The 56088-nt window shown below is 58.1% G+C and carries 56 protein-coding genes and 1 tRNA gene (1 of these 57 running past the window's edge); 38 read left to right on the top strand and 19 right to left on the bottom strand.

What is annotated here, in order from left to right; all coding sequences use genetic code 11:
* Nucleotides 1–123: 123 nt before the first annotated feature.
* Both LRK71_RS08875 and LRK71_RS08870 read right to left on the bottom strand, forming a co-directional pair.
* Nucleotides 124–414, bottom strand: coding sequence for a hypothetical protein (locus LRK71_RS08875; protein ID WP_232402720.1), 291 nt, complete (start codon nt 412–414; stop codon nt 124–126).
* A 401-nt stretch (nt 415–815) separates the two neighbouring features.
* Nucleotides 816–1121, bottom strand: coding sequence for a hypothetical protein (locus tag LRK71_RS08870; RefSeq protein WP_232402718.1), 306 nt, complete (start codon nt 1119–1121; stop codon nt 816–818).
* Nucleotides 1122–1174: 53 nt separating this feature from the next.
* On the opposite strand from LRK71_RS08870, the gene LRK71_RS08865 reads away from it, so the two are divergent.
* From LRK71_RS08865 to LRK71_RS08830, 8 genes are all read left to right on the top strand, one after another.
* Nucleotides 1175–2386, top strand: a complete 1212-nt coding sequence (locus LRK71_RS08865; RefSeq protein ID WP_232402716.1) for a Y-family DNA polymerase — start codon at nt 1175–1177, stop codon at nt 2384–2386.
* A gap of 556 nt (nt 2387–2942) precedes the next feature.
* The gene (locus LRK71_RS08860; RefSeq protein WP_232402714.1) at nt 2943–3740 is read left to right on the top strand and encodes a class I SAM-dependent methyltransferase; all 798 of its coding nucleotides are present in this window, start codon (nt 2943–2945) and stop codon (nt 3738–3740) included.
* A 215-nt stretch (nt 3741–3955) separates the two neighbouring features.
* Nucleotides 3956–4903, top strand: a complete 948-nt coding sequence (locus tag LRK71_RS08855) for a LacI family DNA-binding transcriptional regulator (RefSeq protein ID WP_232402713.1) — start codon at nt 3956–3958, stop codon at nt 4901–4903.
* 145 nt (nt 4904–5048) lie between these two features.
* Nucleotides 5049–6044: an ABC transporter substrate-binding protein gene (locus LRK71_RS08850; protein ID WP_232402712.1), complete on the top strand. Its 996-nt coding sequence runs from the start codon at nt 5049–5051 to the stop codon at nt 6042–6044.
* A gap of 95 nt (nt 6045–6139) precedes the next feature.
* A complete protein-coding gene (locus LRK71_RS08845; protein WP_232402711.1) occupies nt 6140–6943 on the top strand; it encodes an ABC transporter permease in 804 nt (267 codons plus the stop codon).
* Nucleotides 6944–6947: 4 nt separating this feature from the next.
* Nucleotides 6948–7736 (top strand): ABC transporter permease, encoded by a 789-nt coding sequence (locus tag LRK71_RS08840; protein WP_232402709.1) that lies wholly within the window; start codon nt 6948–6950, stop codon nt 7734–7736.
* On the top strand, nt 7733–8764 hold the full coding sequence (locus LRK71_RS08835; RefSeq protein WP_232402708.1) for an ABC transporter ATP-binding protein: 1032 nt from the start codon (nt 7733–7735) through the stop codon (nt 8762–8764). Before LRK71_RS08840 ends, LRK71_RS08835 begins: the two co-directional genes overlap by 4 nt.
* Nucleotides 8764–9579 carry a phosphodiesterase gene (locus tag LRK71_RS08830; protein WP_232402707.1) on the top strand — a complete coding sequence of 272 codons (816 nt, stop codon included), beginning with the start codon at nt 8764–8766 and terminating at the stop codon, nt 9577–9579. The genes LRK71_RS08835 and LRK71_RS08830 overlap by 1 nt, the downstream gene beginning before the upstream one ends.
* A gap of 158 nt (nt 9580–9737) precedes the next feature.
* Here the strand turns inward: LRK71_RS08830 and LRK71_RS08825 are convergent, their stop codons facing one another.
* The gene (locus LRK71_RS08825; RefSeq protein ID WP_232402706.1) at nt 9738–10400 is read right to left on the bottom strand and encodes a class II aldolase/adducin family protein; all 663 of its coding nucleotides are present in this window, start codon (nt 10398–10400) and stop codon (nt 9738–9740) included.
* A 5-nt stretch (nt 10401–10405) separates the two neighbouring features.
* On the bottom strand, nt 10406–11533 hold the full coding sequence (gene mtnA / locus LRK71_RS08820) for an S-methyl-5-thioribose-1-phosphate isomerase (RefSeq protein WP_232402704.1): 1128 nt from the start codon (nt 11531–11533) through the stop codon (nt 10406–10408).
* A gap of 789 nt (nt 11534–12322) precedes the next feature.
* Here mtnA and LRK71_RS08815 point away from each other — a divergent pair.
* The 3 genes from LRK71_RS08815 (at nt 12323) to LRK71_RS08805 (ending at nt 16974) form a co-directional block, all read left to right on the top strand.
* Complete coding sequence (locus tag LRK71_RS08815; protein WP_232402703.1) at nt 12323–13288, top strand: TAXI family TRAP transporter solute-binding subunit; 966 nt, start codon at nt 12323–12325, stop codon at nt 13286–13288.
* A gap of 147 nt (nt 13289–13435) precedes the next feature.
* Entirely contained in the window at nt 13436–16546 is a 3111-nt protein-coding gene (locus LRK71_RS08810) for a TRAP transporter permease (protein WP_232402702.1), read from the top strand.
* A complete protein-coding gene (locus LRK71_RS08805; protein ID WP_232402701.1) occupies nt 16543–16974 on the top strand; it encodes a universal stress protein in 432 nt (143 codons plus the stop codon). The genes LRK71_RS08810 and LRK71_RS08805 overlap by 4 nt, the downstream gene beginning before the upstream one ends.
* Before the next feature lie 117 nt (nt 16975–17091).
* Here LRK71_RS08805 and LRK71_RS08800 read toward each other — a convergent pair whose 3' ends face one another.
* From LRK71_RS08800 to LRK71_RS08790, 3 genes are read right to left on the bottom strand one after another with little or no spacing between them, the layout of a single operon-like run.
* Nucleotides 17092–18153: a lipocalin-like domain-containing protein gene (locus LRK71_RS08800; protein ID WP_232402700.1), complete on the bottom strand. Its 1062-nt coding sequence runs from the start codon at nt 18151–18153 to the stop codon at nt 17092–17094.
* Nucleotides 18143–20623, bottom strand: coding sequence for an FtsX-like permease family protein (locus LRK71_RS08795; RefSeq protein ID WP_232402699.1), 2481 nt, complete (start codon nt 20621–20623; stop codon nt 18143–18145). The genes LRK71_RS08800 and LRK71_RS08795 overlap by 11 nt, the downstream gene beginning before the upstream one ends.
* Complete coding sequence (locus LRK71_RS08790; RefSeq protein ID WP_232402698.1) at nt 20620–21276, bottom strand: ABC transporter ATP-binding protein; 657 nt, start codon at nt 21274–21276, stop codon at nt 20620–20622. Before LRK71_RS08790 ends, LRK71_RS08795 begins: the two co-directional genes overlap by 4 nt.
* Nucleotides 21277–21413: 137 nt before the next feature.
* Here LRK71_RS08790 and LRK71_RS08785 point away from each other — a divergent pair, with 137 nt between their 5' ends.
* Nucleotides 21414–22304 (top strand): YihY/virulence factor BrkB family protein, encoded by an 891-nt coding sequence (locus LRK71_RS08785; RefSeq protein WP_232402696.1) that lies wholly within the window; start codon nt 21414–21416, stop codon nt 22302–22304.
* Nucleotides 22305–22742: 438 nt separating this feature from the next.
* Here LRK71_RS08785 and LRK71_RS08780 read toward each other — a convergent pair whose 3' ends face one another.
* The gene (locus tag LRK71_RS08780; RefSeq protein WP_232402694.1) at nt 22743–23459 is read right to left on the bottom strand and encodes an RlmE family RNA methyltransferase; all 717 of its coding nucleotides are present in this window, start codon (nt 23457–23459) and stop codon (nt 22743–22745) included.
* A gap of 82 nt (nt 23460–23541) precedes the next feature.
* Complete coding sequence (locus tag LRK71_RS08775; protein WP_232402692.1) at nt 23542–24654, bottom strand: Ppx/GppA phosphatase family protein; 1113 nt, start codon at nt 24652–24654, stop codon at nt 23542–23544.
* Nucleotides 24655–24987: 333 nt separating this feature from the next.
* On the opposite strand from LRK71_RS08775, the gene LRK71_RS08770 reads away from it, so the two are divergent.
* The 9 genes from LRK71_RS08770 to LRK71_RS08730 all read left to right on the top strand — a co-directional run bounded on the left by LRK71_RS08770 (nt 24988) and on the right by LRK71_RS08730 (nt 32298).
* Complete coding sequence (locus tag LRK71_RS08770; protein ID WP_232402690.1) at nt 24988–25284, top strand: virulence factor; 297 nt, start codon at nt 24988–24990, stop codon at nt 25282–25284.
* Between the two features lie 26 nt (nt 25285–25310).
* The gene (locus LRK71_RS08765) at nt 25311–26243 is read left to right on the top strand and encodes a methylenetetrahydrofolate reductase (protein WP_232402689.1); all 933 of its coding nucleotides are present in this window, start codon (nt 25311–25313) and stop codon (nt 26241–26243) included.
* Between the two features lie 3 nt (nt 26244–26246).
* Complete coding sequence (locus LRK71_RS08760; protein WP_232402687.1) at nt 26247–27311, top strand: methyltetrahydrofolate cobalamin methyltransferase; 1065 nt, start codon at nt 26247–26249, stop codon at nt 27309–27311.
* Between the two features lie 360 nt (nt 27312–27671).
* Nucleotides 27672–27863, top strand: a complete 192-nt coding sequence (gene napE, locus LRK71_RS20460; RefSeq protein WP_269751670.1) for a periplasmic nitrate reductase, NapE protein — start codon at nt 27672–27674, stop codon at nt 27861–27863.
* Nucleotides 27864–27867: 4 nt separating this feature from the next.
* Complete coding sequence (locus tag LRK71_RS08750; RefSeq protein WP_232402686.1) at nt 27868–28371, top strand: 4Fe-4S dicluster domain-containing protein; 504 nt, start codon at nt 27868–27870, stop codon at nt 28369–28371.
* Nucleotides 28364–28654: a chaperone NapD gene (locus tag LRK71_RS08745; RefSeq protein ID WP_232402684.1), complete on the top strand. Its 291-nt coding sequence runs from the start codon at nt 28364–28366 to the stop codon at nt 28652–28654. The genes LRK71_RS08750 and LRK71_RS08745 overlap by 8 nt, the downstream gene beginning before the upstream one ends.
* Nucleotides 28639–31146 carry a periplasmic nitrate reductase subunit alpha gene (gene napA / locus LRK71_RS08740; RefSeq protein ID WP_232402682.1) on the top strand — a complete coding sequence of 836 codons (2508 nt, stop codon included), beginning with the start codon at nt 28639–28641 and terminating at the stop codon, nt 31144–31146. Before LRK71_RS08745 ends, napA begins: the two co-directional genes overlap by 16 nt.
* The gene (locus LRK71_RS08735; RefSeq protein ID WP_232402680.1) at nt 31146–31604 is read left to right on the top strand and encodes a nitrate reductase cytochrome c-type subunit; all 459 of its coding nucleotides are present in this window, start codon (nt 31146–31148) and stop codon (nt 31602–31604) included. Before napA ends, LRK71_RS08735 begins: the two co-directional genes overlap by 1 nt.
* Nucleotide 31605: 1 nt before the next feature.
* Nucleotides 31606–32298 carry a NapC/NirT family cytochrome c gene (locus tag LRK71_RS08730; protein ID WP_232402678.1) on the top strand — a complete coding sequence of 231 codons (693 nt, stop codon included), beginning with the start codon at nt 31606–31608 and terminating at the stop codon, nt 32296–32298.
* A gap of 144 nt (nt 32299–32442) precedes the next feature.
* On the opposite strand, the gene LRK71_RS08725 is transcribed toward LRK71_RS08730, so the two are convergent.
* The 5 genes from LRK71_RS08725 to LRK71_RS08705 are packed head-to-tail and all read right to left on the bottom strand — an operon-like array spanning nt 32443 to nt 37237.
* Entirely contained in the window at nt 32443–33921 is a 1479-nt protein-coding gene (locus tag LRK71_RS08725) for an aldehyde dehydrogenase (protein ID WP_232402676.1), read from the bottom strand.
* A gap of 8 nt (nt 33922–33929) precedes the next feature.
* Nucleotides 33930–34964 (bottom strand): LLM class flavin-dependent oxidoreductase, encoded by a 1035-nt coding sequence (locus tag LRK71_RS08720; RefSeq protein WP_232402674.1) that lies wholly within the window; start codon nt 34962–34964, stop codon nt 33930–33932.
* Between the two features lie 2 nt (nt 34965–34966).
* Nucleotides 34967–35881 (bottom strand): flavin reductase family protein, encoded by a 915-nt coding sequence (locus LRK71_RS08715; protein ID WP_232402672.1) that lies wholly within the window; start codon nt 35879–35881, stop codon nt 34967–34969.
* Nucleotides 35878–36666 carry an alpha/beta fold hydrolase gene (locus LRK71_RS08710; protein ID WP_232402671.1) on the bottom strand — a complete coding sequence of 263 codons (789 nt, stop codon included), beginning with the start codon at nt 36664–36666 and terminating at the stop codon, nt 35878–35880. The genes LRK71_RS08715 and LRK71_RS08710 overlap by 4 nt, the downstream gene beginning before the upstream one ends.
* Nucleotides 36638–37237 (bottom strand): amino acid synthesis family protein, encoded by a 600-nt coding sequence (locus LRK71_RS08705; protein ID WP_232402670.1) that lies wholly within the window; start codon nt 37235–37237, stop codon nt 36638–36640. Before LRK71_RS08705 ends, LRK71_RS08710 begins: the two co-directional genes overlap by 29 nt.
* A 106-nt stretch (nt 37238–37343) precedes the next feature.
* Here LRK71_RS08705 and LRK71_RS08700 point away from each other — a divergent pair, with 106 nt between their 5' ends.
* The gene (locus LRK71_RS08700; protein ID WP_232402669.1) at nt 37344–38219 is read left to right on the top strand and encodes a LysR family transcriptional regulator; all 876 of its coding nucleotides are present in this window, start codon (nt 37344–37346) and stop codon (nt 38217–38219) included.
* A 191-nt stretch (nt 38220–38410) separates the two neighbouring features.
* On the opposite strand, the gene LRK71_RS08695 is transcribed toward LRK71_RS08700, so the two are convergent.
* Nucleotides 38411–38500: transfer RNA gene (locus LRK71_RS08695), tRNA-Ser, on the bottom strand.
* 123 nt (nt 38501–38623) lie between these two features.
* Between LRK71_RS08695 and LRK71_RS08690 the strand changes: the two genes are divergently transcribed.
* The 7 genes from LRK71_RS08690 to LRK71_RS08660 all read left to right on the top strand — a co-directional run bounded on the left by LRK71_RS08690 (nt 38624) and on the right by LRK71_RS08660 (nt 44982).
* Nucleotides 38624–39487, top strand: coding sequence for a DUF2059 domain-containing protein (locus LRK71_RS08690; RefSeq protein ID WP_232402667.1), 864 nt, complete (start codon nt 38624–38626; stop codon nt 39485–39487).
* A gap of 227 nt (nt 39488–39714) precedes the next feature.
* A complete protein-coding gene (locus tag LRK71_RS08685) occupies nt 39715–40278 on the top strand; it encodes a 50S ribosomal protein L21 (RefSeq protein ID WP_232402665.1) in 564 nt (187 codons plus the stop codon).
* Between the two features lie 11 nt (nt 40279–40289).
* A complete protein-coding gene (gene rpmA / locus LRK71_RS08680) occupies nt 40290–40559 on the top strand; it encodes a 50S ribosomal protein L27 (RefSeq protein ID WP_027240304.1) in 270 nt (89 codons plus the stop codon).
* A 249-nt stretch (nt 40560–40808) separates the two neighbouring features.
* Nucleotides 40809–41345, top strand: coding sequence for a GNAT family N-acetyltransferase (locus LRK71_RS08675; protein ID WP_232402663.1), 537 nt, complete (start codon nt 40809–40811; stop codon nt 41343–41345).
* Between the two features lie 133 nt (nt 41346–41478).
* Nucleotides 41479–42513 (top strand): GTPase ObgE, encoded by a 1035-nt coding sequence (gene obgE, locus LRK71_RS08670; RefSeq protein ID WP_232402661.1) that lies wholly within the window; start codon nt 41479–41481, stop codon nt 42511–42513.
* A complete protein-coding gene (gene proB, locus LRK71_RS08665; RefSeq protein ID WP_232402659.1) occupies nt 42501–43607 on the top strand; it encodes a glutamate 5-kinase in 1107 nt (368 codons plus the stop codon). The genes obgE and proB overlap by 13 nt, the downstream gene beginning before the upstream one ends.
* 109 nt (nt 43608–43716) lie before the next feature.
* Nucleotides 43717–44982, top strand: a complete 1266-nt coding sequence (locus LRK71_RS08660; RefSeq protein ID WP_232402657.1) for a glutamate-5-semialdehyde dehydrogenase — start codon at nt 43717–43719, stop codon at nt 44980–44982.
* Nucleotides 44983–45078: 96 nt separating this feature from the next.
* Here the strand turns inward: LRK71_RS08660 and LRK71_RS08655 are convergent, their stop codons facing one another.
* Nucleotides 45079–45675, bottom strand: a complete 597-nt coding sequence (locus LRK71_RS08655) for a histidine phosphotransferase family protein (RefSeq protein WP_232402656.1) — start codon at nt 45673–45675, stop codon at nt 45079–45081.
* Between the two features lie 27 nt (nt 45676–45702).
* Between LRK71_RS08655 and LRK71_RS08650 the strand changes: the two genes are divergently transcribed.
* From LRK71_RS08650 to tsf, 5 genes are all read left to right on the top strand, one after another.
* Nucleotides 45703–45885 (top strand): DUF3553 domain-containing protein, encoded by a 183-nt coding sequence (locus tag LRK71_RS08650; protein ID WP_232402655.1) that lies wholly within the window; start codon nt 45703–45705, stop codon nt 45883–45885.
* Nucleotides 45886–45992: 107 nt separating this feature from the next.
* Nucleotides 45993–46754: an L-ornithine N(alpha)-acyltransferase gene (gene olsB, locus LRK71_RS08645; protein ID WP_232402654.1), complete on the top strand. Its 762-nt coding sequence runs from the start codon at nt 45993–45995 to the stop codon at nt 46752–46754.
* 2 nt (nt 46755–46756) lie between these two features.
* A complete protein-coding gene (gene olsA, locus LRK71_RS08640) occupies nt 46757–47584 on the top strand; it encodes a lyso-ornithine lipid O-acyltransferase (RefSeq protein ID WP_232402653.1) in 828 nt (275 codons plus the stop codon).
* A 157-nt stretch (nt 47585–47741) separates the two neighbouring features.
* On the top strand, nt 47742–48509 hold the full coding sequence (gene rpsB / locus LRK71_RS08635) for a 30S ribosomal protein S2 (RefSeq protein ID WP_232402652.1): 768 nt from the start codon (nt 47742–47744) through the stop codon (nt 48507–48509).
* Nucleotides 48510–48587: 78 nt separating this feature from the next.
* Entirely contained in the window at nt 48588–49463 is an 876-nt protein-coding gene (gene tsf, locus LRK71_RS08630; RefSeq protein WP_232402651.1) for a translation elongation factor Ts, read from the top strand.
* Between the two features lie 528 nt (nt 49464–49991).
* On the opposite strand, the gene LRK71_RS08625 is transcribed toward tsf, so the two are convergent.
* From LRK71_RS08625 to LRK71_RS08615, 3 genes are all read right to left on the bottom strand, one after another.
* Entirely contained in the window at nt 49992–50747 is a 756-nt protein-coding gene (locus LRK71_RS08625) for a LuxR family transcriptional regulator (RefSeq protein ID WP_232402649.1), read from the bottom strand.
* Nucleotides 50747–51199 (bottom strand): type II 3-dehydroquinate dehydratase, encoded by a 453-nt coding sequence (aroQ, locus tag LRK71_RS08620; protein WP_232402647.1) that lies wholly within the window; start codon nt 51197–51199, stop codon nt 50747–50749. Before aroQ ends, LRK71_RS08625 begins: the two co-directional genes overlap by 1 nt.
* Nucleotides 51200–51348: 149 nt before the next feature.
* Nucleotides 51349–52344 carry an NADPH:quinone oxidoreductase family protein gene (locus LRK71_RS08615; RefSeq protein ID WP_232402645.1) on the bottom strand — a complete coding sequence of 332 codons (996 nt, stop codon included), beginning with the start codon at nt 52342–52344 and terminating at the stop codon, nt 51349–51351.
* Between the two features lie 160 nt (nt 52345–52504).
* On the opposite strand from LRK71_RS08615, the gene LRK71_RS08610 reads away from it, so the two are divergent.
* The 4 genes in view from LRK71_RS08610 to LRK71_RS08595 are tightly spaced (at most 42 nt apart) and all read left to right on the top strand, a layout consistent with a single transcriptional unit that may run on beyond the window.
* Nucleotides 52505–53680, top strand: coding sequence for an acyl-CoA dehydrogenase family protein (locus LRK71_RS08610; RefSeq protein WP_232402644.1), 1176 nt, complete (start codon nt 52505–52507; stop codon nt 53678–53680).
* A 5-nt stretch (nt 53681–53685) separates the two neighbouring features.
* Nucleotides 53686–54804 (top strand): acyl-CoA dehydrogenase family protein, encoded by a 1119-nt coding sequence (locus tag LRK71_RS08605; protein WP_232402642.1) that lies wholly within the window; start codon nt 53686–53688, stop codon nt 54802–54804.
* A gap of 11 nt (nt 54805–54815) precedes the next feature.
* Nucleotides 54816–55634 (top strand): SDR family NAD(P)-dependent oxidoreductase, encoded by an 819-nt coding sequence (locus tag LRK71_RS08600; protein ID WP_232402639.1) that lies wholly within the window; start codon nt 54816–54818, stop codon nt 55632–55634.
* A 42-nt stretch (nt 55635–55676) separates the two neighbouring features.
* On the top strand, nt 55677–56088 hold the 5' portion of the coding sequence (locus tag LRK71_RS08595; protein WP_232402637.1) for an NAD(P)H-dependent flavin oxidoreductase. 584 nt of this gene lie beyond the right edge of the window; only the first 412 of its 996 coding nucleotides appear in the window; its start codon is at nt 55677–55679; its stop codon lies off the right edge, out of view.

Here is a 56088-nt window from a genome sequence, read left to right as displayed (position 1 = left end):
TACCATTTGGGTTTTGAACGGGGTTCGTGGCAGCTTCAAAATATATGGTTTTCGTCTGTCCCGAACGCGAGCAGTTTTGAGGTGCTTCGATAGAAATCGAATTTCTAAATTAGTTGCCCAAGATCATATTTCCAAAACCGTTGAACGGTTGCATCGTTCTTGTGTCAACTCCACGAGTTCGATCTCGGTCAAAACCCAAGCCACCGCCTGGGCTGATGGAAAGACCTCCACCTGGACCAATTGATTGTCCACCGCCTGGGCCGATGGAAAGACCTCCACCTGGACCAATTGATCGTCCACCATCTGGGCCGATGGAAAGACCGCCACCCGGACCAATTGATCCACACCCACCTGATGCGATACTTCCGGGGATGCAGGTGCGCCATGACTGTGCGCTTGCAGATGAAGCGACAATCGAGGCGGCTAAAATTAGGACGAGGTGTTTAGGCACAACAGCCTCCGATATAAAAGAATGAGCGTAAACCGCAGACCTAAATTATTCAAGATTCATGAATTTAACGTTCAAAAATCGCCGTTATTGTAAGACTGCCGAAAGCGGTCTTTGGCGCAGTCGAAGCGAATGACTGCTACGTCCGCTCAGCAGACCTTTCACCCTCCGAAAATGCTGCACGATGCACGAATGGCCGGTCTGGTGAAGCTGCGCTGCAGCGTCGGTCACCTTGGTGAGAGTCCGGTTTGGGCTGGGCAGCCGCCATTAGACGTACTTTGCACCAACGGCGGCTACGCACAGCATCAGGGAGAATGGTGAATGGACCGGTCGCTTCCCGTCAAAGAGTCACTTCTGATACGTAGGCTTATCTACCAGCCCATCGAGTAATACTCTTAGCCACCCTCAATGCTCCCTGTTTGCGCATAACCTGATCTGGATCACGGATGGCCTTTGAGAACTGGCCCGCCAGCTCAGACCCTTTGCCAATTTTGGCGCGGATATATCCCAGGGCCTCTTCAAGCTCCTCAGTGGCAACATCCCTTTCGGCGCATTCCTCTGCCGCCTGATTGATGACATGAAGCGCAGCTTTCAGGCTTGCTGTGCTCAGAATTTCTTCCGACCAGCTCCCTCCGAAGGCCACATTTGAGAGTTGTTTTTTTATATCAGTCATGAGAACAAATATAGAACACTTCACCCTGATTGAACAGATGCCGAGTTTTGATCATGACCCCTATGCGCTGTCTATATCTTGATATGAACGCATTTTTTGCCAGCGTTGAGCAACAGGTAAACCCGCGACTCAGGGGGCGCCCGGTGGCCATCACCGCATTGCATACAGGACCGCACAACAACTGGGCCGGCGCAGTTGTCGCCGCGAGTTATGAGGCCAAGGCGCAGGGCGTAAAAACCATTATGCGCGTTGCTGAGGCACGTCAAATCTGCCCCGACATTGTGTTTCTGCAGGCCCGGCACAAGCTATATGCCCGCGCCAACCAAGCCATCTCAAAGGCCATCAACAAGATCGCAGAAGTGGAGCGGGTCCGCTCAATTGATGAACTGCAAATCGGCCTTGGTGGGCGCACCAGCAGATTGCCTGCGGCGATGGATCTTGCTCGGGATATCAAACGGGTGATCCGGGATGATGTTGGTTCTGTCATGCGGTGCTCAATCGGGATCGGCCCCAATCAGCTTCTGGCAAAGATTGCTGGTAAGCTTGAAAAGCCTGACGGGCTGCAATGGCTCGCGCCCGAAAACATGCCGCGTGCAATTTCCCACCTTAAACCCGATGATTTACCTGGGATCTCCAGGCGGATGCAGGAGAGGCTATCAAAGGCGCACGTCTGGGGAATAGAGGAGCTTTATGCCCTGGATCCACGGCACGCCCGCAAAATCTGGCGATCTGTTGAGGGGGAACGCTTTGTGCGCGCCTTGCAGGGGGAAAACATCCCACTCATCGAAACATCGCGCGGCGGATATGGGCAGTCAAAGGTTCTGGCCCCTGAATACAGACCTGCACCGAAGGCGCATCTCGTGGGGCGCTGGCTTACTGAAAGAGCCGTAGCTCGGATGCGCCGCGATGGCTATTGTGCTGGCCGCATATCCATCCACGCCAGTCTGTGGAAACGCCAAGGGCACCATTGGCAGCAGACCTTGACCCCGACACAGGACACCCGCGCGTTTCTCGCCATTTACGACAAGCTGACCGCACGCTTTGCCATGGGGAGGGAGTACACAACTTCAATCAGCATAAATCTTACGAATTTGGTTCTTCTCAAAGACAGAAGCGGTGAGCTGTTTCTGCCCCTGGAGCCAGGAAAAGCTAGCCGCTCCGAACGGCTGTCTACGACCATTGACCACATCAACCGCCGCTATGGAAAGATAGTTATCAAACACGGGGTTCAACAAGAACACCTTGGTTTTTTTGACAGGGGATAGCATGGCCTCAATTAGCACTTCGTCCAGCTGCAAAAGCGTCGGTTGGGAACCGTCAGCCGTAACCTGGATAGACTGGTGCAAAAGGTGTTCCCCCGTTCATTCTTTGTTCTCGATTTGTCAGGGGGAAATAATCCCGTTAACCTAATGAAAGCTAGTCATTTCGACTGAATTCAAAATCCCCCGCTGGTGACAGCGTGCCGGTTCGAGTCCGGCCTTGGGTACCGTATTTTTCAAGGGCTTGCGTTGCTAAGTTAATGCAAGCCCTTGAGAGCCTCCTAAAAAATCCCCATCACTTCCGCCATTCCCTGTTCGTTCACCTTCTGTCGGCGAGATTTCAAAATTTTCTGCTGCGCCGGTAAGAAATGACCAGGCGTTGCCACGAATGCGCTGCGGGTTTATTTCCCGCAAGAGATTTTCCCGATCAAATGGCCCAGTAGGCGGGGTCAAACTCAGTGCTATCTTCATCAGACGGGAGCGGAATGTAGCTCTCCCTTCACTTAAGGTCCTGACCCTAATGGCCGTCCCATGGTAGCATTGATGGATGGAGGAGGTGGACATGTCGGATGCGATCACTTTTGCACACCGGTATCAATCTGTTTTGGTTCCGGTTATTTTCGAGCCTTGGGCAAGAGAGTTAATGCGGCGCGCTGATCCAAGACCTGGCGAGCATATTCTGGACCTCGCTTGCGGTACCGGCGCCGTAACGAGGGAGGTGGCAAGGCGGGCACACAGTCTCGGTCGTCTGACCGCAGTCGATCACAGCGCCGAGATGCTTGGCGTCGCTCAATCACTCGCTGATGAAGCCGGACTGGACGTTGAATGGGTGGAGGCCGACGCTGCCGCGCTGCCCTTTGCTGACAACCGGTTCGATCTTGCCCTCTGCCAGCAGGCCCTGCAATTCTTCCCGGACAAGCCGGGCGCGTTACGGGAACTGTGGCGTGTGCTAAGACCTGAGGGGCGCGCGGTTTTTTGTGTTCAGCGAGAGCTGGCTGTCAATCCGATGCTCAAGGCGCAGGCCGATGCACTTGAAACGCATGTCGGTGCGGAAGCCGCCGCCGCTGTGGCCGCCATATGTAGCCTTCCGGACGGGGCCGCGCTGAAAGACCTATTCGAGGGGGCTGGTTTTCGGGATATCAAGGTAGAGTCTGTCACCCTTGACCTTCAGCATCCGGATGCAGCGGCCTTCGCTGCAGGCGCGATGGGCGGAATGCACACCGGCGACAAGCTTGCGGGCCTGGCAGACAGAGCCATTGATCGTGCGGTGAAGGCATTCCTCGCAGGCCTGGGCGACTGTCTGGACGGTCGCTCTCTGCGGTTTCCACATGTGGCCAACGTCATCGTCGCGATGCGCTGAAACATAGGAAGCATCGGTTTCCAGGGGTTCCGTGATTCGCTTATGCCGCCCCTTTTTTCAAAATCCATGTCGGCACAATGTAAGCAGCGCAACCGCGTGTTGGTACGGTCCTGGCGAATGTGGTCGTGCCAAAAGCATTGTTTGTCACATTCCTGTTTTGAATCATCTGTATCCCTTCTGGAAACGTTTCCACTCAAACTGGACAAGCTGAGCAGATGGGCCACCGGCAAAAGGTTACGATCAAAGATGTCGCGCGTGAGGCCGGGTGCGGTATCGCTACGGCCAGCCGGGTTCTGAACAAATCCGGTTCCGCCAGTGCAGAGGTGCGCGAACGTGTCGAGACGGCGGCGCGCGAGCTTGGGTTTTCGTTCAGCGCCATCGGACGTGCGCTGCAGGGCGGGCGCAGTATGACGATTGGCTGCCTGGTTCCCTCGCTCGCCAACCCGGTTTTCGCCGAAGCTGTGCAAGGCGTGCAAGACGTGCTGTCGGGGGCTGGATACCAGCTTTTGATCGCAAGTTCGAACTATGACGGCGACGCAGACAATGAGGCGATTGCGACACTTGCGGCGAAGGATGTCGATGGTCTCATCGTGACAATGGTGGCCCCCGAACGCAGCGCGGCCTTGATGCTGGCGCGTCGGCGCGGGCTGCCGGTGTCGCTGATGTTTCATGATCCGATCGATGGCTTCCTCTCTGCCCATGTCGACAATTTCGCTGCAGCGCGCGACGTCGCGCAGCGGTTCGCCGCCCTGGGCCACACGAACACCGCCTTTCTAGCCTTGCGGTTTTCCAGTTCGGACCGCTCGCGCAACCGGTATGCTGGATTTCGCGCGGAATGCCGGGCAAGGGGACTGCCGGATCCGGTCCTTATTGAACTGACCGAGGCCGAGGCCAACACGCCCGAGACGCTGGCGGGAATTCTAGCCTCACTTGGCGGGCTGACAGCCATCTTTGCGTCGAATGATTTCCTGGCCATCGCGGTGCAAAAGGCCACCCGCCTGATGGGAAAGAGTGTGCCAAAGGATCTGTCCGTGGTGGGTTTTGACGGGATTGAAATAGGTCGCCTGCTTGATGTGCCCCTTGCCACGATCGAGACCGCACCAGATGCCATGGGCCGACAGGCCACGCATACCCTATTGGATTTGCTGCAAGGAAAGGCCTGAGTGCAGCCGCCCGCCTTGCCCTTTGATTTCCGTCTGGGGGCCACGCTTGGCCGCCCCCACATGGAAAGCCGTGACGGTGACCAGGTTGCCCCCTGATCACCGTCTGTTCACTCGCTCAAGACCGATCTCAAACAAGGATGAACCCATGAAATATACTGCTCTTATGGTGCTTTTCGCAACCGCCATCGCTTCCCCCGCCGCGGCAGAAGATGCGATCTGCTACAACTGCCCACCGCAGTGGGCCGATTGGGCCTCGATGCTCGACGCCATCGACAAAAAGCTCGACATCCAGATGCCGCATGACAACAAGAACTCTGGCCAGACCCTGAGCCAGCTTTTGGCCGAACGGGCAAGCCCTGTGGCCGATGTTGCCTACTATGGCGTGACCACAGGCATCAAGGCGGGCAATGAAGCAGTGGCGCAGGCCTACAAGCCTGAAGGGTTCGACGAGATCCCCGAAGGTCTGAAGGATCCCGAAGGCAAGTGGTTTGCCATCCATTATGGCTCGCTCGGCTTTTTCGTGAATGTCGACGCGCTGGGTGGTGCCGAGGTTCCGCAGTGTTTCGCCGATCTGAACAAGCCGGAATATCGTGGCATGGTTGGCTATCTGGACCCGTCGTCCGCCTTTGTCGGCTATGCGGGCGCAGTTGCGGTCAACCAGGCCTTTGGCGGGGATCTGACCAATTTCGACCCGGCTATCAAATACTTCAATGAGCTTGGCAAAAATGATCCGATCGTGCCCAAGCAGACATCTTACGCACGCGTTGTCTCTGGCGAAATCCCCATCCTCTTTGATTACGACTTCAACGCCTATCGCGGTAAATACGAAGAAGACGGCAATTTCGAGTTCGTGATGCCCTGCGAAGGATCGGTTCGCGTGCCCTATGTCATGAGCCTCGTTGCTGATGCGCCAAACCCGGACGCGGGCAAGCGCGTGTTGGATTATATCCTGTCGGATGAGGGCCAGGCAATCTGGACCAACGCCTATCTGCAGCCTGCACGCCCGGTTGAACTGCCCGCAGAGGTTGCGGATAAATTCCTGCCGGCCAGCGCATATGAACGTGCTGTGGCGGTTGACTATGCCCAGATGGAAAAAGCGCAGGCCGGGTTCGGCGAACGCTATCTGGCTGAAGTTGATTAAGCGACATGCCTGACTTTGGGTGGGGCGCTGTGCCGTCCCGCCCATCCTTATCCGACCGGCCCTTGCCGGATACCTTGGTTTCGGGAGATGTCGCTGTGAAGCAACGCCAATTCCTATCGCTATGCCTTTTGCCGCTGGTGATCTTTACGCTGGCCTTTCTGGCCATTCCTATTGCCCGCCTGTTCCTTGCCTCGGGTGAAAGCGCGGATGGCTGGGCCATTTACCTGCGCATCCTGCAAACCCCGCGCTACCTGTCGGCGTTGATGCAAACGGTGGTCGTTTCGCTTGCGGTAACGGCTGCAGCCTTGGTGATTTCGACAACGGCTGGGCTCTATCTGGTGCGCAATCAGTTTCCGGGCCGCAATGTGCTGCTGTCGACGCTGACCCTGCCACTGGCCTTTCCCGGTGTTGTCGTGGGCTTCCTGATCATCCTGCTGGGCGGGAGACAGGGCTTGGTCAATCAAATTCTGCCAGGGTATTGGGTGTTTGCCTATTCGGTCACGGGGCTGTTCCTGGGCTATCTCTATTTCTCGATCCCGCGTGTGTTGCTTACGGTGATGGCCGCTGCGGAAAAGATCGACCCGACCCTGGAAGAGGCGGCAAAGACGCTTGGCGCGCCCTCTTGGCGGATCGTCACGGATATTTTGCTGCCAGCGCTGTCGCCGGCTCTGATCGCGGCGGGGGCCATCGCCTTTGCAACCGCCATGGGCGCGTTTGGCACCGCCTTTACCTTGGCCACCGATATCGATGTGTTGCCGATGGTCATCTATACGGAATTCACCCTGTCCGCGAATATCGCCATGGCCTCGGCCCTGTCGGTGGTTCTGGGCCTGGTCACATGGGTACTGCTGCTGATTGCACGCAGCCTGTCCGGTGAAACCATTGCGGCGGGGGGCTAGGGCAATGAAATCCCTGACAAGATCCATCCCGATGGTCGTCACACTTCTGGCCTGTGCCTTTTTGTTCATCCCGATCATGCAATCGGTATTGGCGGGTCTGACCGTTAATTATTTCAGGGGCCTGTCCTCGGGGCTGACCCTGAAATGGGTTGGCCAGGTTTGGCAGCTTTATTCCAGCAGCATTTTTCTGTCGATCTGGCTGGCGCTGGCCTGTCTGGTTGTCACCCTGATCCTTGGCGTGCCGGCGGCCTACGCGCTGGCGCGCAACCCTGGCCGGGCCTCGCGTATCTTGGAGGAACTCATCTCTCTGCCGCTGGCCATTCCGGGGCTCGCCATCGCACTGGCGCTTTTGCAGCTTTATGGCAGCTACCACGGGTTTCGCACCCATTGGAGCTTCATCCTAATTGGCCATGTCCTTTACACACTGCCTTTCATGGTGCGGTCTACCCTGTCGGTACTGGCCACGATCGACCTCACGACACTGGAAGAAGGTGCGGCCTCTCTTGGTGCAGGCCCCCTGCGCCGGTTTTTCGACATCGTCGTGCCCAACGCCTTGCCCGGCATTCTGGCTGGCGCACTGACCGTCGTTACCCTGTCGATTGGCGAATTCAATCTGACCTGGATGTTGCACACGCCCTATCTGAAAACCCTGCCCGTGGGACTTGCCGACAGCTATGCCTCTATGCGGCTCGAAGTGGCCTCGGCCTATACGCTGGTCTTCTTCGTGATCATCGTACCGCTTTTGATGGCCATGCAATGGGCCAGCGCCCGCGCTCAAAGGAATATGCAATGACGCTGACACTTACCAATATTGCCAAGACCTTTCCCGGTGGCACCAAGGGGCTGCTGCCCACCGACCTGGAAATCGCAAAGGGCGAGATCCTGTCGCTTCTGGGGCCATCGGGGTGCGGCAAGTCCACGCTGCTGCGGATCATCGCCGGACTGGAAACCCCCGACGCGGGCGCCAGGATTGTGTTTGACGGAGAAGATGTGACCCAACAATCGGTCGAAACCCGCAAGATCGGCATGGTATTTCAATCCTATGCGCTGTTTCCCAACATGTCGGTGCGGGGCAATATCGGCTACGGGCTAAAGATTCAGGGCTTGCCCAAGGCTGACATCGACAGGCGGGTGAACGAGGTCATCGCGCTGTGTCGCCTGACCGATTACGCCGACAGGGCGATCACCGTACTGTCGGGCGGCCAGCGCCAACGGGTTGCATTGGCGCGCGCCATGGCGCCGCGCCCACGCGTGCTGTTGCTGGACGAACCGCTTTCCGCGCTTGATGCCGCGTTGCGCGGCCAGCTGCGCGACGAACTGCGGCTGCTGTTGCGCCAGTTCGGGATCACCGCGATCTTTGTCACCCACGACCAGGACGAGGCCATGGCCATTGCCGACCGTGTGGCGGTAATGAGCCTCGGAGAGGTGGCCCAGATTGGCACGCCCGAGGCGCTCTATCGTAACCCAGCCACCGGCTTTGTCGCCCGCTTCGTGGGGGATGCCATGCCGCTGCCGGGGCGGATCGAGGGTGATCAGCTGCATCTGCAAGGCGGTGTCCTGAACCTGCCGGAACCGGCTGACGGGAAAGAGGTTCTGGTTCGGGCGGAAGATATCCGGATCGATCCCACAGGCCCCATTACCGCCCGGGTCGAAGCGGTGACCTTTCTGGGCACGCACTACCGTATTGCTCTGGCCGGGGCGACCGAGGGACCGTTGTTCGCGCTGCATTCTGGCCTTAGCGCCGCCAAGCCAGGAGAGAACCTGCGCCTGTCCATCGCCGCTGAATCTCTTTTGATCCTGCCCAAAGGGGGAACCACGTGATGCCAGGATTCATCCAGATCACCGATACGCATATTGTTGCCCCTGGCGCGCTCGCCTGTGGGCGCTCTGACACCGGCCTTGCCCTGCGCCGCACCATCGAGACGATCAACGCAAAACGATCGCTGCTGGACGGGATCGACTGCGTCATCGTCACCGGCGATTTGACCGATCATGGCAGGCCCGAGGAATATGCGCATTTCGCCGCACTCATGCAGGAGCTGACCTTGCCCTGGCTGGCCGTGCCCGGCAATCATGATCGCCGCGCCGAGATGCGCGCCGCCTTTGCTGCCAAGCCCTGGATGCCGCAGAGCGGCCCCATCCATTGGTTGCGCGATTTCGGACCGTTTTCCGTGATTGCCCTGGATACGCTGCTGGAAGGTGCGCATCACGGGCATCTTGACGGCGACGGGTTTGCCTTTCTTGATGCAGCACTTGCCGCAATGGGCGATCAGCCGGTTGTCATCGCCACCCATCATCCCTGGATGCAGACCGGTATTCCCGCGATGGATGCCGACAACCTGCGAAATGGCGCGGCGCTGATTGAACGACTGGAGGCGCATCCCGCCACGGTGCGGATGCTCTCGGGCCATGTTCACCGCGCGATGACCGGCCAGATTGGCCGCATCAATTGCCAGATTGCCCCCGCGACCTGCCATGCGGTGCTGACCGATCACCGGTCCGGACCTGAGCCGCAATTGATCCTTGAACCCGGTGCCTTTAGCGTTTGTCGCTGGATTGCTGCGCCAGGCCCCGGTTTGGTGTCTGACCAGATCCCGACAGGCGTTTTCTCCGGACCCTGGCCATTTCAGGATTGATCAACCCCAGAGCGGCGAAGCGAGGCGCAGCAGACACGTTTCCATCAGGCCCCCCCCAAGTCTCCTTGTCGTCGCGACGGGCAAGACCCTTGGGGCGGCAGCTGCATTTTGCGACGCAATCTAGGCGATGGCGGCGGTATCGTGGCTGCCGGGTGGTGTCATTTTGTCTTTAGGCCATAGTCGGCAAAGGCCTGCTTTACCTCGGCCATTTCTTGCGCCCCCAGTACCTTGGGGGCGCCGATGCTCAGCGCGGTGATATAGCCCTTGGCCAGGGCTTCCAGCTCGGTCATCCGCCAGAGCGCCCGTTCCAGTGTGTCGCCGGTGACGACGGCGCCATGATTGGCCATCAAACAGCCCGCGCGATCCTGCAGCGCCGCAACCACCAGGGCAGAGAGGGCAGCGCTCCCAAACAGGGCATAGCCTGCCAGGGGCACATCATCGCCGCCAAAGGCCGCAACCATATAGTGGCAGGCCGGGATGCTCTGATGGTTCATCGCCAGGGCGGTGCAATGCACCGGGTGGGCATGAACCACCGCCATCGCCGCAGGCTTGGCGCGCAGGATATCGCGATGAAACTGCCATTCGGACGATGGTTTCATCTGGCCCGGCATCGCGGTCCCATCATCGAGCGGCAGACGCACCAGCATGTCTGGGCGCATCTTGGCATAGTCGACCCCCGAGGGCGTGATCAGAAAGCCGTCCTCAAGCCGCACAGAGATATTGCCGGAAACCCCCTGGTTCACCCCGGTTGCATTCATTTGAAGGCAGGCATCAATGATGGCCTGACGGGTTTGGCGGCTGTCGGAATAGGCCGTGGTCATCTGGCTCAAGCCTCGCTCGGGCGTGGTGATTGCGGGGGCGCGCCTGCCAGATCAGGAAACAGGCCTGCCAGTCCCGCCGCACTGGCCGGGCAGATCCCGCGTTCGGTGATCAACCCGGTGACGAGGCGATTTGGGGTGACATCAAAGGCCGGGTTGGCAACCGGCGCGCCGGGCGGTGTGACCTGTACCTCGGCAATTTTGCCCTCTGCGCCAACGCCCCAGACATGCGAAATCTCGCGCGCATCTCGTTCCTCGATCGGGATCTCTGACTGCCCTTCTGTGACACTCCAGTCGATGGTCGGCGAGGGCAGGGCGACATAGAAGGGGATGTTGTTATCCTTGGCAGCCAAGGCCTTGAGGTAGGTGCCAATCTTGTTGCAGACATCGCCTTGCCGCGTGGTGCGATCTGTGCCCACGATGACCATATCCACCTCGGCGTTCTGCATCAGATGGCCGCCGGCATTATCGGTAACATAGCTGTGGCTGATCCCATGGCTGCCCAGCTCCCAGGCGGTCAATGCGCCTTGATTACGGGGGCGGGTTTCATCCACCCAGACATGCAGCGCAATTCCGGCATCATGGGCTTGATACATCGGGCTGGTTGCGGTGCCCCAGTCGACGGTGGCCAGCCAGCCGGCATTGCAATGGGTCAAGATCCGCACCGGGCTGCCATCACTTTTCCTGGCGGCAATGTCCCGGATCAGTGTCAGCCCATGCTGGCCGATACGGCGATTGATCTCGACGTCTTCGTCGGCGATCTCATGCGCCAAGGCAAGGGCCGCCGCGCCGCGCTGATCCTGGGGCAGGGGCAGCAGCAGGTCGCGGCAACGCGTCAAGGCCCATCTCAGGTTAATCGCGGTGGGACGGGTTGCATTCAGGGTGGTCCAGGCACTGTCCAGCGCCGCGTCGCTGGGATCTTGCCGCATAGCCAATGCCATACCATAGGCAGCAGTTGCGCCAATCAAGGGCGCGCCACGTACCTGCATCTCTTTGATAGACTTCACATAATCTGACATGCTGTCGAGCTGCGCAATCTGGAAATCATGCGGCAACCACCGTTGATCAATAATTTGCAGCGACTGGGTTTCTGTGCTCCACCAGAGGGATCGGTAGGGCGTTCCGTCAACTTTCATGGGGGCCTCCTGGCTGGCTCGCCACCGCGAGCGATTTGCAAAACCTATTGTAAGGTCGCGGCGCAAACCACCACAGCCCTGCACAATTGCCTATAGGTGTCGCGGAAAATAGCCGCTGACGCAAGACCAGCCAAAGTGGCAGGCCGCCCTGGTGGCAGGGCCTCTGGCCACAAATTCGCAGGTGTGCTGGGCAACAGCGCGCGCTAAATCGCCTGCGTGCCGGGGGCGACCAATCTTAGCTACGCAAGGCTAGCAACCGCGCCCCCTGTGCAACACCTGCGGGATGGCTGGGAGCGGCGCAGCCACTTTGGGTATTTTGCCGGGTGTGTTAAGTTGGCGTTGTTGACATGGATCAAGACGTTATTGGCACAGGTAATCTAGCCCTCATCGATAGGCCGCTTGCGGCTGGGCCTGTGGCTAGTGTGATGTTCAGGTTTACAAAAAAACAGTAGTTGGGGCCGGGAAATCGATGAATCATTGCATAACGGGCTTGCACCTATATGCGACATTCTGACACAGTACGGCGACTCTCAGAGGGGGGGCTTGGGGGAAATTTGGCAGTCTTGTGTCACATGCGAGGAAACAGTCACCTCACCCCTGTTGCTTGATTTTGAACAACTTGACAGGCGTGGACTCTTGCAGGCTAGCTTGGACAGCGCGATCAGATCACCCCTTTGTCGTGGCTCTGGCCAACAGGCCGACCTGCGAAATGAGTGTGCGTAACCATCGTCGTTCCAACGCATGAACGGCGAAACTTCATGACCAATATATCGTGGGAGAAATCACATCATGAAATATTCTAAGTTGAGCATTGGCGCCGCTGTCGCCGCGACCTTCATGGCACCTGCCGTTCAGGCCCAAGAATACATCACCATCGGCACTGGTGGTGTTACCGGCGTGTATTACCCAACCGGTGGTGCAATCTGCCGCCTAGTCAACAAGAACCGCAAAGAACACGGCTTTAAGTGCGCGGTCGAATCCACTGGCGGTTCGGTGTACAACATCAACACAATCCGCGAAGGCGAGCTACAGTTTGGCGTTGCCCAGTCTGATTGGCAACACCACGCTTATCACGGCACCTCCAAATTCTCTGAGCAGGGCCCCTTTGAAGGTCTGCGCGCCGTGTTCTCTGTCCACCCAGAGCCCTTTACCGTTGTGGCGCGGGCCGATGCCGGCATCACCACCTTTGACGACCTGAAAGGTAAGCGCGTTAACATCGGCAACCCCGGTTCCGGTCAGCGCGGCACCATGGAAGTTCTGATGAACGCCAAGGGCTGGGGCATGGAAGATTTTGCCCTCGCAACCGAGCTGAAAGCCGCAGAACAGTCCGCCGCCCTGTGTGACAATCAGATCGATGCCATGGTCTACACCGTTGGCCACCCCTCCGGTTCGATCCAGGAAGCCACAACCGCCTGTGATTCCGTGCTGGTGACCGTGGATGGCGATGCCGTGACTAAGCTGGTTGGCGACAATGCCTTTTACCGCACCGCCACCATCCCCGGCGGCATGTATCGTGGCTCTGACGAAGACACCCAGACCTTTGGTGTCGGCGCGACCTTCGTGACCTCGACCGATGTTGCAGATGAAGCCGTCTATGCAGTTGTGAAATCGGTGTTTGAAAACTTCGATGCCTTCCGCAAGCTGCACCCTGCCTTTGCCCATCTGAAGCCTGAAGAGATGATCGCCGATGGTCTTTCGGCTCCGCTGCATGATGGCGCGGCGCAGTACTACCGTGAACAAGGTTGGATTGAATAATTAATCCAACACCATAGGGAGGGGCGCGGTTTCGCGCCCCTTTCCAGTTAAATGGGGGCTGCCCCCAAAACAAAAGAGAGACAGACACGGTCCACAATCCAGGGGATCGCCTGAAATGACGGCGCCGGTCTGTATGGGAGATTATTCATGACATCCGATGTTCAGGGAAATCGACCGCTCAGCGAAGAAGAACTGCAGGAACTGGTCGCCTCCTCCGATGCGGGTGCGCGTAACCCTGTCGGAGCCGTTGGTCTGTCCCTGGCTGTCATCGCTGTTGCCTGGTCCGTTTTTCAAGTCGTTCTGGCCTCACCTCTGGCGAACTACCTGCTGCCAGGAGCTGTTAACAACAATTCACGCCTGATCCACCTGGCCTTTGCCTTGATGCTGGGGTTCATGGCCTATCCGGCCATGAACCGATCGAGCAGAAACCTGCTCTCCTTTGCGCTGGGGCATCTTGGCACCGTGCTGGGACTGGGGGCTTTTACAGTCGCCTTGATGGTAACTGTAGCGCCGGGCATTTCGATGAGCACGGCTGTTGGGGTTGGTGCTGTGGTGGCGCTGGTCCTGGTCGCGCCCACCTATCTGAACCATAGCGGGATCGCGACGCGGCTTGAACAGATTGTCAGCGCTCTGGGCGTTTTTTCTGCCATTTCTGTATTATCTTACAGTGGCTTTGCAATCCTTGGCCAATATTTTCTGGACGGCTGGAGCAGCGGTCTGCAGATCGCCACGATTGTTTTTGGACTGGCAGCCGGCGCCTTGGTTGTCCTGTCATATCTGCGGCAATGGTCCACCCCTGAGGGCCATTTTGTTCCGGTGCAGGATTGGGCACTGGCGGCGGCGGGTGTCTTTGTCTCTGTCTATGGGTTCCTGAACTATCAAAAGATCGTAGACAGCGGCGGCTTGGCCGATGACATCGATAAATTCTACGCACTGGCGGGGCTCTTGATCCTGTTTGAAGCTGCCCGCCGTGCCTTGGGGCCGGCCATGGCCATCATTGCGACGATCTTTCTGGCCTATGTGTTCTTTGGATCATCCGACTGGGTGCCGGAAGTCATCCGCTGGAAGGGCGCAAGCCTGAAAAAAGCGATGAGCCATATGTGGATCACCTCTGAAGGTGTCTTTGGTATCGCGCTTGGCGTTTCAACTAAATTTGTGTTTCTTTTCGTGCTCTTCGGCGCTCTTCTTGATAAGGCCGGGGCTGGGAATTATTTTATCAAGATGGCCTTTGGCGCCCTTGGGCACCTGCGCGGTGGCCCGGCCAAGGCGGCTGTTGTGGGGTCTGCGGCGACCGGCCTGATTTCTGGGTCTTCGATTGCCAATGTGGTGACCACCGGCACCTTCACCATCCCACTGATGAAACGGGTCGGGTTTTCGTCCGAGCAGGCCGGCTCGGTTGAGGTTGCCTCTTCGGTGAATGGGCAGATCATGCCACCGGTCATGGGGGCTGCGGCCTTCTTGATGGTGGAATATGTCGGCATTTCCTATGTCGAGGTGATCACCCATGCCTTTTTGCCCGCTGCCATTTCCTATATCGCGCTGGTCTATATCGTGCATCTGGAAGCGGTGAAGCGGAACATGCCAACCATTGGCAACCGCGAAGTCCACATGGCGCGCACCATTCTGGGCATGGCCAGCTTCTTTGCCGTCTTTGCCGGGCTTTGCTACGGTACGCAATTCCCGGTTGAAGCCGCCTACAGATGGGTGCCCAGTGTGGCGGGGCTGCTGATGTTCGGGGCTGTTCTGGCCATCTACCTTGCCCTGGTGGCGCTGGCCTCCCGCATTCCCGATCTTGAGCCGGACGACCCGAATGCAAAAGAGGTGGAACTGCCCGATATCTCCAAGATCTACAAGGCCGGGCTGCACTATATGCTGCCGATCATCGTGCTTGTCTACTTTCTGATGATCGAACAGAAATCACCTGGACTTTCCGCCTTTTGGGCCACGGCGCTATTGTTTGTGATTTTGCTGACCCAAAAACCGATCAAGGCGTTTTTCCGCAACCAAAGCAATATCATGGTGACCTTTGTTGATGGCTGCCATGATCTGTGGAACGGCTTGATCGACGGGTCACGCAATATGATCGGTATCGCGCTTGCGACTGCAACGGCGGGTGTGATCGTCGGGACGGTCACCCTGACCGGGGTGGGCCAGGTGATGGCGGATCTGGTGGAAACCATGGCCTATGGGCTCACCTATCTGAGCGCGCTTGGCGTGCATGCCATCAGCCCGCTGACCGATCTGATCGGGATCACCAGTTTTGAAGGCACAGTGGCGGAACGCGCCGCAGATATGACCGGCACCATCCTGGTCTTTGTGCTGATTTGCGTTGGTCTGTTGTCGCTTGTTCTGGGTATGGGGCTGCCAACCACCGCTAACTATATCGTTGTCAGCTCGCTGATGGCGGGGGTTGTGGTGGAACTGGGCGCCCAGTCTGGCCTGATCGTGCCGCTGATTGCCGTGCATCTCTTTGTATTCTACTTTGGGATCATGGCAGATGTGACGCCGCCGGTGGGGCTCGCTAGCTTTGCGGCGGCGGCTGTGTCGGGCGGGGATGCGATCCGTACCGGCTTTGTCGCCTTCTTTTATAGCTTGCGTACAGTGGCTTTGCCCTTCGTCTTCATCTTCAACACTGATCTGTTGTTGATTGATGTCACCTGGACGCAGGGCATATTGGTTGCCATCTCTGCCACCATTGCCATTCTTGTCTTTACCGCTGGCACCATGGGCTATTTCGTGACCCGCAGCCGCTTTTATGAAAGCCTGTTGTTGGTCTTTGTCGCCTTTGCCCTGTTCCGTCCGGATTTCTGGATGAACCGGATCATGCCGCCCCATACTGAAGTTGCGCCCATCGAACTAGTGCAGGTACTTGATCGGGCAAGCGGCGGGCAAGAGCTGCGCCTAACGATCGAGGGGCCGGATTTCGACACCGGTGAGATCGCCTCTACGACGCTTGTCGTGCCGGTGCTGGATGGTCTGGACGGGGCTGCTATGGCGGAACAGGCAGGTCTGATCCTGCTGCCAGAAGAGACACAGATGAACCTGGATGCGCCTGGTTTTGGCACCCCAGCCGAGCAGGATCTTGGAAGCTTTGACTTTTATGGTGAAAGCCCTGTTTTTGTGAAAGAAATACTCGCGCCTGCCGATCAGCTTCCGAAAGAGCTCATCTTTATTCCGGCGCTGGTTCTGCTTGGTTTGATTGCCCTGATGCAGCGCGGTCGCGTCCGCAAGGAAGAAGAAGAAGGAGTAGTGGCATGAGTAAATCTGTTCTATGCGCGGTCGAGTTAAGCGACAGTGCCACTGACAAGATGGTCCTGGCCCAAGCTGGCCGTTTGGCCGATCTGGACAAGGCCCAGTTGGATGTGGTCAACGTGCTGCCCGATTTTGGTGAAAGCTGGGTCTCTGGTTTCTTTGAAAGCCATCACCACGAGAAGGCCATCGAAGAGACCACTGAAAAGCTCGAAACTCTCTGTGCAGAGGTCTTGGGCAAGGATCGCAATAGCAAGATCCGCCATATCGTCGCTACCGGCACCGCCTATCAAGAGATCCTTAAGGTGGCCAAGGCGGCCGGCACCGATCTTATCGTGATTGGCGCCCATAAGCCGGATTTGAAAGACTATTTGCTAGGCCCCAATGCAGCCCGGGTGATCCGCCATTCGGATTGCTCTGTTTTTGTGGTGCGTTAGCGCATGTTGCGCAAAGATGGCTACCGGTTTTGCGCATCCAAAACATGCGCAATCAAACTCTAGGCTGCGGAATACATCACCAAACCATAAAGGGGGCGCCGCAAGGGCGCCCCCTTTCTATTCATAGCCGGTCATTTCCAGATAGCCGCTGCCGCTATGGCTGCCGCTCACCTCTACCGGGCCTTCCCAATAGGGAAAGGAAAGATCCATCCAGCTTTGCGGGTTAAGCGCCTCTACTGTCACGGAAACATCCCGCTGGGGCAGGGTGACTTGCCAGCGCGTCGGCAGTTGCCGCCCTGCGACTGTGCTCTGGGTCAGCGGCTCTGCCTGAAAGGCGCCGGGGGGCAACGGCTGCGCAGTTCCATTGGCTGTAATCCAGGTGCCAGAGCGGAAATCCGCGCCGCCATCTGCCCGTCTCAGCACAAACCCCATCAGCTTTTCGCCACTGTCAAAGCGTAGCGAAAACCAATCCCAGCCGTTTTGATCCTGCGACAACGGCTGGCTGGACCATTCACGATCAAGCCAGCCCATACCGGTGACCTCAACCAGGCCAGAGGGCAGGGTGAGCGTGCCTGCGACTTGGTAATTGGGCTGGGCATAGTAATAGCTGGCCTGCCCTTCGGTGGATTTCACCGAATAGCCCGCCGCACCGTGCAAAATCAGTGGCTCTTGGGTGCGGGCGCGCAGCGCATATGAAAACTCTGTGCCAGCAGCAGTGATATCCAACTGGCCGATGCCAGCATCGCCTGCCATATCCCAATCGTCGATCCAGGCTTGAAAGCTGGGGGCGATAGAGACACCCGCCTGGCCAATCCCGCCACGTGCCAGGCGTTCTGCGGTGAAATGCTGCCGGGCGCTGGTCACGGCGGCGTGGCCCATCCAGATTTGCGGACTTTGCCAGCCCTCTGCCTCTCCGGGGGCCAGGGCGCTGCGAAACAGGGTCCATTGGACCCCATATCTGCGCCCCTCTGCATCTGTAAGATTCGCGGTCAAATACCACCATTCAATGCGGAAATCGGGATGCGCCCCGTGATCGCGCGGAAAGACCAACGGCAGATCCGGGCTGGGCTGGGCAAAGCCCTCTGCTGCGGTGGTGCCAAGTCCGGCAAAGCCCTGGGCGTTGACCGCGGGCCCGGCAAAGCAAAGAACCAGCCAGATAATCAGGGGTTTAGCGTTCACTTGAGAAGACCTTTAGCAATTCATTGGGACTGATGCGGAACAGGCGCCAGGCCGGCAGCAGGGCGGCAAGACCCGCCGCGAGCAGGGCCAGCACCACCAGGGCCAACCAGTCCATCGGAAACAGATAGACAGGCAGACGCCAGCCGAAGGCCGCAGTATTAATCACGACAAGCAGCGCCCAAGAGAGCAGCAGCCCCAGCGGCAGGGCCAAAACAGCCGTTAGCCCGGCCATCAGCAGGCTACGCAGGATATCGATCTGTGCCAAGCTGCGACGGCGCACCCCCATGGCCCAGACCGGGGCAAGCTGTGGCAGCCGCTGATTCCAAAGTGTTGCCAGGCTGGTGAAAATGGCAAAGCTGGCCACTGCCAAGGTCAGCAGCTTCAGCGCATCGGTAATCAAAAAGGTTTGGTCAAACACCGCCATGGATCGCGCCTTTGCCACGTCACTCTGAGTGATGTTTTCCCGTGGAATTTCAAACCGTTCCTGCAGTATGTTGATCACCTGTTTAAGCTGCCCAGGATCGAGGCGCAGTGCAAACCGCAGGTTGTCCACATCGGGGGCGTTTTTCAGCAATTGCGGCAGTGACACCATCGCCTGGCCATGTGGGTTACCATAGTCGGCATAGATGCCTAGGATCTCACTCGGCCAGCCAGTGGGCAGATCAATATGCGCGCCAATCTGCAGACCGGCCCGCCGCGCCAGTTGTTCGCTGACCAAGACGCCACGGCCCTGTGCCAACAGATCCCAGATATCAGGCCCGGCGGAAATCACTGGCCAATGGTCCCGGTAGATTTTGTCATCGCGCAGTCCGTAGATCTGTATCTGGCCGGTGCTGTGCTGCACCTTCTTGCTGCGGATCGGCAGCACCGTCAGCCCCTGCTGGCGCAGCCAGGCCTGGACCTCTGTGCCCTGGGCATCATCTAGGGTGGTCACATATAGATCCGCCGCAAGCCGCTGATCCAGCCAATCCACAAAGGTGAGCCGAAAGCTGGAAACCATTGTTCCAACGCCAATATTCGTTGCCAGCGCCAGCATAAGAGCCATCAGCGCAAGCGACAGGCCCGGCAGTTGCGCCCGTGCATCTGCCCAAAGCCATTGCATAAGCGGTGCCCGCGCCCAGGCCTGCGCAATTCCCAGTACTGACCATAGAACATAGGGCAGCAGCAGCGCCGCGCCCAGCATTACCCCGCCCAGAAACATGAACCCACCGATCAACCCCTCGACCAGCGTCAAGGCCAGCACCCCGCCCAGGCTTAGCGCGATGCCCGCCACCGCCCATGCGGTATAGCTTTGCAGCAGCCGTTGGCCGCGCGCCTGGGTAGAGGGTGCCTGCAGGATCGGCAGCTTCCACAGGGTATAAAAGGCATGGGCGCTGGCAAGACTGGCCCCCGCCAGGGTCATGGCCAGCCCCGATAGGATCCAGGCAGGCTGCAGGGAAAGCGCACCGCTGACCTCGGCACCATAAAGCCCCGAGAGGGTTGCCGTCACGCCAGGCAATAGCGACGCGGCGAGAAAACAACCCAATATCAAACCAATAAATGCGGAAGCTACGGCAATCAGAGTAGTCTCTATCACCAAGATCAGGATCATCTGCGCAAAGGGGAGCCCAAGGCTACGCAGTGTGCGCAGCAGGCCACGGCGTTGCTCCATCGCGAGGCCAATGGTGCCTTGCACGATAAATAGCCCAACAATAAAGGATAAAAATCCAAAGGCAGTGAGATTTAAGTGAAAGCTCTCTGTTAGGGTACCAGGGTTCATACGGGCCGTGCCACCGGGGGCCAGTTTGATATGCGCGGGCAGCGAGGCAAGCGCCCTGGTATCCGGTGGCCGCATATCTGCGCCACTGCCCGCAGGCTGGCTATCCGAGGGCATCACATCTGGCGGAGTGTCACCCAGCAGGATCAAACGGCTCAAATCATCAGGGCGCTTCAATAGCCTGCTCACCACGGAAATATCTGCAACGGCGAGCCCAAGCGGAACCGCCTCTGAGCGGAATATCTGCATCTCTTTCAACACAGCTGGGAGCAATTTTTCGGTTTCTGGATGCAGAACTATCCCACCGGGTTCGCGCAACATGGCGCGTAGAAAATCAGGATCTCCACCTCGGCTTTCTGCTGGAAACAGCCGCGCAGCCTGTGGCGAGGTCAAGATATCTATTCCTATAAGATCAATGCTTTGGCCGGCATTTCTATAATGGCCTTCCAGTACGGGAGTCAGTTTCCAGCCTTGGCGTTTCAGGGTGACATAGTCTGACAGATGCAAACTGCCGCCCGGCGAAACCAAGCTGGTCCCGTCCAGTTGCTGCAAAAAAACCTGCGCCTGGGCATAGCTCTGTCTGGCTTGGCCGTTGATGGCCTGAACGGCAGACCACAGGGCGGTGGCCAGGGCCAGGCCTGCGATCAGTGCAAACAGCTGAAAACGGTGGCGCGGCCAATAAGACAGCAGCGTATGAAGAGCAGCACGTATCATCGCAATTTGCCACCGCTCAGATGCAGTCGGCGATCCAGCTTGGCGGCAATTCTGGGGGAATGGGTCACAAGGAACAGCGCGCTATCGCTTTCCTGTACCAGTTCAAGCATCAGCGCCAGAACCGCATCACTGCTGTCCTCATCCAGGTTGCCGGTGGGTTCATCCGCGAGCAGAAGTTTGGGCCGCAGCGCCAGCGCGCGGGCGATGGCAACCCGTTGCTGCTGCCCCCCCGAGAGCTGCTCTGGGTAACGCGACAACAGCGCGGATAGGCCAAGGCGCTCTGCCAGATGCGCCTGCAAGCTGGCATCATGTCGGCTTGCCAGCTTTGCGTGCAGCGCAATATTGGCGGCGACATCAAGTGAAGGAATGATATTAAATTGCTGAAAAACAATAGAAACCTTTGATCGGCGCAGCGCGGCGCGTGCGGCTTCCTGCAGGCCGCTCAGCGCTGTGCCATCCAGATAGATTTCACCGCTGTCAAAGCTATCCAAAGCCCCGACAAGATGCAGCAGAGTTGATTTTCCGGACCCGCTTTCACCGGTCAGCGCAAGCGACTGCCCCGCCGCGAGCTGCAAGGAGACCTGATCCAGAATTGGCCGCCCCAGGCCAGAATTGGGGATTGTCTTGCTGACGTTGGAAATTGACAGGACCATGACATTCTGCTCCGTTTGGGCGATGTCGGCAGTCAATACCCTGGCGGCCCAACTGTCCAGATGCGGTGCGCCTTCGGTCTGGCCCCAAGATCAGCATGGGGCTGGTCATTCCGGCGCAGCTGTGGAAGTTTATGCCTATGAAAAACAGCGCTTTCTCTCCGATCTGGGCCCGTGCCCTCTGGCTTTCCCTGAAGCGGTTCAACCGCAAGGCAGGCTGGGTCATGAGCAGCCATATCGCCATGTCAATGATGTTGGCGCTGTTTCCGTTTGTGCTGTTCACCGTCGCCCTGGCTGGTGCGGTGGCAAATATTTTTTCGCGCAATATCGATCTGGATGATCTGGTCGATCTGGTCTTTGGCGGCTGGCCAGAGGCGGTCTCGGCGCCGATCCTGACCGAGCTTTATGCAGTCCTTGAGAGCTCAAACACCGGGCTGATCACTATCGGCGGTGTACTGGCGCTCTATTTTGCGGCAAATGGCGTCAATGCGGTGCGGGTCGCCATGGTGAGGGCCTACCATGAGCGCGATACACGCCCCTATTGGCAATCGCGGCTGATCTGTTTTGGCTTTGTCATCCTGGGCGGAACAGGCATCCTGTTCGCTGCCATATTCGAGGTTATCTTGCCGTTGTATCTGCACTATCTGGCTGACTTTTTTCCCAATGTGGATCTGTCTTTCAATATCCCGCTTGGCATCAATGGGCTGGTGGCGGCCGTGGTGCCCTTTGTGGCAGTCTTTCTATGCCATCTGGTCTTGCCGGGGCAGATCCACCGGCTGACGGATATCCTGCCAGGTACGCTTTTGACTGTGGCGTTGTGGTGGGCCGCCGGGATTGGATTTGCCTTCTACATCAGCGCGATCGCGCAGTATTCGGCAACCTATGCCGGGCTGGCCGGGGCGATGGCGGCAATGATTTTTCTCTATGTGAATGCGGCGATTTTGATCCTTGGGGCAGAGTATAACAGCGCCCTGATTGACCTGCGCAAAACCGACGCGGTACAGGTGGCAAAAACACCACATGTTTCCTGATTGGAAACAATGGGGCAGCTTTGCCACATTTCGGCCATGTCGGCTTTCTATTCGATCATAACCCCAAAGCTGGGGGAAGAAGATGAAGAGGGCGAGGATAATGGCATTTCACAGTGTGACGCAGATCGGCAAAGCAAACCTATCACACAAGAACCGGCGTCTTCTGATGCTTGCCAAGCAGGTCTTGCGTAAATCTGGCCTCGCCGAACAAATGCAACGCACGGCCCGGGTATCGCTGCAAAGCGAAGGCGTGGGCACAGAGGTATTGATACTGCAAAAGCGAGCAACGCAATCTCTCTTGGGGCAGAAGCGATCCGCCTAGACTTGTCGCGTTCATTGGATTCTCAAGACTGGCGCTGCCCACGTTATGCGGCCTGTTTGAGTTGCGCAAATTGGCAGCCGCTTTTGCGCAACATGCTATGATGGCAGGGGCTGAGACTAGCCCTTATACCCCATGGCCACGACAAATTTTTCGGAACTGTCAGACCGCGACGACGGAGGTTTGACATTGGCCACCTTGGTGAACTTGTTCTTCAACAGCTTTTGCAATTCCCCTTCGGCGCCGCCAGCAAGAACCTTGGCGACAAATGTGCCGCCTTCTTCCAGAACATCAAAGGCAAAATAGGCAGCTGCTTCGCACAGGGCAATGATCTTCAGGTGATCGGTCTGTTTATGACCCGAGCTGGAGGCCGCCATATCGGACATTACCACATCAGCAGAGCCACCAAGCCATTCTTTGACCTTGTCATCCGCACCTTCATCCATGAAATCGAGCTGGTAGAATTCAGCCCCCGCCAGGGGCTCCATTTCTTGCAGGTCAACGCCGATGATGCGCCCCTGGGACTTGCCACGTTTTTCGCCCATCACATTGATCCGCTTGACCGCAACCTGGGCCCAGCCACCAGGGGCGCAGCCCAGATCGACAACCCGCGCACCGGGCACAAGGAAGCGATATTTATCGTCCACTTCCATGATTTTATAAGCCGCACGTCCGCGATACCCTTCGGCCTGGGCGCGTTTGACATAGGGATCATTCAGCTGGCGCTGCAGCCAGCGAGTAGAGCTAAGCCGACGTCCGCGGGCGGATTTGACCTTGACCTTCAGGTCACGCTGGCCGCGGCCGGAGGTGTTTTTACCAGTGGGCGTTTTTGCCATCATCTTCACCGTGTTCGCCGCCGCCTCCCGCAGGGGCAGGGCGTGAATTACAATTTGCGCACCTATACATAGGCCCGCCGTCTCAAAAAGGCCCGTCTTCCAGTACGCCATCTGCGCTCATCTGCGCATAAAGCAGCCCCTCGCGCAGACCGCGATCCGCCACCGAGAGCCGATCTGTCGGCCAGCAGCGCAGCAAGGCCTGCAAGATGGCCGACCCCGACATGATCAACGCCTGGCGATCCTCGCCAATGCGGGGATCGCGACGACGCCCATTGGGGCCCAGTTCAAGATAGCCACGGATCACCTTGTCGATCTGATCGCTGGTCATCCGCAACCCGTCTACCTTGGTACGATCGTAGCGCTTTAACCCAAGATGAGAGGCAGCAACAGTGGTTACAGTACCCGAGGTGCCAACAATCTGAAAGCCGGCCCGCGCCTGCACGTCCTTATAGGGGGCGAAATTGGCCAGATGCTCTTCAAAGAACCAGCTCATCAGCGCAAAACGGGCAGAATCATCTTCGACATCGTTGAATTGGTCGCGCAGGGTTGCTACCCCCAGCGGCACCGAGATCCAATCCACCACCTTGGCGGTGGGGAAGGGGCTTGCAGCTGTGTGAAACCCGGCATGCAGCCGCATGATCGCCGCCGGACGGTCGCGGCCCGGCACCGAGGAGAGGTCAATCCAGACCAGCTCTGTCGAGCCGCCGCCGATATCAACCACTAAGAGCTGTTCCGTCTTGGTCGAGACCAGCGGCGCGCAGGAAATCACCGCCAGGCGCGCTTCTTCCTCCGGCTGGATGATTTCCAGTGGCAGGCCGGTTTCTCGTTTGACCTGGCGGATGAATTCGCGCGAATTCTTGGCACGGCGGCAGGCCTCTGTCGTGACCAGTCGCATACGTTTGACGCGGTTGCGCTTTAGCTTCTGCTGACAGATCCGCAGCGCCTGAATGGTGCGCGCCATGGACGACCGCGACAAGCGCCCGGTGCGTTCAAGCCCGGTGCCCAACTGCACCGACTTAGAGAAACTGTCCACCACATGAAACCCGCTGCCCTTGGGTTGGGCAATCAGCATGCGGCAACTATTGGTGCCAAGATCCAGAGCCGCGTAAAGCGCATCAGAATCCGGACGGGCTGGTACAGGGGTTTCAACCACCTTGGGAAACGCGCCCGCACCTTTAGAACGCCTGGGCGTCATGATTCACGCCCTCCGATTATCGTGTTGCCCCTAGACTATGGAGCGCAGCCCAGCGGCGCAAGGGGATCCGGTGTCCAGAGCGCCGGAGAATTAGGCGCCACAGCTGTGTTTGCGCCAAACAGCCCATGTGGAGACGGCGCAGCCTTGCAACGAACTCATAAGCTTGATGAAAATTTTGGGCATGCTCAACTGTGGCCAGAATGGTGCCGGTTTTGTATTCACGACACAGGTGAAAACGTCGCTCCAACTCCCAGTGATGTCGAAATCCGGCGTACGCGCTGTCGCGGGACGCACTAAAAGCAGGCAAGTGAAGACGTCTTAGGAGGACAGGCCATGGTGGATATTACGATCGTATATTGGCGCGATATCCCCGCGCAGGTCATCGCAGGCAAAGGGCGCCGCGGCTCAAAACGGCAATTGGAAGAACGCTTTGAACAGGCGATCGACCGGGCCGCAATGAAGGTCAACGCCAAAGACAGCGATGCCTATCTGGCAGAGTGGCGCAAAGCGGCCCCCTATGTGGTAGAAGGTGAGGCAGCAGAGGTTGCCGAAGCCGAGGCCAAACGTCTGGAAGCGGAATACGATCAGGAGCGCTTGAAAACCCTGATCGCAAACGACGGATGGGCGTGAGCCTGACACCACTATGGGAGGCCGTGATGGCTTTGTTGAATTTCAAAAAGCGTGACGCAAAGTCGCTGCAACCCGTAAACCCACAGGTCGAGGCCCTGCTGCAGGGCTATTCGATCGAGGTGATGCCGCGCACGGCCGCCAAGGTGGACAGCTTTGCTGACCTGCTGCCCGCAGGCACCCGCGTCTACATCGCCCACATCGAGGGCACCCCGATCGAGGAAATGGTCGAAACCGCCAAGCGCCTGAATGCCGAAGGCTATCCGGTGATGCCGCATTTCCCCGCCCGCATCATCAAAGATGAGGCGACACTCGCGGACTGGATTGCACGTTATCAGGGCGAAGCCGATGTGAAACAGGCGCTCTTGCTGGCCGGCGGTGTCGCCCAACCCTATGGTGATTTCCATTCTTCGATGCAATTGCTGGAAACCGGGCTGTTCGACAAGGCTGGCTTTGAAAACCTTCATGTGGCAGGCCACCCCGAAGGCAACCGTGATATCGACCCCGATGGTTCGACCAAGAACATCGACGAAGCGCTTCAGTGGAAGCAGAAATTTTCTGAACGCACCGAGGCCAAGATGGCACTGGCCACCCAGTTCGCCTTTGAGGCCAAGCCGATCATCGCCTGGGCAGACGGTCTGAAAGAGGCCGGCATTGATATTCCAATCCATATTGGCATCGCCGGGCCGGCCAAACTGCAGACCTTGATCAAATTTGCCATTGCCTGCGGTGTTGGTCCCTCGCTGAAAGTGCTCCAAAAGCGGGCGATGGATGTGTCGAAACTCCTGCTGCCCTATGAGCCCACGGATGTGCTGACCGAATTGGCAGCCCATAAGGCGGCCAATCCCGACTTTAACATCTCGCATGTTCACTTCTTCCCGCTGGGCGGCATCAAGACCAATGCCAATTGGGCGATCAACAATGGTGGCGCCGCGGCGCAGCCTGCTAACTCTCAAGGATAAACAATGACCCGTACAGTTATTGAATCAAAAACAAAAACCGCTGTCATGGGATTTGATGAGCCATTCTGCGTTATCGGAGAGCGGATCAACCCAACAGGGCGCAAGAAACTGGCCGCCGAGCTGGAAGCCGGCGATTTTTCCACCGTTGAAAAAGATGCGGTCGCGCAGGTGTTGGCTGGCGCTACTGTGCTCGATATCAATGCCGGGGTGGTCTACAACTCCAACCCCAACCCCAACGAGACAGAACCGCCGCTGATGCGAAAGATCGTTGAGCTGGTTCAGGGACTCGTCGATGTGCCACTCTGTATCGATTCCTCGGTTCCCGGCGCGCTAGAGGCCGGGCTGGAAATCTGCGAAGGGCGGCCCTTGCTGAATTCGGTCACCGGCGAGGAAGAGCGGCTGGAAGAGATCCTGCCGCTGGTCAAGAAATACAATGTGCCCGTTGTGGCGATCTCCAATGATGACACCGGCATTTCCGAAGATCCGAACGTGCGTTTTGAAGTGGCAAAAAAGATCGTACAGCGCGCTGCCGATTTTGGCATTCCAGCCCATGACATTGTCGTCGACCCGCTGGTGATGCCGGTTGGCGCAATGGGCACTGCCGGGTTGCAGGTTTTTGCCCTGGTCCGTCGCCTGCGTGAAGAGCTTGGCGTTAACACCACCTGCGGCGCGTCCAATATCTCGTTTGGCCTGCCAAACCGCCACGGCATCAACAATGCGTTCTTGCCCATGGCAATGGGGGCCGGGATGACTTCGGCGATCATGAACCCCGTTGGCCTGCCAGTGACGCAAAAAGCGCTGGCCGCCAAAAAGGAAGAAGTGGCCGCGTCCGGGATCATTTTGCCCGAGGACATGGATGATGAAACCTTCGTGACCATGTTTGGCCTGGGCTCGATGCAGCCGCGCGCCGGCAAGGAAATGGAAGCCATCCGCGCCGCCAACTTCCTGACCAACAATGACCCGCATGGCGGCGAGTGGATCAAGTTCAACAAAGTCCCGGCAAAGGCCGGAGAAGAAGGTCGCGGTCGTGGCGGCCGCAGCGGCGGCGGACGTCGGCGCCGTGGCTAAGCCTGGCGGCGGTGGCATGCCCCATCGCCAGACCTAAGACATGTCAAAAAAGGGCCGGGGCAACCCGGCCTTTTTCATGCGTAACAAGCGGTAGGCAAACTGCGCAACGCAGAGGGAGAAGTCTCAGAGAATTGCGCGGCAATGGCACCTGACGCCGCACCGGGGGTTATTAAAAATTAATTTAAAACAAATACTTGCACTGAAATTTTGACGGTTTTTCCGCCCTGTTTTTATCCTAAGAGATGAAAAAACACGGCCTCGGCAATCGGTACGCTTGATGTTGTCCATGCAGTGTTCTAGGCTCAATCTGTACTAGATTGTGATTGAGTTACCGCTCTTTTAGGGGCGGGGGAGGCAGCATTGTTTGATGGACAAGCCACTGATCCCAACCCGCAATCAGGCGGGGCGGGACGACGCAAAGAGTTAACACATTTCTTGTTTTTGGCGTTCGGCGTCTGGCCTCTTGTGGCCGTCGGAGTCGTCGGGGGATACGGGTTTCTCGTATGGATGTTCCAGTTGATTGCGGGGCCACCTGGCCCGCCAGGATACTGACCGGATGTCCGCAAAGGGGCGTATATCCCGGCGCGACCTGCTGAAAGGCAGCACCCAGGCGCGACCCTTTTTGGCGCGACCACCGGGCGTTTCCGAACTGACACTGAAGGGGTGTACGCGATGTGGGGCCTGCGTTGATAGCTGCCCCGAAACCATCCTGCGGCTTGCCCCAGATGGCGTGATGCTCAACCCCGAGGCGGGCGAATGCACCTTTTGCGGTAGATGCGCCGAATCCTGCCCCGAGACTGTCTTTGCCGATGATGCCCCCATGGCGCATGAGATGGGCCATGTGATGGAAATCTCGGCGCGCTGTTTTGTGGAGGCAGGAATATCCTGCATGACCTGCCGCGATGCCTGCCCCGAAGAGGCGATTTCAATAAAACCGAGGGTCGGCGCCCCTTTCCTGCCGCTGCTGGATGCTGCGGCCTGTACAGGCTGCGCGGCCTGCTCATCTGTTTGCCCCGCTGGTGCAATCGACGCGGTAAGGAAGGACCTGAATTATGCCTAGGAATCGCTGGCACGTGTCATCCGCAGTGGTGAGTGTCACGCCAGATGCAAAAGAAACGGTACGTGCCCTAATAGAGGCTCTCGACGGGGTCGAGGTGCATGGCGAGGATGCCACGCGTCTGATCATCACCATTGAGGGGTTCAGTACAGGCCAGCTGGGCGACCGACTGACCAAGATCAACCTGATGCCCGGTGTTCTGGTGGCAAATATGGTTTTTGAACATGCCGAAGACCCCGACGATATGCCCGCCCATATGGAGGATCCCACATGCCACTCGACGTGACCCGACGCCAGCTTTTGAAAGCCCAGGCCGCCGCACTGGCCGCATCTGCCGCCGGTATCCCGCAGGAGGCGCTGGCGCAGCCCGTCCCCGGCGGCGTTGAGGCCCTGAAGATCAAGTGGTCAAAGGCGCCCTGCCGGTTCTGCGGCACCGGTTGTGGTGTCATGGTTGGCGTCAAGGAGGGCAAGGTCGTCGCCACCCATGGCGACATGCAGCATGAGGTCAATCGCGGCCTGAACTGCGTGAAGGGCTATTTCCTCTCCAAGATCATGTATGGCGAAGACCGGCTGACCACGCCGCTGATGCGCAAAACAAACGGCGTCTTCGATAAAGAGGGCGAATTTGAACCGGTCAGCTGGGACGAGGCCTTTGACGTCATGGCCGATCGGGTCAAGACAGTCCTGAAGGAAAAGGGCCCGGAAAGCATCGGTATGTTTGGGTCCGGTCAATGGACGGTGCTTGAAGGCTATGCCGCGACCAAACTGATGCGGGCAGGCTTTCGGTCCAACAACCTCGACCCCAACGCGCGCCATTGCATGGCCTCGGCGGCGGTGGCCTTCATGCGCACCTTCGGCATTGATGAGCCGATGGGCTGCTATGATGATTTCGAACACGCAGATGCCTTTGTGCTCTGGGGCTCCAATATGGCGGAGATGCACCCGATCCTGTGGACCCGGCTGGCCGATCGCCGTCTGGGCACCCCGGGCGTGAAATGCGCGGTGTTGTCGACCTTCACGCATCGCTCGATGGATCTGGCGGACATTCCGATGGTGTTCAAACCGGGCACCGACCTGGCAATCCTGAACTACATCGCCAACTACATCATCCAGACTGGTCGGGTGAACGAGGATTTCGTCGGCAAGCATACCACCTTCAAGAAGGGGGCCACCGACATTGGCTATGGGCTGCGCCCGGAACACGAACTGCAAGTCGCCGCCACCGGGGCGGACAATCCCGGCCTGATGGAAGACAGCGATTTTGAGGCCTTCAAGGAACATGTCTCGACCTATACGCTCGACTATGTCAGCGAGCTGTCGGGTGTCGAGCCCGGCTTTCTTGAAGAACTGGCCGAGCTTTATGCCGATCCGGATACCAAGGTCATGTCACTCTGGACCATGGGCTTCAACCAACATGTTCGTGGCGTCTGGGCCAATCAGATGGTCTACAATATCCATCTGCTGACCGGAAAAATCTCTGAGCCGGGCAATTCGCCGTTTTCGCTGACCGGCCAGCCTTCGGCCTGTGGCACAGCGCGCGAGGTCGGCACCTTTGCGCACCGATTGCCCGCCGATATGGTGGTGACCAATCCCAAGCATGTGGAACACGCCGAGGAACTGTGGAAACTGCCGCATGGGTTGCTGAACACAAAGCCCGGGTTCCACGCGGTGCTGCAGGATCGCAAGCTCAAGGACGGTGTGCTGAATTTCTACTGGGTGCAGTGCAACAACAACCTGCAAGCGGCACCCAATTCCCAGAACGAAACTTATCAGGGCTATCGCAATCCCGACAATATGATCGTGGTCACCGATGCTTATCCGACGGTGACAGCCATGGCCGCCGATATCATCTTGCCTGCCGCCATGTGGGTCGAAAAAGAAGGCGTCTACGGCAATGCCGAACGCCGGACCCATGCCTGGCATCAGCTGGTCGACGCGCCGGGCGAGTCGCGCTCTGATCTGTGGCAGATGGTCGAGTTCTCAAAACGTTTCACCACCGACGAGATCTGGCCGGCAGAAATCCTGGATGCGCATCCTGAATACAAGGGCAAGACGCTGTTTGACGTCTGTTATGCCAATGGTCAGGTCAACGCCTATCCTCTGGAAGAACTGCGCGAGGATTACAACAACCACGAAGCCCGCGATTTCGGATTTTACATCCAGAAAGGCCTGTTCGAGGAATATGCCGCCTTTGGGCGTGGTCACGGCCATGATCTTGCGCCGTATGATACCTACCAGAGCGACGAGGTGCGTGGCCTTCGCTGGCCGGTGGTCGATGGCAAGGAAACCAAATGGCGGTTCCGCGAAGGATATGATCCCTATGTAACTGCGGGCAGCGATGTGGAATTCTACGGCAAACCTGATGGCCGGGCGGTTATCCTCTCGGTCCCCTATGAACCGCCGGCCGAAAGCCCCGATGATGATTTCAACATGTGGCTGGTCACGGGGCGGGTGTTGGAGCACTGGCACTCTGGGTCCATGACCATGCGGGTGCCGGAACTCTACAAGGCTTTCCCTGGTGCCAAGGTCTTCATGAACGCCATTGATGCGCGCGAAAGGGGGCTCAACCAGGGGATGGAGGTCCGGGTGATTTCCCGCCGGGGCGAAATCCGCTCGCGGGTTGAAACACGGGGCAGGAACCGAATGCCGCCGGGCGTGATCTTTGTGCCGTGGTTCGATGCAAGCCAGCTCATCAACAAGGTGACACTGGACGCAACGGACCCGATTTCGAAACAGACTGATTTTAAGAAATGCGCTGTGCGCGTGGAGGCGGTGTGATGAAACAGCTCCGCTTTGCCGCCACCTTCGCAGCCTGCATGATTGCCAGCTTTGTCGTCGCGCAGAATGTCCCCGAACTCACTGGGCCAACGCCGAACCCGATGGAGCCGGTACCCGCCGCACCACTGGAGCGCTATGTCACCGATGATGTGCGACAGATGCGCGCCTACCCAGAACAGCCGCCGATCATTCCGCATTCGATCGAGGGCTATCAACTCTCGGTCAATGCCAACCGCTGCATGTCCTGCCACAAACGCGAGCACTCGCTCGGTTCGGGCGCACCGATGATTTCGATCACCCATTATATGACGCGGGAAGCCCAGATGCTGGCGGATGTCTCGCCGCGCCGCTATTTCTGTACCCAATGCCACGTTCCGCAGGCTGATACCGCCGCGCTGATTGGCAATACTTTCATCGACATGTCGGACATCGGCGCTGCGGCCGCAGGGGGGGACTGAAATGCGTTGGATCTTACAACCCTTTCGCTGGTTCTGGAATGTGCTCTGGACACCAGCGGTCACGCTTGGCCTCGGCTTTCTGACCCTTGGCGGCTTTGTTGGCGGCGTGATCTTCTGGGGCGGTTTCAACACCGCGTTGGAATATACCAACCGCGAAGAATTCTGCATCTCTTGTCATGAAATGCGTAACAACGTCTTTGAAGAACTGTCGCACACGGTGCATTTTTCGAACCGCTCTGGGGTGCGAGCGGGATGCCCGGACTGTCATGTGCCGCATGAATGGACCGACAAGATCGCCCGCAAGATGCAGGCCTCGAAAGAGGTCTGGGGCAAGATCTTCGGCACCATCAACACGCGTCAGAAGTTCCTTGAACACCGCCTGGTCATGGCCAAGCGCGAATGGGCGCGGCTTGGCGCAAATGACAGTCTGGAATGCCGCAATTGCCATTCCGAAGTTGCGATGGACCTTAGTCGTCAATCACCGCGCGCGGCTGATATCCATACGCAATACCTGCTGTCCGGCAAGAGAACCTGCATCGACTGTCACAAGGGGATTGCCCATGAATTGCCTGATATGACTGGCGTCGAACCTGGCTGGACGGTTCCGGATGGCCTGTTGGGTGAAACGCAACCCGGCCCAAGCGATGTAGAAGAAATCCAGAGCTTCCTGTTGGAAAGGCAGACCCGCGGGTAACGGATAGGCACGTACCGGGTGATTCCCATCGATAGGAAACGATCTTGACCCAGATGCCTAACTAAAGAAGCCGACATAGGCCACACTATGCCAGAACGTCGGCTTCTTGGTTTAGGGGGCTCTCAAGAAAGCTTCAGCTTCCATTCAACGCATCACAAACGGGTTGGCCATTGGTGTTTCAGACGTGCTAATCCATGTTGTTTTGGTGCGTGTGTAGTCATGTATGGCGTCCATCCCGGCTTCGCGCCCATAGCCTGACTGATCAAAGCCTCCGAAGGGCGCGATGGGCGACACCGCACGGTAGGTATTGACCCAACAGATGCCCGCCTTGAGCCGCGCAGAGACACGATGCGCACGTGCGACATTCTCGGTAAAGACACCCGAGCCGAGCCCGAAGGGAGTGCTGTTGGCGATTGCGATCGCTTCTTCTTCGGTGTCGAATGGCAGAAGCGACATAACAGGTCCGAACATTTCGATCTTAAGCGTTTCGGCGTTTGCGTCAGCGCATTCAACAAGCGTAGGTGCCATGTAATTGCCGGGGCGTTCCAACGGCGCGCCACCAAAGCGGATTGTTGCGCCGCTTGACACGGCCGCAGCAAGGGTTGCTTCGATCTTGCTGATTTGCTCGGCCGTGCAAAGCGGGCCTATTTGGGTGGTTGGCTCGAGCGGATCGCCGATGACGACGCCCTTCATCTTCTCTTCGATCTTCGCCGCCACGGCCCCTAACACCGAGCGATGCACCAAGCCCCGCGTACCCGCCACACAGCTTTGGCCCGAGGCTCCGAAATTGCCTGCGATAAGCCCGTTGACCGCGCCGTCGAGATCTGCGTCTTCAAAGACCAGAATGGGGGATTTCCCGCCTAGTTCCAGCGTGGTGACCGCAAAATTCTCGGCTGAGTTTCGCACGACGTGCCGTGCGGTTTCCGGCCCGCCGGTAAAGGCTATGCGGTCGACATCAGGGTGACATGTGAGCGGGATGGCACAGTTTTCGGCGTCTCCTGTGATGACCGAAACGACGCCAGCTGGAAATCCAGCCTGTTCGATCAGGCGGGCAAACTCAAGCATCGGCGCGGGGGCAATTTCCGAGGCTTTCAACACCACCGAGCAGCCGGCGGCCAGTGCGGGGCCCAGTTTTGTTGCTGTAAGAAACATCTGGGCATTCCACGGCACGATGGCGGCGACAACGCCGATAGGTTCGCGCCGTGTAAAGACATGCATGTCTGGTTTGTCGATCGGTAGAACCGCGCCTTCGATCTTATCGGCAAGCCCCGCGTAATAACGGTAATAATCGCCGACATAGGCAGACTGGCTCGCAGTTTCCGCAAGAATCTTGCCACTGTCTGTTGTTTCGATGCGCCCGATTTCGGCGGCGTTTTCTTCGATCAGTTCGGCGAGCCGATAAAGAAGTTTGCCACGTTGTGTCTGGGTCATATCGCGCCATGCCGGGTCGTTCAGCGCACGGCGCGCAGCTGTGATGGCACGCGCGACATCGGCCTTTGAGGCACAGGCAAACGTGGCCCAGTCCCGTCCGTTAGCGGGGTTTTGCGAGACCATGACCTGACCTTCGGAACCTTCCGTCCATGCGCCGTCGATAAAGAGCTGATAATGTGGTTTGGGGTCCATTTTGTTCCTCACCTGAAGGCCGGCATAACAGTGTCGATAAAGCGAGCGAGAGAGGCGCGCTTGCGCTCGAAACTCATCCCGCTGTCGATCCAAAACGAATATTCATCATACCCGAGTTCTTCGTATTCTCGTATTTTTTCAATAACGTCTTCTGCGGTTCCGACGGTCAGATCCCGCGCCATGTTCTCGGGAGTCATAAGTTTGTTGTCGGCAAGCTCCTCGTCTGAGAGAGGGGAAATCAGCCCCTGCGCAACGGGGCGCTCGTTCTTGAACCAAGCACCAAAGTAGCAATAAAAGCGCGAAAGCTCGCGAGCAGCCTGGGCCACATCATCGGCATCCGCGCCAACATAGGTGTGATGCAGCAGCATGATTTTGGGTCGTGGGCCGTCATAGCTGGCGCAGGCGGCATTGAAGCGCGCCATCAGGGTTTTGATCTCCTCGATCCCCTGCCAAAGCGGCGTCACCTGAATGTTAAAGCCATTCTGCACACCAAACTCGTGGCTGTTCGGGTCGCGCGCAGCGATCCAGATCGGCGGGCCGCCATCCTGCACAGGCTTGGGCGCGGCTGTGGTGGCTGGGAAGTTGTAATACTCGCCCTCATGGGCACAGTCACCCTCCCACAGCTTGGGAAGAAGCGGCGCCAATTCACGCATGCGTTGCCCCGCTTCCCATGCGTTCATGCCAGGCATAAGCCGCTCGTATTCGTAAGAGTAAGCCCCGCGAGCGATCCCAAGCTCGATGCGCCCGCCTGTCATCAGATCGGCAGAGGCAGCCTCGCCAGCCAGCTTTACCGGGTGCCAGAACGGCGCGATCACCGTGCCCGTTCCCAGCTTCACGTTTTTTGTGTGATGGGAAATATGCACAAGCGACATAAGAGGGTTCGGCGCAATGGTGAACTCCATCCCGTGGTGTTCTCCCGTCCAGATCGCGCGCATCCCCGCATCATCTGCCATTTTGCACAGCTCGATCAGTTCTTCATTAAGCTGCCGGTGCGATTGCTCGGGCGTCAGGCGCTCCATATGCAAAAAGAGTGAGAACTCCATTTTCAGTTCCTTTCAGGCAGGTGGTGTACATCACCGCGCTGTGCATCACCGACGTAGAGACCAAAGCTGCGGGTTTGCCTCTCAAGCGCGAAGCGGTTCATCATGTCAGTGATAGGTTGGGACGCAAATTTCAGTTTGGAAATGTCACCGATCGGATGGGATTCGAACCCGCCGTTGCTGGTGAACGGCTCTGCGGCGAGAAAGAACGAACAATGGGTTCTGCCATCGTCGAACACAGAATAGGCCGGGCCAAGCTTTACCGGCAGGCCGCGCGTCTCAAGGTCATGCGTGAGGGACTGGCGCAGGTTGTCGCGGTCCTTTGCCAAACACTGGGGCGGGCGGTAACCGGCCTCAGTTCGCTCCAACAGCACGGTATCGCCCCAGGTGATAATAGCACCTCCCAGGGTCATAGTGCCCGAATGCTCAAGCGCCGCCCGTTCGAGACCGAGGCTGAAAAACTGCCCGCCGACATAGCCAAGGCCACGTCCGGTATCGTGTTCAAAGCTCTGCACTGCGCCAATCAGGATCGCATGATCCCCGGCATCGACCACGCTGTGAGTTGTGCATGAAAACTGCGCTAACGCACCGTCAATTAGAAGGTTGCCCAAGGCGTCTTGGTAATGTGCCACACGTGCAAAACGGTCGCCCTTGTAGCTTGCAAAGGTGTTTGCCACGTCTTCCTGCCCCTCGGCCAGGATATTGACCGCGAACTGCGTGCAGCCCGCAAACGCTTCGTAGCTAGACAGGAACTTGCCTGGGCAAACCAGCAATAGCGGCGGATCAAGAGAGACAGATGAGAATGAATTGGCCGTAAATCCGACAGCCGTTCCGTCAGCGGCTTTGCTTGTGACGACGGTGACGCCCGTCATGAAGGTGCTAAATGCGCTGCGCAGCGCCCGCGGATCAATCGCGCTCATCGCCAGATCTCCTGCTTAAAATCCAAGAGCGCGCCGTTCAACGCGCCCGCATGTGTCATCGGCATCATGTGGGCCGCACCCTCAACGATCAGGGATCGCCCTTTCGGGGCAAGATCGGCCATGGCCTGTGACATCTCAGGCGTTGAGTTCTGCTCAAGCGCACCTGTTGCAAAGAGGGCAGGGCAGGCCAGCGACTGCAACGCGTGGCGGCGTGGGCCATCTGCATGGGCAAACGCTGTATAGGCCAGCTTGTAACCCTTGGGGTTTGCTGCAAGAAGCCAGCTTTCGCAGGCGCTGCGTTCAGCAGATAGAGCCTTTGCAAACCACCGCTCAAGCGTTGGGCCGGGGTCTGGCACTGCGGTGTCATCAAGGCTATTTGCGCGGGCTTGCACCGCCGCCGCCGCCTCTGGACGACGCTCAAATATAGCGTTGCACGCGGCAACGGCACTGACCTCTGCGGGGGCGCGGCAGGCCAATTCAAGCGCGATCATTGCGCCCATGGAATGACCAACCACCAACGCAGGCTCGGAAAGCTCTTGCAGAACGGGTCGAAAAGCCTGTGCATACTCCGCCAGCGTGATCGGGCCAGAGGGACAAGAACTGTGCCCGTGGCCCGGCATGTCGGGCGCGATCACTTGATAGCTGCCGCGCAGCGCCTCGATCTGCGCGCCCCAGGCCTCGGCCCTGAGGCCCACGCCGTGCAAAAGCAGCAAGGGTCGCCCCGCACCAGCCACGATAGCAGACAGGCCTGCAACTTCAGACCGCGGCAGGATTGTCGAGACCATGGCCCAAGTCCTTCAAATCCTGATAGCGATCACCAATCCGGTGATGAGGTCGGCCGGACATGGCTGCGCCAAGCACCACGACAACCTCATCATCGCGCGGGGCATCAGGGATCGAGAATTGGATGGTAAGATAGTGCGAACGCCGCCCTGCATCGTTCTTGTCCATCAGCGGAACCATGATCGGCGCATTGGCCGTGCCGCGTGTATTGGTGAAGGCAAGGTAGGATTTGGCCTCAACGGCTTCGCGGTAGAAATTGCCAAACCGCAGGGTATGGATCAGTCCCGACGCGTGCTCAATTTCACCATCAAGACCGACAACTGCCGCCTTGCCATAGGCCTCGATCGCCGCCCCGTTCCCGGCAAGGTCGATCATCCGCTTGGTCATCATCTCGCCCAAGACGGGGCCATAGGCCTTGATCTGCGGCGTCAGGTCTTCGACAAACCGACCAGCCCAGGGGTTGCGTAACACGGCAGCGACGGCGAACATGCGCCACGGCTTATCCGTCTCGCGAAACCCCTCTATGAAGATTTCCTCATCATAGGTGACGATTTTCCTGATTTCCGGTTTCATTGCATCCTCCTGTTCGCTGCAGGAAACGTTATGAAGCCGCAATATTTTTGACAAACGATTGAATTATGCGCTTATCTATTAGTGTTTCTAATGGCTGAATTGACTCATGGCAAAATCCCTTCCCCCTTTCGGTTGGCTTCGCTCGTTCGAAGCAGCAGCACGGCACTTGAGTTTCACCTCCGCTGCGGAAGAAATAGGCCTCACGCAATCGGCTGTTAGCCAGCAAGTAAAGTCGCTTGAAACTCGGCTGGGCGTTCCGCTCTTTATGCGCCAGGCGCGTGGATTGGCGTTGACGGATGCAGGGCGGAGGCTTCTTCCCGAAGTCGACGCACCATTGCAAGCCTTGGCGGCCGCGATGGATATAGTAGACACAGGCCCCGCAAAAAACCTACTGACAATCGCGACATCGGTGAGCGTTGCACATTGGGTCATCGCGCCGCGATTGCCAGATTTTCAAGCGCGTTTCCCCGGCCTCAAAGTAAGAATTCACTGCGCGATCTGGCCAGATGATTTCCACTCTACCCGCGCGGATGTCGAAATACGGTTCGGCTCGGCCAGACAGGGTGGGATTGACGCCGAGCCCCTCTTGCCCAACCAGCTTATTGCGTTGAAATCCCCAAGTCTAAGAGGAGAGCTGCATGAGTTGCCGCTCATCGAGGCGGTTGGAACGTCGGGCGGCTGGCAAGCCTGGGCCAAGCGGGTTGGGAGCGCGCCGCCCCCATCGCTATACACCGATACATACGGCATGGCCTTGCACCTTGCGGCCCATGGAAACGGCGTGGCCCTCGTAAGCGAATTGCTTGCCGACCACGCCTTGAAAACAGGGCTCGTCGAGCGGGCGCACCCTGCTTCGATATCAAGCCACGAAGGTTACTACCTGTCGACAGCCAAGGACAAACCCGAAGCTTTAGACTTTCGCGAATGGTTGTTGGGCAGTCTGTCTTTGCCACAGGCTGGACCTGTCGCGCATGCAGGTGGCTGAACCTATCGTTCATCCCGGCCAAGAAGAAAAAGAACAGCGCGCCCGAGAAGACATGCTCGGAGTCCAAAACACCCCATAGCTGGCGCCAAAAGGGGTCATAGTATGACACCTTTTGCCGAAAACATCGACAATGACAGAAAGCGCACCACGCCCTTAACAACGCTGATTACTTAGCAATTTAAGGGGGGTAGTGGCGGAGAGACAGGGATTCGAACCCTGGGAACCCGTGAAGGCTCAACGGTTTTCGAGACCGCCCCGTTCGACCACTCCGGCACCTCTCCGCGGGGGTCTGGTGAGGCAGCGTTTAAGGGGGAAGCGGCGGTAGTGCAAGAGGGTTTTTCAACTTCTCTGGAGAAAGGCATTTTTTCATTTGTCTGGCCACATATTTCGCCTAGGCTTCCCCTATGACACAGTTTTTAAATCCGCTTTCCCGCCAGGTTATACATCTGGCCCGTGCCTTAATTCTTCTTGGACTGGTGATCCTTGGTGCACCGCCCGCATCCCAGGCGGCGGAGCGCAGCAAGGTCGAAGCCTTTTTACAGGTCACGGGGTTTGATGTGGCACTGGACAGTATTGCGCTCTCGGCCAGCAACGCGCCGATGATGCTGGGACTGTCTGCCAGTGATTTTGGCAGCGAGTGGACGCGCCTGTCGCAAAGCGTATTTGATCAGGACAAAATGCGTGAATTGGCGCTGGATATTCTGGAAGAAACCCTGGAAGACGACACGCTCAGCCATGCCGCTGCCTTTTATGCCAGCGATCTGGGGCAACGGCTGGTCACTGCCGAAAACGCCTCGCATCTGGTGGCAGAGGATGACACCAAGCAGGTGGCCGGCGAGCGGATCATATCCGACCTGGTTCAATCCGGCAGCCCCCGCATTGCGCTGTATCACCGGATGGGGCAGGCGATCGACGCTGCGGGGGCCGGGTTGAAATCGGTACAGCAGATCCAGTTTCGCTTTCTGATGGCGGCCAGCGCAGCCGGAATCATCGAATTGCAGCTTGATGCCGATGGATTGCGCGCGTTGCAACGCGCGCAGGAACCCGAAATGCGGATCGCGCTGCGGGCCGCCAGTCTGGCGACCTCGGCCTATACCTATCAGGATTTCAGCGACGCCGAGATAGAGGCCTATGTCGAAGCCCTGGAGACCCCCTTGATGCAGCAGGTCTATGAATTGCTGAACGCGGTCCAGTTTGAAATCACCGCCGATCGGTTCGAAGCACTGGCCTACCGGATGCAGGATCTGGAGCAGGGCGAAGACATCTGAGTCTTTGTCCCTCTTTCAGCTCTGATTGTGCGAAGCCTATCGCAATGGGTTGACAGCTGGGCGGATTATCGGGCAAATGCGCCATCCCGGCCCGGATTCTCTGTGCCGGGTTCATTTGTAATACGTCCCCCAAAGGGGCGCGCTGTTCGAGGTGGCCATCGGGCTAAAACGCCAGGATCTGATCGATCCAGGGACCAAAGGACGCGGTTGATAAAGGAAACACGCATATGTTTGCGGTCCTCAAGACTGGCGGCAAGCAGTACAAAGTTCAAGCGGGTGATATCCTCCGCATTGAAAAATTGGCTGCAGATGCTGGCGAAACAATCCAGTTCGACGAAGTTCTCATGCTTGGTGGCGACACCCCCGTTGTGGGCGCTCCTCTGGTAGATGGCGCGGCAGTCAAAGCCGAAGTGATCGACCAGATCAAAGGCGAAAAGCTCATTCACTTTGTGAAGCGTCGCCGGAAGCACTCTTCCAAGCGTACCAAGGGCCACCGTCAAAAGCTGACCTTGATCAAAATCACCGAGATCCTGGCATCGGGCGCAACCAAAGTAGCTCCGAAAGCCGCCGCCAAAGCTGCTCCCAAGGCTGCTCCGGCTGCTGCAGCAGGTTCTGACGATCTGACACAGCTGACCGGTGTAGGCCCTGCCGCCGCCAAAAAGCTGAACGAAGCTGGCCTGACCAGCTTTGCCCAGATCGCAGCCTTGTCGGAAGACGATATTGCTGGTATTGACGCGGTCAAAGTGAAACCCGAGTGGGTTGAACAGGCCAAAGATCTGGCTAAAGGCTAAGGAGAGACAGAATGGCACATAAAAAAGCTGGTGGTTCCTCCCGTAACGGCCGCGACTCAGCGGGTCGCCGCCTCGGCGTGAAACTCTATGGTGGCCAGGCAGCCATCGCAGGCAACATCATCATTCGTCAGCGCGGCACCAAATTTTGGCCGGGCGAAGGCGTGGGCCTGGGCAAGGATCACACGATCTTTGCAACGGCAGACGGTGCTGTCACCTTCCACAAGGGCCTGAAAGGCCGCACCTTTGTATCGGTTCTCCCAGTGGCGGAGGCCGCTGAGTAAACCGAACCCGCAAGGTTTTAACAATGAGGGGATCGGCAACCGCCGGTCCCCTTTTTCTATTTTGGCGCCCTAGCGCCGCGTTACATATTGTAAGGGGCCCGCCTTTGCAAAACTGGCAGTGCCGCCTCAGGGATGGGGTGGTTTGAACCTGGGATTGCGCATATCGCGCCCCCTTCAAATGCCGGATTTTTGCACCATCTAGACGGGAACCCCTCCGTTACCGATCTCTTTGCGAAAAGGAGCAGAGATATGAGCCTGGATACAGTGAACGATCAGCCAGTGATTGAGGCCAGCCGATTTGTGCTGCGGCCGCTGCGCAGTTCCGACAGTGGTCTCATTGCCCTTTACAGCGGCGATGAGCGGGTGGCCCGCATGACCACCTCTTTGCCGCATCCCATGCCGCCCGGTGCGGTAGAGGCCCTGGTGGCACGCGCAACCGCGGCGGACCGGGACGAAGATATCTGGGCCATCGATGGCACCCGCGACGGCGGCGAAGAACTGAAGGGCCTTATCAGCCTGAAACGCATGGACCGCGATCAATCCGAGGTCGGCTTTTGGATTGCCCCGGTGTTTTGGAACAGCGGCCTCGCGTCAGAGGCGCTGGAAGCGCTGGTCACGGCAAATCCGCTTAAAAATGCCACCATGTTTGCGGCGGTGTTTCAGGATAACCCGGCCTCGGCGCGGGTGCTGATCCATTGCGGCTTTGAATATCTTGGCGATGCGGAATCCTTTTCGGTCAGTCGCAACGCAAATGTGCCAACATGGACCTACAGCCGAAAACTGTGATTGGCCCGGCCTGCGCTTTCAGGTAAGGCACTCGGCAATGATCTCGCTATGGGCTACAAACTGGCCCTTCACCACGACCCATTTCTATGTCCGCGCCGCGCCCACAGGGACCGTCGCGCAGTAAGGAGCCACCATGAAATTTCTCGATCTGGCAAAGGTCTATATTCGTTCTGGTGGCGGCGGGAATGGCTGCGTCAGCTTTCGCCGTGAGAAATACATCGAATACGGTGGTCCGGATGGTGGTGATGGCGGCAAGGGGGGCTCTGTCTGGGCCGAGGCCGTCGATGGGCTGAATACACTGATTGATTTTCGCTATCAGCAACACTTTTTTGCCAATAACGGTCAGTCTGGCATGGGGCGTCAGCGCACCGGCAAGGACGGCGATGACATCATTCTGCGGGTTCCCGTTGGTACTGAAATCCTCGACGAAGACCAGGAAACCGTGCTGGCGGATATGACTGAGATCGGCCAGCGGGTGCAGTTGGCCAAGGGCGGCAATGGCGGCTTTGGCAACCTGCATTTCAAATCGTCGACCAACCAGGCGCCGCGGCGTGCCAACCCCGGCCAAGAGGGCGTCGAACGTACCGTATGGCTACGCCTGAAACTGATCGCGGATTCCGGCCTGCTGGGCCTGCCCAATGCCGGCAAATCGACATTCCTTGCCGCCAGTTCAAATGCGCGCCCCAAGATCGCCGACTATCCCTTCACCACACTTCACCCGAACCTGGGCGTGGTTGGCATTGATAACACAGAATTTGTGATGGCCGACATTCCTGGCCTCATTGCGGGGGCGCATGAAGGCAAGGGCATCGGCGATCGGTTCCTGGGCCATGTGGAACGCTGCGCGGTGCTGCTGCATCTGGTCGATGGCACATCCGAAGATGTGGCAGGCGACTACCAGACCATCATTGATGAACTGGAGGCCTATGGCGGTGAACTGGCCAACAAGCCTCGCGTGACCGCGCTGAACAAGATCGACGCATTGGACGACGAAGAACGCGAAGCCGCGCGTCAGGCGCTTGAGGCAGCCGTTGGTGACAAGGTGTTGATGATGTCCGGTGTCAGCCGCGAAGGTCTGAACGAGGTGCTGCGCGCCGTGCGTGCCGAGATCGACGATGATCGCATCCGCCAGAAACCTGTCGAGGAGGAAGCGCCTTGGCGGCCCTGACCGACGCCCGGCGCATTGTCATCAAGATCGGCTCGGCGCTGCTGGTTGATCGCGACACGGGCAAGCTGCGCTCGGGCTGGCTGCATTCGCTGGCCAACGATGTGGCCTGGCTGAAATCGCTGGGCAAGGATGTGATCCTGGTGTCCTCCGGCTCTATTGCGCTGGGACGCGAAGTGCTGGGCCTGCCGCGCAGCGTCTTGCCGCTGGAAAAATCGCAAGCAGCGGCAGCTGTCGGGCAAATCCGGCTGGCCCGCGCCTATGAAGAGGCGCTGGCACCGCATGCCATCACCACGGCGCAGGTTCTGGTCACCCTGGAAGACAGCGCCGATCGCCGCCGCTATCTCAATGCGCGCGCCACTCTGGAAACCCTGATCGGGCTGGGCGCGGTACCCATTGTCAATGAAAACGACACCATCGCCACCGATGAGATCCGCTATGGTGACAACGACCGGCTGGCGGCCCAGGTGGCGGTGACTGTCGGCGCGGATGTCCTGGTGCTGCTGTCGGATGTGGATGGCTTTTACAGCGCCAACCCGGCGCTGGATCCAGCCGCACACCGCTATGACAAGATTGACACCATCACCCCCGAGATCGAGGCCATGGCCGGCGATGGGGTTTCAGGGCTGTCCAAGGGGGGCATGATCACCAAGGTGCTGGCGGCCAAGATGGCTACGGCGGCGGGCTGTGCCATGGTGATCACTGAAGGATCCCCCCTGAACCCTCTGAAAACGCTTAATGATGGCGCATTATGTACCTGGTTCATCGCACAGGATGACCCACAGGTGGCCCGCAAGCGCTGGATCGCCGCGATGAAACCGCGCGGCGAAGTCACAATTGACGCAGGTGCCGTGCGCGCCCTGCAAAACGGCAAGAGCCTGCTGCCAGCAGGGGTGCTAGACATCGGGGGTGATTTTGGCCGGGGCGATCCTCTGGCCATCCTTTCCCCAGAGGGACGCTGCCTGGGGCAGGGCCTGTCTCGCTATACCAGCGATGAAGCCCGCGCCATTCAGGGGCGCCAGTCCGCCGAGATCGAAGCAACGCTGGGCTATCCCGGCCGTGCAGCTTTGATCCACCGGGACGATATGGCGCTCTGATCCTCCTACTTTGGGCTGGAACCCGCCGGGCCGTCGCGCCTATTCTTGTGGCAAAACCGGCGGCGGGCCCCATAGCACCAGCTTTGATCAGCAAAGGCATATTTGACCAATGAACGACATTCACTCTATCCCCGATCTGATGGTGGACCTTGGCATTCGCGCAAAAGCGGCGGCGCAGGTCCTGGCCACAGCCAGCGCCGCGCGCAAAGAGGCAGCCCTGATAGCAGCCGCAGATGCGGTCTGGGAGCGGCGCGCCGAAATCATCGCCGCCAATGAGCAAGACCTTGAATTCGGGCGCACAAAAGGGCTATCGCCAGCGATGATGGATCGCCTTATGCTAGATGAGCCGCGCATTCAGGGCATTGTTGACGGGCTGCGCGCTGTCGCACAGCAGGCAGATCCGGTTGGCCAGGTGCTTGAGGAATGGGAGCAACCCTCGGGCCTGAATATTCAACGGGTTCGCACGCCGCTTGGTGTTATCGGGGTGATCTATGAAAGCCGCCCCAATGTGACGGCGGATGCCGGGGCACTGTGCCTGAAATCCGGCAATGCGGTGATCCTGCGCGGAGGCTCTGAGAGCTTTCATTCCAGCCAGATGATCCACGCCTGCCTGGCGCAGGGCCTGCGCAGCGCCGAGCTGCCGGAAGATGCGGTGCAGTTGGTGCCGACGCGGGATCGCGCTGCGGTACAGGCGCTGCTGACAATGACAGACTATGTAGATGTCATCGTCCCGCGCGGTGGCAAGGGGCTGGTGGGGCTGGTGCAACGCGAAGCCCGCGTGCCCGTCTTCGCCCATCTGGAAGGCATCGTGCATATCTACCTTGATAAGGCGGCGGATCCGACCAAGGCGCTCGAGGTGGTGTTGAATTCAAAAAACCGTCGCACCGGCATTTGTGGCGCGGCAGAATGCCTGCTGATCCATCAGGATATTGTCGAGACCATTGGCCGCGATGTCCTGACGGCGCTGGCCACGGCGGGGGTTGATATCTACGCCGCTGCCGGATTGCCCGGCCCGGACACGATGCAGCCCGCCAGCGAAGACGACTGGGGAAAAGAGTTCCTTGATAAGGTGATTGCCGCAAAGCCGGTTGCCGATATAGACGCCGCGATTGCACATATTCGCCGGTACCATTCGCAGCACACCGATTGTATCATCACCGAAGATCAGGCCGCCGCCACGCAGTTTTTTGCCGAATTGGACAGCGCAATCCTGATGCACAATGTCTCGACCCAGTTTGCCGATGGCGGTGAATTCGGAATGGGGGCAGAGATCGGAATTGCCACCGGCAAGATGCATGCACGCGGCCCTGTTGGCGCGGCGCAACTGACCAGCTTTAAGTACCTGGTGCGCGGAAATGGGACCATTCGCAGCTAAAACAGGCAACATCACATAGGCAGAGCCAGTCAAACGTAAAAGCCCCCTCGATCTGGAGGGGGCTTTTCTGTTCTTTCAAGATGTTGCGGGCTTTGGTTAAAATTGAATGTTCACCGTTTCGGCCGTGTTATCAAAAGAGATCTTGCGGGCGGCCTCCTGCGCGGCGGCGGGTAGCATGGCAAATTGCACCAGCGCCGGGGTCACCGCGTTTGTGGTATCGCTGCCATCAAGATGCCCCCAAAGGCCTGCCTCGACAGCAATTTTACGTCCTTCGCCAGACGCGCACCAGGCACCATCGCGACAAGAAATTTGAATCGTACCGCCATAGGGCAGGGCGGTTTCCAGGCAAAGTGCCGCAAGGAACGCTAGGCGCACCTCGCTGCGGCTGCAGCCCTCCTGATGGTCCCACTGGTATTTCATTCGACCGGCCTTGGCGAGATCATCCAGAACTGAAACCACCTCGGCGCGGCCCATCTGCTGGTCTCCGGCTGCGCCAAAGGCAATGCGGAAAAACCGGATGCGGGCATTGGCATTCAGCACCGAGTCAGAGATCAGTTCCAACTCTGGTCCGGCCATGGCGCCGGACATTTCCAGCAGTTCCAGCCCATTGTTGATCGCGCCAACCGGGCTGATCAAATCGTGACAAATTCTGGACCCTATCAAAGCAGCCAAATTGGCGGTATCTACGGCCATATCATTCCTCCGAACTAGGCCTATCCAATGATCGACCTCAATGCTTTCTTAGCCCCTGGCATGCGCGTTCAGCACCCGGATCACCCTGAATGGGGACCAGGTGAGGTCCAATCCAATGCAGGCGGCAAAATTACTGTCAACTTTCCAGACCAGGGAAAACTGGTCTTCGACGGGGCACGTGTCCCCCTGGTTCTTGTGAATGAGCCATAGTGGTTTATGAATGGTTAAGAAAGCCCCTAGAGTTTTAGGAAAACCTTGCCTCTGCCCGGTTTGGCGGTCTATTTGCCGCCAGGGTTGTCTTTGGAAAGGTCCGGTATATGGTTGATGCCCCGTCCGAATTCTCTGTGTCTCTGGCACAGAACGCCGCAGAGCTGCGTGCGGCCCAGGCGCTGCGCTATGAGGTTTTTGTGCGCGAAATGGGCGCAGATGGGGCGCAGGTTGATCATCAATCCGGGTTGGAAACAGATCAGTTTGACGCCTTTTGCGATCATATGATCATCCGTGAAAACGCGACCAACCGGGTGATTGGCGTCTATCGTTTGATGCGCAACGATCAGGCCGTGGCAGCAGGGCGGTTCTATTCGGCCAGCGAATACGATCTTGGCGCGCTGACCGCTTCGGGGCGCCGCTTGCTAGAATTGGGGCGCTCTTGCCTGCATCCCGATTTTCGCGGTGGCAAGGCGCTGTTCCAACTTTGGGAAGGGCTAAGCGCCTATGTGAACAGGCATCAGATCGAGGTGCTCTTTGGGGTTGCCAGCTTTGCGGGCACCGATCTCGCGGCCCTGGCCGGGCCGCTGTCGGTCTTGCAGCACGACTATCTTGCCCCCAGTGACCTACGCTGTCGCTCAAGGCAGTATCAGCGCATGGACCTATTGCCGCAGGACCAGATTGACCGTCGCCAAGCAATGGTTGCCTGCCCAGCCCTGATCAAGGCCTATCTGCGACTTGGCGGAAAGGTCGGCGATGGCGCCTATCTGGACCATGAGTTCAACACCACCGATGTCTGCATGATCCTGGACACCGCCCAGATGACAGCGCGCCAACGCCGCCTCTTTTCGCCGCGAACAGGCGGGGCATAGGGATGTCCGCAACCTGGCAGGGGGGCGACGCGCCAAAGCCCATTCGTATCACTGCGCTCGGCTGGCTGCGGGTCGCGCTGCGCGCCAGCCTGTTGGCGGTGCTGGTATTTGGTGGCTTGCTTGTTCTGTTGCTGGTCCGGCTGGTCGAACGGCCGCTCTGCGGTTTGCACCGACCAGTGACGCCCTTCATCACCCAGTTTGTCTGCCGCACCGCCTTTTGGGTGCTTGGCATGGGGTTTTCCACCCATGGAACCCTGATGCAGGAACGCGGCGCTGTGGTTGCCAACCATACATCTTGGCTGGATATTTTTGCGCTCAACGCGCGAAAGCGGATCTATTTTGTGTCCAAAGCCGAAGTGGCCGCCTGGCCCGGCATCGGCTGGCTTGCCCGCGCCACTGGTACCCTGTTCATTGAACGCAACCGCGCCCGCGCCAAAGACCAGACGGACCTGTTTGAGACGCGACTGAAGGCGGGGCATAAGCTCTTGTTCTTTCCTGAGGGCACATCAACCGATGGCTTGCGGATTTTGCCATTCAAAACAACGTTGTTCGCGGCGTTCTTTAGCGATCATCTGCGCGATATCTGTTATATACAGCCGGTGTCCGTGGTGTTTCATGCTCCGCAGGCGCAGGACGCCCGGTTTTACGGCTGGTGGGGCGATATGGCCTTTGCTCCGCATCTTTTGAAAACCCTGGCAGCCCCGCGTCAGGGCCGTGCAGAACTGATCTACCATGCGCCGCTGAAGGTGGCTGATTTTGCCAATCGCAAAACCCTGGCCGCAGCCTGCGAAGATCTTGTAGGCACAGGCCATGCCCGGATGCGCAAATAGCGCTTGCAGGTAGGGCAAAGCTGGCCTATACGCGCGGCATCAAACCCGCAGGTGGGGTTTGGCCTGTCTGGGGGAGAAATCCCCAAATGGGCCGCCGGTTGGAGCAACCGCTCTGAACCCCCACCGAGGACTGAAACCGGAAACAAGGAATATTAGCATGGCTCTTCCCGAGTTCACCATGCGCCAGCTGCTGGAAGCAGGCGTACACTTTGGTCACCAGACACAGCGCTGGAACCCCCGCATGGAACCATATATCTATGGTGCGCGTAACGGCATCCACATCATGGACCTGACACAGACAGTTCCAATGCTGGACCAGGCACTGCAGATCGTGCGTGACACCGTTGCCAAGGGCGGTCGCGTTCTTTTTGTTGGTACCAAGCGTCAGGCCGCAGGCCCCATCGCCGAAGCCGCTGAAAAATCTGCTCAGTACTTCATGAACCACCGCTGGTTGGGCGGCACCTTGACCAACTGGAAAACCGTTTCCCAGTCGATCAAGCGCCTGAACGAGATTGACGAAAAACTGGAAGGTGGCGCCGAAGGTCTCACCAAGAAAGAGCGTCTGGGCATGGAACGTGACCAGCAGAAGCTGCAGGCTTCCCTCGGTGGTATCGCCGAAATGGGCGGTGTTCCTGATCTGCTCTTCGTCATTGACGTGAAAAAAGAAGCCCTGGCCATCGCCGAAGCCAAAAAACTGGGTATCCCGGTTGTGGCTGTCGTCGACACCAACTGCTCGCCCGATGGCGTTGACTTCATTATCCCAGGCAATGACGACGCATCGCGCGCCATTACCCTGTATTGCGATCTGGTTGCCCGCGCTGCGCTGGACGGTATGTCTGCCCAGCTGGGTGCTGCCGGTGTTGACCTCGGCGCGCTGGAAGAGGCACCCGCTGAAGAAGCTGTTGCTGAACAAGCATCTGCCTGAAGCGACCTGTCACAGGTTTGACATGTGGGGCAGGGTATCACCTGCCCCAATTCCGTTTTGATATGAGGAGAGCCACAGATGGCTATCACAGCTGCACTTGTTAAAGAACTGCGCGACTCCACCGGCGCCGGCATGATGGACGCCAAAAAAGCGCTGACCGAAACCAATGGTGACATGGAAGCCGCGGTTGACTGGCTGCGCACCAAGGGCTTGGCCAAAGCGGCCAAGAAATCCGGCCGCACAGCAGCAGAAGGCCTGGTTGCCGTTGTTGTGGATGGTGGCAAAGGTGTTGCCGTTGAAGTGAACTCGGAAACCGATTTTGTTGGTAAAAACGCCGAATTCCAGGAAATGGTTGGCGGCATCGCCAAGGCTGCCTTGGGTGTTGCGGATGTTGAGGCGCTGAAAGCGGCCGACATGGGCGGCAAAACCGTTGAAACAGTCATCACCAACAAGATCGCCACCATTGGCGAAAACATGTCTGTGCGCCGTATGGCCGCTGCCGAAGGCGAGACTGTTATCTCTTATGTGCACAATGCCGTGGCTGCCGGAATGGGCAAAATCGGCGTTCTGGTTGCGATGACCGGCGGCGACGAAGCCTTTGGCAAACAGGTTGCCATGCATATCGCAGCGGTGAACCCTGCGGCCCTGTCCGAAGCGGATCTCGATGCCTCTGTGGTTGAGAAAGAAAAGCAGGTCCAGATGGACATCGCCCGCGAATCCGGCAAGCCCGAAGCCGTGATCGAAAAGATGATCGTTGGCCGTATGAAGAAATTCGTCGGCGAATCGACTCTGCTGAACCAGCCTTTTGTTGTGAACCCTGACCTCACCGTTGAAGCCGCTGCCAAAGAAGCTGGCGCCACCATCACTGGTTTTGTGCGTCTGGAAGTTGGCGAAGGCATCGAAGTCGAAAAAGAAGACTTTGCAGCCGAAGTTGCCAAGGCAGCGCAGGGCTAAGATCCTCTATTCAGAGGGTGAGTTATGAGGGCTGGCAGATTTTTTCTGCCGGCCCTTTTTTGTGGCCCGATCGAGGATGCGAGCAGTGGCTCTACTCTTGTTAGATGCCCGAATACCTTGGCTTTGCAGCAAGTTTAGCGATCGATCCCAGCCTAGCCTCTGACAAAATTCGCAGCGCAGTGTCGGTATTTCACAAGATCAGTAAACAGATAGCGATTGAGGAAGAGAGCTGAGAGACCCCATCGATGGGGATGAATGGGGCCTCTCTTTAACACGGCACCGGCGTGGAAAAATACACGCCAGCAACCGAACAGGTCTGAGAGCCTTGATATTGCAAGGATCATTTCCTTTTAGTTCCTAGGCCAAAGCCACCACTCACGGAACAGTTGCAGTCTGCCCCAAATCAGGTTGAACGTGTAGTCGTGTTTTCCTTACCCGAATGCCGCGTCTTGCCCCTGGGTAAACTTCTGCTTTGGTTTAACCAAAGCGATGCCGACCGGCTTTCTTCGTTGAAATGCTGCCACAAGACTAGCTTTCAACCACATACATCTGGTTTTGCAGGGCCGCTTTTAAAACTGCCTGTGCTGTGGTTTCCACTGACAATGAGGCCCGCGCCAAACGCAGGTGTTTTTCAACCGTGCCAGGCGTCAGCCCCATGAGCAGGGCAATATCCTGGGTTGTCTTGCCATCGCCAACCCATTCCAGCGCCTCTCTCTGGCGGCGTGTCAGGCTGCGATTCGGCGGATCGTAGGGGAGGGTCAGAATCTTCAAGTGCACCATATTGTTCATCAAAATGATGTCTTCACCACAGTCTTGCCAGAGCGCATCAAGTTCTTTCTGGGTGGTGCCAACCTGGCCTCCCAAAGAGATCGCGCCCTTATAGCGTTTTGAAGCCGAGAAAAAGCTGACGGTATAGCCAGCCGTCATCTGCATCCGCTCATTAAATGCGCGGACATTTTCTTCTTCTGGTTGCAACGCACCCTGGACATGCTTTTCATGGATCATCTGCCAGCTGCCGGCCCCTTCATGCTCTAGCGCCCAACGCAACATTGGCGCATGGCGATACAAGCCCTCGTTCAGGAAGCCTGAAACATAGTTCTGGTCATGGTTGGTCAGGATGACGAAATCGTCAGGATCCCCCAGCGAGGTATCTGTCTTGAAACGGGTATAGCCATACATCAGGCGATCAAATCCGTATTCAGCCATCTTCAATACATGCGCATGCCACAGCTCTTCCAGGCTTTTCGAACCGGCAACGACGTGTAGATAATTCATTATTCCCATTAGGTTGCGTCACTTGCCTGCGATATATTTTGCACCAAGGCGTCTATGGCCATCAGGTATCCCTGGCTGCCAAAACCGCAGATCTGGCCAAGGGCCGCCCGTGCGATATAGGACTGATGGCGAAACTCTTCACGGGCATGAATATTGGACAGATGCACCTCAACGGTTGGGATCTCTACCGAATAGATCGCATCCATCAGCGCGATTGACGTATGGGTAAAGGCACCGGCATTCAGCACGAGCCCGGCATGTACGCCGCGCGCGCCATGGATGGCATCCAGCAATATGCCTTCATGGTTGGATTGCAGGCACTGGGCCTGAAACCCGGACTTTTTCGCATGGGCAAGGCAGCGGGCCTCGACCATCTCAAGCGTCTCGGCTCCGTAAACCTCTGGTTGACGGGTGCCAAGCAGGTTGAGGTTCGGGCCGTTCAAGATCAATATGCTCTGCATCGTATTTCCCCTACTACAAGCCTAAGCTGAAATAGGTGGATTGCACAGGGAAAGCGAGGCCCGAACCCGGTGTTTTCCCCGGGCCATGTTGCGAATATCGCACGAAAATGAGAGGTGCCGGGATTTCCGGCACCTGCTGCTATATCTGGTTAGGCATTGGTCAGGATCACCTTGCCCTGAACCTGCCGGGCCTGCATCATGTCCAGCGCCTTTGCGGCCTCTGTCATCGGCAGAACAGCACAGATCTGCGGCTTTACCGCGCCGCTTGCATAAAGTGCCTGCAATTCTTGCATGTTTTGCGCATGACCCTTTGGATCCCGAAACACCGAAGCCCCCCAGAAAACACCGCGAATATCGCAGCCTTTCAACAGGGGTAGATTCAAGGGGATCTCGGGGATGCCAGCGGGAAAGCCGACAACCAGATACCGCCCCAGCCAAGCCATGGCGCGCAGGGCCGGTTCAGCATAGGCACCGCCCACCGCATCATAGACGACATCCACACCATCTTTACCCGATACCTCCTTGATAGATCTGGAAAATTCTTTCTGTTCATCCCGTCCCATATCGCGGCTGTAAACCAGGGCCTCATCGGCTCCGATCTGGCGGCAAAAGGCGGCCTTTTCTGGCGTGGACACAGCCGCAATCACCTTTGCGCCCATAGATTTGCCCAGCTCAATCGCCGCCGCTCCGACGCCGCCCGCTGCCCCCAGGATGAGCAGTGTCTCTCCCGGTTGCAGCGCAGCCCGGTCCTTCAGGGCATGATAAGAGGTGCCATAGGTAAAGACAAAGCCGGCCGCATCCTCAAAGGGCATTGCCTCGGGAAATTTGATCGCCTGCGCCGCACTGATGCAGATTTGGGTGGCAAAGCCGCCATGACCGGTCAGGGCCAGCACCCGATCACCAATCTCAAACCCGCTCACGCCTTCGCCCAGGGCAGTGACAACACCAGAGATCTCGCCGCCCGGCGCAAAGGGGCGCGGCGGCTTCATTTGATACAGATCACGAATGATCAGCGTATCCGGAAAGTTGACGCCCGCAGCGCGAATCTCAACCTGCAACTCACCCTTGGCGGGTGTCAAATCGGGCTGTTCGGTCCAGACCAGGGTTTCCGGCCCGCCCGGGCTGGTGCTCAACATGGATTTCATACGTCCCCCTTCAACTGCGCTGCGGCAGTGTGCAATTTTTAAAATTACGTAAAGTCTTCTGCCGCTCAGCCGCGTTGTCAATGCAATAGCGAAATGTAATTCTACATTGTGAAACCGTGACGCGTCGGAGGAGGCGCGCACACGGTGAGGAGGAGAGAACATGGCTACCGTAGAGGACCACACCCCGCCCACCAGCGAGGATTTTCGCCACGAGATCCGCAACTGGTTGCAGCAGAACTGCCCAGCAGAGATGCGCGATGGCGCCGCCGGGGAAGACAGTATCTGCTGGGGCGGCAGCACCTGGGAATTCACATCTGAAGCGCAAAAAGACTGGTTAGAACGCTGTGCCGCGCGGGGTCTCACCGTGCCGACCTGGCCCAAAGCCTATGGCGGGGCAGGGTTTAGCCGCGATCAGGACAAGATCCTGAAGGAAGAAATGCAGGCCATCGGCGCCCGTGTGCCGCTGCAAAGCTTTGGCATCTGGATGCTGGGGCCGGCCCTGCTGAAATTTGGCAGCGAAGAGCAAAAACAACAGTATCTGCCACCAATTGCCCGCGGTGAAATCCGTTGGTGCCAGGGCTATTCCGAACCGGGGGCGGGGTCAGATCTGGCCGGGGTTCAGTGCCATGCGGCCGATCAAGGGGATACCTGGCTGGTCAACGGTCAAAAGATCTGGACCTCCTACGCCGATCGCGCCGACTGGATCTTCGCCCTGCTCAGAACTGATCGGGAGGCCAAGAAACATCTGGGAATTTCCTTTGTTCTGATAGACATGCGCAGCGAAGGTGTCAGCACACGGCCAATTCAGCTCATCTCTGGGGCCTCGCCTTTTTGCGAAACCTTCTTTGATAATGTCACCGTGCCCAAGCAGCAAGTCGTCGGGACCATCAACCGGGGCTGGGATGTGGCGAAATATCTGCTCACCCATGAGCGCGAGATGATCAGCAGTGGCGGCAACGCAATGGGCACGGGGCGCGCCCTTGGCGCGGTTCTGAGCGAAAGCGAAACCGGACAGGGTGACCCGGTACTGCGGGGCGGTGCGATGCGGGCTGAGGTTGACAGCCTTGCGTTTGAGATGACGCTGGAACGGTACAAAGACCAGGCCGAGGGGGGGCAAGGGGTTGGCGATGCCTCTGCCATGTTGAAATACATGGGAACCGAACTGAACAAACAGCGGCTGGAACTGGTGATGGAAGCCGAGGGCAGCGCTGCGCTCACCTGGGGTGAGACACCGGCCTCCGCTTGGCTACGCACCAAGGCAAATTCGATCGAGGGTGGCACCTCCGAGGTGATGCTATCGATCATCAGCCGCCGCATTTTGAATCTTCCAGGATAATAACCATGGCAAAACTCATTGAAACAGAGGAAGAAAACCTCTTGGCAGAGGCCGCTCGTTCGCTCTTGGATAAATCTGCCCCCCTGTCGCATCTGCGGCACATGCGCGACAGCGGTGCCCGCTCGGATCCGGCGCTGTGGCAGGAAATGGTCGCTGCAGGCTGGGCTGGTGTCTTGATCCCAGAAGCCGCCGGCGGCGTTGATATGGGCCATGCTGCCGCCCATGTTCTGGCGCGTGAAATGGGGCGCACCCTGACCGTCAGCCCGTTTCTGAGCACCGCCGTCATGGCCGCAACCCTGTTGCGCCAATTCGACGACGCCACCACCAAGGCAAGGCTGGAAAAGATTGCCAGTGGCGGGCTGACCTATGCGTTTGCCCTGGATGAAACGGCAAAATTTGCCCCCGATAGCATTCAGCTTACGGCGAAAAAACGCGGCAATGGCTATACATTGAACGGAAAAAAGCGTTTTGTTGTAGATGGATGCGACGCAGACCGCATCTTGATCCTAGCTGAGAGCGAGGAAGGGCCTTGTTTGTTCGACTTTGCCAATACTGCCACCAAAGGCTTGCAGCGTGACGCGCTGGAAATGATCGACAGCCGCGATGCTGCAGATCTGACATTTGACGAAGTCGAAGTCACTGGCGATGCGCTTCTAGGGGCTGCTGGGGCCGGGTATGACATACTGAAACCGGCACTAGAGGCCGGGCAGGCCGCGCTGGCCGCGGAAACTGTTGGCCTGTCGCAGGCTGCCTTTGATCTGACCTCTAGCTATCTGAAAGAACGCAAACAATTTGGCACCACCATTGGCAGCTTTCAGGCACTTCAGCACCGCGCCGCACATCTTTGGTGCGAAATAGAACTGACCAAATCCGCCGTCTTGAACGCCGGTCGTGTCCTGGATGAGACCCCTAAAGAGGCCCGGCTTGCAGTGTCGGTTGCCAAGGCGCGGGCGACAGATACCGCGCAAAAATCGGTGCAAGAAGGTGTGCAGATGCATGGCGGCATTGGCATGACTGATGCCTTTGATATGGGATTTTACATGAAACGTGCGCGGGTCGCAGCGGAATGGCTGGGTGACTACGGTTATCATGCTGGTATCGTGGCGCAGTTGCGCGGCTTTTAGGAGAGACGTAGGTGCAGGATTTGTTTACACTGAATGGCAAGACCGCGCTGATTACAGGCGGAGCCACCGGTATCGGCCGTATGGCCGCCGAAGCCATGGTCCGGGCTGGCGCACGGGTGTTGATTGCCTCGCGCAAGGGGGCGGCTTGCGCCGCCGTGGCAGAGGAGCTGAACGCGCTGGATGCACCCGGCACTGCCGAAGGCTTTGGCGGAGATCTTGGCTCGGAGGGCGGGATTGAAGCCCTGGTTGCAGAGATCAAGTCCCGCACGGAACAGCTTGATATCTTGATGAATAACTCTGGCGTTACCTGGGGGGCAGAGCTGCAGGACTTCCCCTATGACGGATGGGAAAAAGTGATGTCAGTGAATGTGACAGCAGTGTTTGACCTGACGCGCCGATTGCTGCCGATGTTGATCAAAAGCGGGGCCTCTGGCGATCCGGCGCGCGTCATCAATGTGGGATCTGTCATGGGCGAAATTCCAATGGGTGATGGCGCCTATAGCTACGCGGCCTCCAAGGCGGCGGTGATCCATCTGTCCAAAATCCTTGCCAAAGAGCTGGCGCATAAGAACGTCACGGTCAACGCCCTGGCACCGGGGCCATTTGTGTCGCGCATGACCGCCTTTGCCACCGGGGATGAGAAAAAGCGAGAAAAAGTCGGCCGGGATGTGCCCCTGGGCCGGGTCGGCCGCTATGAAGATATTGCCGGCTCTGTCCTGTTCCTAAGCGGCAAGGGCGGCGCCTATGTGACCGGCTCTGTGGTGCCGATCTCGGGTGGCATCAATGTTATGTCCGGGCAAAACATCTTTGCCGGTGCGCTGGACGAATAGATGCAGCTTTTGGCAATAAGTTACTGAAAAAGGAAATAAACCGTGCCTTCACACCAAACACGTCTGCCCACTGCGCTGCAGGGGCTGCGCCTTCCTCTCATTGGCTCACCGTTGTTTATCATCTCTGTACCAGAGCTGGTGATCGCGCAGTGCAAGGCAGGGATCGTTGGGGCCTTTCCTGCCCTCAATGCCCGGGAAAATGAGGGCGATCCAATCCTGCTGGAGGCCTGGCTGAAACAGATCACCGAGGCCCTGGATCGACACAATCAGGAAAACCCCGATAGCCCGGCGGCACCTTTTGCGGTCAATCAAATCGTGCATCGTTCCAACGCGCGGCTGGAACGCGATCTGGAGATCTGCAACCGTTGGAAGGTACCAATCTGGATTACCTCGCTTGGGGCCCGTCCCGAAGTCAATGAGGCCGCACATTCCTGTGGTGGCATCGTGCTGCATG

The sequence above is a fragment of the Pseudophaeobacter flagellatus genome (genome assembly GCF_021228235.1).
GTDB lineage: Bacteria > Pseudomonadota > Alphaproteobacteria > Rhodobacterales > Rhodobacteraceae > Pseudophaeobacter > Pseudophaeobacter flagellatus.
This window is presented reverse-complemented; position numbering and strand designations above follow the sequence as displayed.

Excerpts from the sequence above, each read along its gene's own strand:
- LRK71_RS08785 (WP_232402696.1), top strand. The coding sequence starts at position 21,414 with ATGAAAAACAGCGCTTTCTCTCCGATCTGGGCCCGTGCCCTCTGGCTT.
- LRK71_RS08735 (WP_232402680.1), top strand. The coding sequence starts at position 31,146 with ATGAAACAGCTCCGCTTTGCCGCCACCTTCGCAGCCTGCATGATTGCC.
- LRK71_RS08725 (WP_232402676.1), bottom strand. The coding sequence starts at position 33,921 with ATGGACCCCAAACCACATTATCAGCTCTTTATCGACGGCGCATGGACG.
- LRK71_RS08705 (WP_232402670.1), bottom strand. The coding sequence starts at position 37,237 with ATGAAACCGGAAATCAGGAAAATCGTCACCTATGATGAGGAAATCTTC.
- LRK71_RS08730 (WP_232402678.1), top strand. The coding sequence starts at position 31,606 with ATGCGTTGGATCTTACAACCCTTTCGCTGGTTCTGGAATGTGCTCTGG.
- mtnA (WP_232402704.1), bottom strand. The coding sequence starts at position 11,533 with ATGAAAGTTGACGGAACGCCCTACCGATCCCTCTGGTGGAGCACAGAA.
- obgE (WP_232402661.1), top strand. The coding sequence starts at position 41,479 with ATGAAATTTCTCGATCTGGCAAAGGTCTATATTCGTTCTGGTGGCGGC.
- LRK71_RS08690 (WP_232402667.1), top strand. The coding sequence starts at position 38,624 with ATGACACAGTTTTTAAATCCGCTTTCCCGCCAGGTTATACATCTGGCC.
- LRK71_RS08650 (WP_232402655.1), top strand. The coding sequence starts at position 45,703 with ATGATCGACCTCAATGCTTTCTTAGCCCCTGGCATGCGCGTTCAGCAC.
- LRK71_RS08610 (WP_232402644.1), top strand. The coding sequence starts at position 52,505 with ATGGCTACCGTAGAGGACCACACCCCGCCCACCAGCGAGGATTTTCGC.
- aroQ (WP_232402647.1), bottom strand. The coding sequence starts at position 51,199 with ATGCAGAGCATATTGATCTTGAACGGCCCGAACCTCAACCTGCTTGGC.
- LRK71_RS08805 (WP_232402701.1), top strand. The coding sequence starts at position 16,543 with ATGAGTAAATCTGTTCTATGCGCGGTCGAGTTAAGCGACAGTGCCACT.
- rpmA (WP_027240304.1), top strand. The coding sequence starts at position 40,290 with ATGGCACATAAAAAAGCTGGTGGTTCCTCCCGTAACGGCCGCGACTCA.
- LRK71_RS08700 (WP_232402669.1), top strand. The coding sequence starts at position 37,344 with ATGGCAAAATCCCTTCCCCCTTTCGGTTGGCTTCGCTCGTTCGAAGCA.
- LRK71_RS08765 (WP_232402689.1), top strand. The coding sequence starts at position 25,311 with ATGGCTTTGTTGAATTTCAAAAAGCGTGACGCAAAGTCGCTGCAACCC.
- LRK71_RS08660 (WP_232402657.1), top strand. The coding sequence starts at position 43,717 with ATGAACGACATTCACTCTATCCCCGATCTGATGGTGGACCTTGGCATT.
- LRK71_RS08840 (WP_232402709.1), top strand. The coding sequence starts at position 6,948 with ATGAAATCCCTGACAAGATCCATCCCGATGGTCGTCACACTTCTGGCC.
- LRK71_RS08860 (WP_232402714.1), top strand. The coding sequence starts at position 2,943 with ATGTCGGATGCGATCACTTTTGCACACCGGTATCAATCTGTTTTGGTT.
- LRK71_RS08685 (WP_232402665.1), top strand. The coding sequence starts at position 39,715 with ATGTTTGCGGTCCTCAAGACTGGCGGCAAGCAGTACAAAGTTCAAGCG.
- LRK71_RS08675 (WP_232402663.1), top strand. The coding sequence starts at position 40,809 with ATGAGCCTGGATACAGTGAACGATCAGCCAGTGATTGAGGCCAGCCGA.
- LRK71_RS08795 (WP_232402699.1), bottom strand. The coding sequence starts at position 20,623 with ATGATACGTGCTGCTCTTCATACGCTGCTGTCTTATTGGCCGCGCCAC.
- LRK71_RS08745 (WP_232402684.1), top strand. The coding sequence starts at position 28,364 with ATGCCTAGGAATCGCTGGCACGTGTCATCCGCAGTGGTGAGTGTCACG.
- tsf (WP_232402651.1), top strand. The coding sequence starts at position 48,588 with ATGGCTATCACAGCTGCACTTGTTAAAGAACTGCGCGACTCCACCGGC.
- LRK71_RS08750 (WP_232402686.1), top strand. The coding sequence starts at position 27,868 with ATGTCCGCAAAGGGGCGTATATCCCGGCGCGACCTGCTGAAAGGCAGC.
- LRK71_RS08710 (WP_232402671.1), bottom strand. The coding sequence starts at position 36,666 with ATGGTCTCGACAATCCTGCCGCGGTCTGAAGTTGCAGGCCTGTCTGCT.
- LRK71_RS08715 (WP_232402672.1), bottom strand. The coding sequence starts at position 35,881 with ATGAGCGCGATTGATCCGCGGGCGCTGCGCAGCGCATTTAGCACCTTC.
- LRK71_RS08770 (WP_232402690.1), top strand. The coding sequence starts at position 24,988 with ATGGTGGATATTACGATCGTATATTGGCGCGATATCCCCGCGCAGGTC.
- LRK71_RS08625 (WP_232402649.1), bottom strand. The coding sequence starts at position 50,747 with ATGGGAATAATGAATTATCTACACGTCGTTGCCGGTTCGAAAAGCCTG.
- LRK71_RS08815 (WP_232402703.1), top strand. The coding sequence starts at position 12,323 with ATGAAATATTCTAAGTTGAGCATTGGCGCCGCTGTCGCCGCGACCTTC.
- LRK71_RS08615 (WP_232402645.1), bottom strand. The coding sequence starts at position 52,344 with ATGAAATCCATGTTGAGCACCAGCCCGGGCGGGCCGGAAACCCTGGTC.
- LRK71_RS08830 (WP_232402707.1), top strand. The coding sequence starts at position 8,764 with ATGCCAGGATTCATCCAGATCACCGATACGCATATTGTTGCCCCTGGC.
- olsA (WP_232402653.1), top strand. The coding sequence starts at position 46,757 with ATGTCCGCAACCTGGCAGGGGGGCGACGCGCCAAAGCCCATTCGTATC.
- LRK71_RS08775 (WP_232402692.1), bottom strand. The coding sequence starts at position 24,654 with ATGACGCCCAGGCGTTCTAAAGGTGCGGGCGCGTTTCCCAAGGTGGTT.
- LRK71_RS08865 (WP_232402716.1), top strand. The coding sequence starts at position 1,175 with ATGACCCCTATGCGCTGTCTATATCTTGATATGAACGCATTTTTTGCC.
- LRK71_RS08605 (WP_232402642.1), top strand. The coding sequence starts at position 53,686 with ATGGCAAAACTCATTGAAACAGAGGAAGAAAACCTCTTGGCAGAGGCC.
- LRK71_RS08835 (WP_232402708.1), top strand. The coding sequence starts at position 7,733 with ATGACGCTGACACTTACCAATATTGCCAAGACCTTTCCCGGTGGCACC.
- LRK71_RS08655 (WP_232402656.1), bottom strand. The coding sequence starts at position 45,675 with ATGGCCGTAGATACCGCCAATTTGGCTGCTTTGATAGGGTCCAGAATT.
- LRK71_RS08810 (WP_232402702.1), top strand. The coding sequence starts at position 13,436 with ATGACATCCGATGTTCAGGGAAATCGACCGCTCAGCGAAGAAGAACTG.
- LRK71_RS08850 (WP_232402712.1), top strand. The coding sequence starts at position 5,049 with ATGAAATATACTGCTCTTATGGTGCTTTTCGCAACCGCCATCGCTTCC.
- napA (WP_232402682.1), top strand. The coding sequence starts at position 28,639 with ATGCCACTCGACGTGACCCGACGCCAGCTTTTGAAAGCCCAGGCCGCC.
- LRK71_RS08870 (WP_232402718.1), bottom strand. The coding sequence starts at position 1,121 with ATGACTGATATAAAAAAACAACTCTCAAATGTGGCCTTCGGAGGGAGC.
- rpsB (WP_232402652.1), top strand. The coding sequence starts at position 47,742 with ATGGCTCTTCCCGAGTTCACCATGCGCCAGCTGCTGGAAGCAGGCGTA.
- LRK71_RS08720 (WP_232402674.1), bottom strand. The coding sequence starts at position 34,964 with ATGGAGTTCTCACTCTTTTTGCATATGGAGCGCCTGACGCCCGAGCAA.
- olsB (WP_232402654.1), top strand. The coding sequence starts at position 45,993 with ATGGTTGATGCCCCGTCCGAATTCTCTGTGTCTCTGGCACAGAACGCC.
- LRK71_RS08760 (WP_232402687.1), top strand. The coding sequence starts at position 26,247 with ATGACCCGTACAGTTATTGAATCAAAAACAAAAACCGCTGTCATGGGA.
- LRK71_RS08855 (WP_232402713.1), top strand. The coding sequence starts at position 3,956 with ATGGGCCACCGGCAAAAGGTTACGATCAAAGATGTCGCGCGTGAGGCC.
- LRK71_RS08825 (WP_232402706.1), bottom strand. The coding sequence starts at position 10,400 with ATGACCACGGCCTATTCCGACAGCCGCCAAACCCGTCAGGCCATCATT.
- LRK71_RS08790 (WP_232402698.1), bottom strand. The coding sequence starts at position 21,276 with ATGGTCCTGTCAATTTCCAACGTCAGCAAGACAATCCCCAATTCTGGC.
- LRK71_RS08780 (WP_232402694.1), bottom strand. The coding sequence starts at position 23,459 with ATGGCAAAAACGCCCACTGGTAAAAACACCTCCGGCCGCGGCCAGCGT.